The organism is Bradyrhizobium vignae (genome assembly GCF_004114425.1).
In the GTDB taxonomy this organism is placed as follows: domain Bacteria; phylum Pseudomonadota; class Alphaproteobacteria; order Rhizobiales; family Xanthobacteraceae; genus Bradyrhizobium; species Bradyrhizobium vignae.
The window spans coordinates 55,642-111,488 of the sequence record NZ_RDQF01000007.1; the positions used below are offsets into that span (position 1 = coordinate 55,642).

Annotated in this window: 55 protein-coding genes and 1 pseudogene (2 of these 56 only partly in view); 38 read left to right on the plus strand and 18 right to left on the minus strand. The window is 64.8% G+C overall.

Features of this window, described 5'->3' with window-relative positions:
- Positions 1–1,352, plus strand: partial view of a citramalate synthase gene (gene cimA / locus EAV90_RS08185; RefSeq protein ID WP_129143129.1) — the 3' portion only. 247 nt of this gene lie to the left of the window's left edge; the window shows 1,352 of its 1,599 coding nt (coding positions 248–1,599); the start codon falls outside the window, past its left edge; the stop codon is at positions 1,350–1,352.
- Positions 1,353–1,485: 133 nt separating this feature from the next.
- A complete protein-coding gene (locus EAV90_RS08190) occupies positions 1,486–1,863 on the plus strand; it encodes a VOC family protein (RefSeq protein WP_122403840.1) in 378 nt (125 codons plus the stop codon).
- Positions 1,864–1,867: 4 nt separating this feature from the next.
- Here EAV90_RS08190 and EAV90_RS08195 read toward each other — a convergent pair whose 3' ends face one another.
- On the minus strand, positions 1,868–2,473 hold the full coding sequence (locus EAV90_RS08195) for an LOG family protein (RefSeq protein WP_162500329.1): 606 nt from the start codon (positions 2,471–2,473) through the stop codon (positions 1,868–1,870).
- A 201-nt stretch (positions 2,474–2,674) separates the two neighbouring features.
- Between EAV90_RS08195 and EAV90_RS08200 the strand changes: the two genes are divergently transcribed.
- From EAV90_RS08200 to EAV90_RS08215, 4 genes are all read left to right on the plus strand, one after another.
- A complete protein-coding gene (locus EAV90_RS08200) occupies positions 2,675–4,633 on the plus strand; it encodes an ABCB family ABC transporter ATP-binding protein/permease (protein ID WP_129143130.1) in 1,959 nt (652 codons plus the stop codon).
- Positions 4,634–4,687: 54 nt separating this feature from the next.
- Entirely contained in the window at positions 4,688–5,410 is a 723-nt protein-coding gene (locus tag EAV90_RS08205; protein ID WP_283809970.1) for a phosphatidylserine decarboxylase, read from the plus strand.
- Positions 5,411–5,495: 85 nt separating this feature from the next.
- Positions 5,496–6,377 carry a CDP-alcohol phosphatidyltransferase family protein gene (locus EAV90_RS08210; protein WP_122403836.1) on the plus strand — a complete coding sequence of 294 codons (882 nt, stop codon included), beginning with the start codon at positions 5,496–5,498 and terminating at the stop codon, positions 6,375–6,377.
- A 120-nt stretch (positions 6,378–6,497) separates the two neighbouring features.
- Entirely contained in the window at positions 6,498–7,217 is a 720-nt protein-coding gene (locus tag EAV90_RS08215) for an RraA family protein (protein WP_164936833.1), read from the plus strand.
- Between the two features lie 17 nt (positions 7,218–7,234).
- Here the strand turns inward: EAV90_RS08215 and EAV90_RS08220 are convergent, their stop codons facing one another.
- Positions 7,235–7,528 carry a hypothetical protein gene (locus EAV90_RS08220; RefSeq protein WP_122403834.1) on the minus strand — a complete coding sequence of 98 codons (294 nt, stop codon included), beginning with the start codon at positions 7,526–7,528 and terminating at the stop codon, positions 7,235–7,237.
- Positions 7,529–7,823: 295 nt separating this feature from the next.
- Between EAV90_RS08220 and EAV90_RS08225 the strand changes: the two genes are divergently transcribed.
- From EAV90_RS08225 to EAV90_RS08255, 7 genes are all read left to right on the plus strand, one after another.
- Positions 7,824–8,597, plus strand: coding sequence for a motility protein A (locus EAV90_RS08225; protein ID WP_080138159.1), 774 nt, complete (start codon positions 7,824–7,826; stop codon positions 8,595–8,597).
- Positions 8,598–8,620: 23 nt separating this feature from the next.
- Entirely contained in the window at positions 8,621–9,451 is an 831-nt protein-coding gene (locus tag EAV90_RS08230; RefSeq protein WP_129143132.1) for an OmpA/MotB family protein, read from the plus strand.
- A gap of 250 nt (positions 9,452–9,701) precedes the next feature.
- The gene (locus EAV90_RS08235; protein ID WP_129143133.1) at positions 9,702–11,603 is read left to right on the plus strand and encodes a potassium transporter Kup; all 1,902 of its coding nucleotides are present in this window, start codon (positions 9,702–9,704) and stop codon (positions 11,601–11,603) included.
- 140 nt (positions 11,604–11,743) lie between these two features.
- On the plus strand, positions 11,744–13,672 hold the full coding sequence (locus EAV90_RS08240) for a potassium transporter Kup (RefSeq protein ID WP_129143134.1): 1,929 nt from the start codon (positions 11,744–11,746) through the stop codon (positions 13,670–13,672).
- Between the two features lie 392 nt (positions 13,673–14,064).
- Positions 14,065–14,391 (plus strand): rhodanese-like domain-containing protein, encoded by a 327-nt coding sequence (locus tag EAV90_RS08245; protein WP_164936834.1) that lies wholly within the window; start codon positions 14,065–14,067, stop codon positions 14,389–14,391.
- Between the two features lie 8 nt (positions 14,392–14,399).
- Positions 14,400–15,578, plus strand: coding sequence for an aminotransferase (locus tag EAV90_RS08250; RefSeq protein ID WP_129143136.1), 1,179 nt, complete (start codon positions 14,400–14,402; stop codon positions 15,576–15,578).
- A 7-nt stretch (positions 15,579–15,585) separates the two neighbouring features.
- Complete coding sequence (locus EAV90_RS08255; RefSeq protein WP_129143137.1) at positions 15,586–16,692, plus strand: polyamine ABC transporter substrate-binding protein; 1,107 nt, start codon at positions 15,586–15,588, stop codon at positions 16,690–16,692.
- 155 nt (positions 16,693–16,847) lie between these two features.
- On the opposite strand, the gene EAV90_RS08260 is transcribed toward EAV90_RS08255, so the two are convergent.
- The 3 genes and pseudogenes from EAV90_RS08260 to EAV90_RS40410 all read right to left on the minus strand — a co-directional run bounded on the left by EAV90_RS08260 (position 16,848) and on the right by EAV90_RS40410 (position 20,883).
- Positions 16,848–19,937 (minus strand): autotransporter outer membrane beta-barrel domain-containing protein, encoded by a 3,090-nt coding sequence (locus EAV90_RS08260; protein WP_129143138.1) that lies wholly within the window; start codon positions 19,935–19,937, stop codon positions 16,848–16,850.
- Positions 19,938–20,201 (minus strand): annotated as a pseudogene (locus EAV90_RS41625) (autotransporter-associated beta strand repeat-containing protein); the annotation flags it as partial. It lies immediately after the preceding gene.
- Entirely contained in the window at positions 20,086–20,883 is a 798-nt protein-coding gene (locus EAV90_RS40410; RefSeq protein ID WP_164936835.1) for a hypothetical protein, read from the minus strand. The gene EAV90_RS40410 and the pseudogene EAV90_RS41625, both read right to left, overlap by 116 nt.
- A 157-nt stretch (positions 20,884–21,040) precedes the next feature.
- Here EAV90_RS40410 and EAV90_RS08270 point away from each other — a divergent pair, with 157 nt between their 5' ends.
- The 3 genes from EAV90_RS08270 (at position 21,041) to EAV90_RS08280 (ending at position 23,379) form a co-directional block, all read left to right on the plus strand.
- Complete coding sequence (locus EAV90_RS08270; protein ID WP_245509483.1) at positions 21,041–22,786, plus strand: tetratricopeptide repeat protein; 1,746 nt, start codon at positions 21,041–21,043, stop codon at positions 22,784–22,786.
- 85 nt (positions 22,787–22,871) lie between these two features.
- Positions 22,872–23,102, plus strand: coding sequence for a DUF433 domain-containing protein (locus tag EAV90_RS08275; RefSeq protein WP_129143140.1), 231 nt, complete (start codon positions 22,872–22,874; stop codon positions 23,100–23,102).
- A gap of 1 nt (position 23,103) precedes the next feature.
- Positions 23,104–23,379 carry a DUF5615 family PIN-like protein gene (locus EAV90_RS08280; protein ID WP_208738476.1) on the plus strand — a complete coding sequence of 92 codons (276 nt, stop codon included), beginning with the start codon at positions 23,104–23,106 and terminating at the stop codon, positions 23,377–23,379.
- A gap of 89 nt (positions 23,380–23,468) precedes the next feature.
- On the opposite strand, the gene EAV90_RS08285 is transcribed toward EAV90_RS08280, so the two are convergent.
- The 6 genes from EAV90_RS08285 to EAV90_RS08310 form a co-directional block, all read right to left on the minus strand.
- Positions 23,469–24,401 (minus strand): lipid A biosynthesis lauroyl acyltransferase, encoded by a 933-nt coding sequence (locus EAV90_RS08285; RefSeq protein WP_122403822.1) that lies wholly within the window; start codon positions 24,399–24,401, stop codon positions 23,469–23,471.
- An 8-nt stretch (positions 24,402–24,409) separates the two neighbouring features.
- On the minus strand, positions 24,410–25,687 hold the full coding sequence (locus EAV90_RS08290) for a beta-ketoacyl-ACP synthase (protein WP_122403821.1): 1,278 nt from the start codon (positions 25,685–25,687) through the stop codon (positions 24,410–24,412).
- 21 nt (positions 25,688–25,708) lie between these two features.
- Positions 25,709–26,914 (minus strand): beta-ketoacyl-ACP synthase, encoded by a 1,206-nt coding sequence (locus EAV90_RS08295; RefSeq protein ID WP_122403820.1) that lies wholly within the window; start codon positions 26,912–26,914, stop codon positions 25,709–25,711.
- Positions 26,911–27,381: a 3-hydroxyacyl-ACP dehydratase FabZ family protein gene (locus tag EAV90_RS08300; protein WP_027571684.1), complete on the minus strand. Its 471-nt coding sequence runs from the start codon at positions 27,379–27,381 to the stop codon at positions 26,911–26,913. The genes EAV90_RS08295 and EAV90_RS08300 overlap by 4 nt, the downstream gene beginning before the upstream one ends.
- 10 nt (positions 27,382–27,391) lie before the next feature.
- Positions 27,392–27,679: an acyl carrier protein gene (locus EAV90_RS08305; protein WP_063700473.1), complete on the minus strand. Its 288-nt coding sequence runs from the start codon at positions 27,677–27,679 to the stop codon at positions 27,392–27,394.
- Positions 27,680–27,913: 234 nt separating this feature from the next.
- The gene (locus EAV90_RS08310) at positions 27,914–28,255 is read right to left on the minus strand and encodes a hypothetical protein (RefSeq protein WP_129143141.1); all 342 of its coding nucleotides are present in this window, start codon (positions 28,253–28,255) and stop codon (positions 27,914–27,916) included.
- Positions 28,256–28,588: 333 nt separating this feature from the next.
- On the opposite strand from EAV90_RS08310, the gene EAV90_RS08315 reads away from it, so the two are divergent.
- Positions 28,589–29,212: a ParB-like protein gene (locus EAV90_RS08315; protein ID WP_129143142.1), complete on the plus strand. Its 624-nt coding sequence runs from the start codon at positions 28,589–28,591 to the stop codon at positions 29,210–29,212.
- A gap of 137 nt (positions 29,213–29,349) precedes the next feature.
- Here EAV90_RS08315 and EAV90_RS08320 read toward each other — a convergent pair whose 3' ends face one another.
- The 3 genes from EAV90_RS08320 to EAV90_RS08330 form a co-directional block, all read right to left on the minus strand.
- Positions 29,350–29,853: an MgtC/SapB family protein gene (locus EAV90_RS08320; protein WP_122403816.1), complete on the minus strand. Its 504-nt coding sequence runs from the start codon at positions 29,851–29,853 to the stop codon at positions 29,350–29,352.
- A 10-nt stretch (positions 29,854–29,863) separates the two neighbouring features.
- Entirely contained in the window at positions 29,864–30,445 is a 582-nt protein-coding gene (locus tag EAV90_RS08325) for a peroxidase-related enzyme (RefSeq protein WP_122403815.1), read from the minus strand.
- Between the two features lie 188 nt (positions 30,446–30,633).
- A complete protein-coding gene (locus EAV90_RS08330; RefSeq protein ID WP_164936836.1) occupies positions 30,634–32,373 on the minus strand; it encodes an ATP-binding protein in 1,740 nt (579 codons plus the stop codon).
- Between the two features lie 424 nt (positions 32,374–32,797).
- Between EAV90_RS08330 and EAV90_RS08335 the strand changes: the two genes are divergently transcribed.
- Entirely contained in the window at positions 32,798–33,766 is a 969-nt protein-coding gene (locus EAV90_RS08335) for a catechol 2,3-dioxygenase (protein WP_027571690.1), read from the plus strand.
- A 229-nt stretch (positions 33,767–33,995) separates the two neighbouring features.
- Here the strand turns inward: EAV90_RS08335 and EAV90_RS08340 are convergent, their stop codons facing one another.
- Entirely contained in the window at positions 33,996–37,520 is a 3,525-nt protein-coding gene (locus tag EAV90_RS08340) for a molybdopterin cofactor-binding domain-containing protein (protein WP_129143144.1), read from the minus strand.
- Entirely contained in the window at positions 37,520–38,002 is a 483-nt protein-coding gene (locus tag EAV90_RS08345) for a (2Fe-2S)-binding protein (protein WP_129143145.1), read from the minus strand. Before EAV90_RS08345 ends, EAV90_RS08340 begins: the two co-directional genes overlap by 1 nt.
- Before the next feature lie 240 nt (positions 38,003–38,242).
- On the opposite strand from EAV90_RS08345, the gene EAV90_RS08350 reads away from it, so the two are divergent.
- From EAV90_RS08350 to EAV90_RS08385, 8 genes are all read left to right on the plus strand, one after another.
- A complete protein-coding gene (locus tag EAV90_RS08350) occupies positions 38,243–39,700 on the plus strand; it encodes a 6-hydroxynicotinate reductase (RefSeq protein ID WP_174221639.1) in 1,458 nt (485 codons plus the stop codon).
- Entirely contained in the window at positions 39,697–40,593 is an 897-nt protein-coding gene (locus tag EAV90_RS08355; RefSeq protein WP_129143146.1) for a UPF0280 family protein, read from the plus strand. The genes EAV90_RS08350 and EAV90_RS08355 overlap by 4 nt, the downstream gene beginning before the upstream one ends.
- A 15-nt stretch (positions 40,594–40,608) precedes the next feature.
- The gene (locus EAV90_RS08360; RefSeq protein ID WP_129143147.1) at positions 40,609–41,193 is read left to right on the plus strand and encodes an amino acid synthesis family protein; all 585 of its coding nucleotides are present in this window, start codon (positions 40,609–40,611) and stop codon (positions 41,191–41,193) included.
- A gap of 31 nt (positions 41,194–41,224) precedes the next feature.
- Positions 41,225–42,427 carry an ABC transporter substrate-binding protein gene (locus tag EAV90_RS08365; protein ID WP_122403808.1) on the plus strand — a complete coding sequence of 401 codons (1,203 nt, stop codon included), beginning with the start codon at positions 41,225–41,227 and terminating at the stop codon, positions 42,425–42,427.
- Positions 42,428–42,623: 196 nt separating this feature from the next.
- On the plus strand, positions 42,624–44,513 hold the full coding sequence (locus EAV90_RS08370) for an ABC transporter permease (protein WP_122403807.1): 1,890 nt from the start codon (positions 42,624–42,626) through the stop codon (positions 44,511–44,513).
- Positions 44,510–45,301: an ABC transporter ATP-binding protein gene (locus EAV90_RS08375; RefSeq protein WP_129143148.1), complete on the plus strand. Its 792-nt coding sequence runs from the start codon at positions 44,510–44,512 to the stop codon at positions 45,299–45,301. The genes EAV90_RS08370 and EAV90_RS08375 overlap by 4 nt, the downstream gene beginning before the upstream one ends.
- A complete protein-coding gene (locus tag EAV90_RS08380; protein ID WP_027571698.1) occupies positions 45,298–46,002 on the plus strand; it encodes an ABC transporter ATP-binding protein in 705 nt (234 codons plus the stop codon). Before EAV90_RS08375 ends, EAV90_RS08380 begins: the two co-directional genes overlap by 4 nt.
- 24 nt (positions 46,003–46,026) lie before the next feature.
- Positions 46,027–46,482, plus strand: coding sequence for a MarR family winged helix-turn-helix transcriptional regulator (locus EAV90_RS08385; RefSeq protein WP_122403805.1), 456 nt, complete (start codon positions 46,027–46,029; stop codon positions 46,480–46,482).
- Between the two features lie 114 nt (positions 46,483–46,596).
- Here EAV90_RS08385 and EAV90_RS08390 read toward each other — a convergent pair whose 3' ends face one another.
- Entirely contained in the window at positions 46,597–47,793 is a 1,197-nt protein-coding gene (locus tag EAV90_RS08390) for an amidohydrolase family protein (RefSeq protein ID WP_122403804.1), read from the minus strand.
- A gap of 157 nt (positions 47,794–47,950) precedes the next feature.
- Here EAV90_RS08390 and EAV90_RS08395 point away from each other — a divergent pair, with 157 nt between their 5' ends.
- The 10 genes from EAV90_RS08395 (at position 47,951) to EAV90_RS08440 (ending at position 52,802) form a co-directional block, all read left to right on the plus strand.
- Complete coding sequence (locus tag EAV90_RS08395; RefSeq protein ID WP_129143149.1) at positions 47,951–48,724, plus strand: ferredoxin--NADP reductase; 774 nt, start codon at positions 47,951–47,953, stop codon at positions 48,722–48,724.
- A gap of 94 nt (positions 48,725–48,818) precedes the next feature.
- Positions 48,819–49,142: a hypothetical protein gene (locus tag EAV90_RS08400; protein ID WP_122403802.1), complete on the plus strand. Its 324-nt coding sequence runs from the start codon at positions 48,819–48,821 to the stop codon at positions 49,140–49,142.
- A gap of 104 nt (positions 49,143–49,246) precedes the next feature.
- The gene (locus EAV90_RS08405; protein WP_129143150.1) at positions 49,247–50,485 is read left to right on the plus strand and encodes a cytochrome P450; all 1,239 of its coding nucleotides are present in this window, start codon (positions 49,247–49,249) and stop codon (positions 50,483–50,485) included.
- Positions 50,486–50,615: 130 nt separating this feature from the next.
- Positions 50,616–51,077 carry a DUF2267 domain-containing protein gene (locus tag EAV90_RS08410; RefSeq protein ID WP_129143151.1) on the plus strand — a complete coding sequence of 154 codons (462 nt, stop codon included), beginning with the start codon at positions 50,616–50,618 and terminating at the stop codon, positions 51,075–51,077.
- Between the two features lie 70 nt (positions 51,078–51,147).
- Positions 51,148–51,576: a CBS domain-containing protein gene (locus tag EAV90_RS08415; protein ID WP_129143152.1), complete on the plus strand. Its 429-nt coding sequence runs from the start codon at positions 51,148–51,150 to the stop codon at positions 51,574–51,576.
- Positions 51,577–51,611: 35 nt separating this feature from the next.
- The gene (locus EAV90_RS08420) at positions 51,612–51,797 is read left to right on the plus strand and encodes a hypothetical protein (protein WP_129143153.1); all 186 of its coding nucleotides are present in this window, start codon (positions 51,612–51,614) and stop codon (positions 51,795–51,797) included.
- 14 nt (positions 51,798–51,811) lie between these two features.
- Positions 51,812–52,012, plus strand: coding sequence for a hypothetical protein (locus tag EAV90_RS08425; RefSeq protein WP_122406730.1), 201 nt, complete (start codon positions 51,812–51,814; stop codon positions 52,010–52,012).
- Between the two features lies 1 nt (position 52,013).
- Positions 52,014–52,241 carry a hypothetical protein gene (locus EAV90_RS08430; protein WP_122403798.1) on the plus strand — a complete coding sequence of 76 codons (228 nt, stop codon included), beginning with the start codon at positions 52,014–52,016 and terminating at the stop codon, positions 52,239–52,241.
- Positions 52,242–52,256: 15 nt separating this feature from the next.
- Complete coding sequence (locus EAV90_RS08435) at positions 52,257–52,520, plus strand: hypothetical protein (RefSeq protein WP_129143154.1); 264 nt, start codon at positions 52,257–52,259, stop codon at positions 52,518–52,520.
- A gap of 39 nt (positions 52,521–52,559) precedes the next feature.
- Positions 52,560–52,802 carry a hypothetical protein gene (locus tag EAV90_RS08440; protein WP_122403796.1) on the plus strand — a complete coding sequence of 81 codons (243 nt, stop codon included), beginning with the start codon at positions 52,560–52,562 and terminating at the stop codon, positions 52,800–52,802.
- 34 nt (positions 52,803–52,836) lie between these two features.
- Here the strand turns inward: EAV90_RS08440 and EAV90_RS08445 are convergent, their stop codons facing one another.
- Positions 52,837–54,087, minus strand: a complete 1,251-nt coding sequence (locus tag EAV90_RS08445) for a DUF763 domain-containing protein (RefSeq protein WP_129143155.1) — start codon at positions 54,085–54,087, stop codon at positions 52,837–52,839.
- 124 nt (positions 54,088–54,211) lie between these two features.
- Between EAV90_RS08445 and EAV90_RS08450 the strand changes: the two genes are divergently transcribed.
- Both EAV90_RS08450 and EAV90_RS08455 read left to right on the plus strand, forming a co-directional pair.
- Positions 54,212–55,351 carry a mechanosensitive ion channel family protein gene (locus EAV90_RS08450; protein ID WP_430644723.1) on the plus strand — a complete coding sequence of 380 codons (1,140 nt, stop codon included), beginning with the start codon at positions 54,212–54,214 and terminating at the stop codon, positions 55,349–55,351.
- A 92-nt stretch (positions 55,352–55,443) separates the two neighbouring features.
- Positions 55,444–55,847 carry the 5' portion of a TetR/AcrR family transcriptional regulator gene (locus EAV90_RS08455; RefSeq protein WP_129143156.1) on the plus strand. It continues 307 nt past the right edge of the window, so only the first 404 of its 711 coding nucleotides appear in the window; its start codon is at positions 55,444–55,446; the stop codon falls past the right edge of the window.

The window sequence follows — 55,847 nt, forward strand, 5'->3', positions numbered from 1 at the left end:
TCTCGAACGATCCGGGCGTCGCGGGCCTGTTGGAAGCGAAAGCGGATGCGATCTGCTTCGTGGCGAAGTCGTCGGCCTATCAGGTGCGCGTTGCGCTGGAGACGACCAAGGAGGAGAACCTCGCTTCGATCCGGGACAGCGTCGCCGCGGCGAAGGCAGCCGGCCGCGAGGTCATGCTCGACTGCGAGCATTTCTTCGACGGCTACAAGGAGGACCCGAGCTTTGCGCTGGCTTGCGCCAAGGCGGCCTATGAGGCCGGGGCGCGCTGGGTGGTGCTGTGCGATACCAACGGCGGCACCATGCCTGATGAGGTCGAGGCCATCGTCACCGAGGTGACCAAGCACGTTCCCGGCGATCATGTCGGCATCCACGCCCATAACGACACCGAGCAGGCGGTGGCCAATTCGCTCGCCGCGGTGCGCGCCGGAGCGCGGCAGATCCAGGGTACGCTGAACGGTCTCGGCGAGCGCTGCGGCAATGCCAATCTCTGCTCGCTGATCCCGACGCTGAAGCTGAAGAAAGGTCTTGCCGACGCGTTCGAGATCGGCGTCACGGCGGAGAAGCTGGCGACGCTCGTCAAGGTGTCGCGCACGCTCGACGACATGCTCAACCGCGTGCCGAACCGGCATGCGGCCTATGTCGGCGAGAGCGCCTTCGTCACCAAGACCGGCATCCATGCTTCCGCCGTGCTGAAGGATCCGCAGACCTACGAGCATGTGCTGCCGGAACTGGTCGGCAATCACCGCAAGGTGCTGGTGTCCGACCAGGCCGGCCGCTCCAATGTCATTGCCGAGCTCGACCGCGCCGGCATTGCCTACGACAAGAGCGATCCCAAGCTGACGCGCCTCGTCGAGGAATTGAAGGAGCGCGAGGCGGCCGGCTACGCCTATGAATCAGCCAACGCTTCGTTCGAGCTCCTGGCGCGTCGCACGCTCGGCAAGGTGCCGCATTACTTCGAAGTCGAGCAGTTCGACGTCAATGTCGAGCAGCGCTATAACGCGCTCGGCGAGCGCGTCACCGTGGCGCTCGCGGTAGTCAAGGTCGACGTCGCGGGCGAGCATCTGATCTCGGCGGCCGAGGGCAACGGCCCCGTGAACGCGCTCGACGTCGCCTTGCGGAAAGATCTCGGCAAGTACCAGAAGTACATCGAGGGCTTGAAGCTGATCGATTATCGCGTGCGTATCCTCAATGGCGGCACCGGCGCGGTCACGCGCGTCCTGATCGAGAGCGAGGACGAGAACGGCGACAGCTGGACCACGGTCGGCGTCTCCCCCAACATCATCGACGCCTCGTTCCAGGCGCTGATGGATTCGGTGATCTACAAGCTCGTGAAATCGGGCGCGCCGGCGTGAGGGACGGCGGCGCTGCAAGCGCCGTCATTGCGTGCGAGGAGCGAAGCGACGAAGCAAATCCACACTGCCTCCGCGGACGCACTCCGGATTGCTTCGCTTCGCTCGCAATGAGGAGGGGAGGGAGCACGGCACAATGATCGACCACATCTCCGTCGGCGTCAGCGATCTCGAGCGCGCCGCCAAATTCTACGAGGCGACGCTCGGCACCCTCGGCCTCGCGCGCCTCGTCACGCGGCCGCGGACGGTCGGCTTCGGCAAGGCCTATCCGGAGTTCTGGATCAACTTGCGCGAGGGCATGCCGCCCGTAGCCGCGGAGAGCGGTGTGCACATCTGCCTGCGGGCGAAAACCACGGCTGAAGTCGATGCGTTTCACGCCGCCGCACTATCCGCTGGCGGCGCCTCCGATGGCGCGCCCGGCATTCGCCCGCACGACCGGGTGCGCTACTACGCAGCCTTCGTCTTCGACCCCGACGGTAACCGGATCGAGGCGGTGACGTTTCCGGCAGAGTAGCGCGTTACAGCTTGCGCGCCATTTCCGGGGCGAGCTGCTTTTCCGATTCGGCCACCTGTGCCGCGGCCGCTTTCAGCTTCGGCAGGATCTCCTCGACGCGGTCGGCCTTGAGGATGTCGATTGAAAGGCCAGCGCGGATGAACTCGGTCTGGCGCATGTGCGACAGCAGCGAGAACAGCGGCTCCCAGAAATTGTCGATGTTGGCGAGCAGCACCGGCTTGGCATGACGGCCGAGCTGCTTCCAGGTCATCTGCTCGACCAGCTCCTCCAGCGTACCGACGCCGCCCGGCAGGGCCACGAAGGCGTCGGAGCGTTCGAACATCAGGCGCTTGCGCTCGTGCATATCAGGCGTGACGATCATCTCCTGCACGCGCGTCAGCGCATTCTCGCGCAGCCGCAGGAAGTCGGGGATGATGCCCGTGACGGTGCCGCCATGGTCGAGCACGGAGGTCGCGACCGCGCCCATCAGACCGAGTGAGCCGCCGCCATAGACCAAGCGGATGTTGTTTTCGGCGAGGGCCCTGCCGAACGCCTTGGCGCCTTCGGTGAAGCGGGGATTGGTTCCTGGGCCGGAGCCGCAATAGACACAGACAGTTTGGATCGTGCTCATTGTTGCCATGATGCATTGCAGCGAGGAGGCGTCAAGCCCAATCGGTGATTCGATACTCCCGGAAATCTACCGGTAAACGACGATGAACAATCAAAGATTCGCCATCTGGCGGGGTGCGCGGGCATCGGGAAGGCTCTATATGACGGACGAAAATCGTTAATCGCAGTTGCGCCCGCATCCGGCGGGCTTTCAGGCTTCTTGATGGACCAACCTCAATCGTTCGACGGCGCCGACGTTCCTGACCCTCCCGCCACAGGACCGCAGGCCGGGGCCACGCTGATCGGCACGCTGGCGCATCTGTGGCCCTATATCTGGCCGGGCGATCGTTTCGACCTAAAGATGCGGGTGGTCTGGTCGCTGGTGCTGCTGCTCGCCGCCAAGCTGATCACGCTCGCGGTGCCGTTCAGCTTCAAATGGGCGACGGATGCGCTGACCGGCGCCAACACCGCGCCGGTACAGGCCGACAACTGGCATCTCTGGGTGGTCGCCTCGCCGCTGTTGCTGACCGCGAGTTACGGCGCGATGCGCATCCTGATGGCGGTGCTGACGCAATGGCGCGACGGCATCTTCGCCCGCGTCGCCATGCATGCGGTGCGCAAGCTCGCCACCATCACCTTCATCCACATGCACGAGCTGTCGCTGCGTTTTCACCTGGAGCGCAAGACCGGTGGCCTGACGCGCGTGCTCGAGCGCGGCCGCGAGGGCATCGAGGTCATCGTGCGCATGGTGATCCTGCAGCTGATCCCGACCATTGTCGAGGTCTCGCTGCTGCTCGCGGTGCTGCTCTGGCAATTCGACTGGCGTTACGTGGTCGCCACCCTGATCACGGTCGCGCTCTACATGTACTACACCTACATCGCGACCGAGTGGCGGATCGGCATCCGCCGCAAGATGAACGATTCCGACACCGAGGCGAACACCAAGGCGATCGACTCGCTGCTCAACTACGAGACCGTGAAGTATTTCGGCGCCGAGGCGCGCGAGGCGCAGCGCTACGACAAATCGGTGGAGCGTTACGAGGAGGCGAGCATCCGCACCTACACCTCGCTCGCGGTGCTCAACACCGGGCAGGCCGTGATCTTCACCCTGGGTCTGACCGCGACCATGCTGATGTGCGCGATCGGCGTACGCAACGGCACCAACACCGTGGGCGATTTCGTGCTGATCAACGCCATGATGATCCAGCTGTACCAGCCGTTGAATTTCATGGGCATGGTCTATCGCGAGATCAAGCAGGCGATCATCGACATCGAGAAGATGTTCAACGTGCTGGGCAGAGAGGCGGAGATCAAGGATGCGCCGGACGCGAAGCCGCTGGTCATCTCCGCCGGCACGGTGCGCTTCGAGGACGTGCGCTTTGCCTACGAGCCGACACGGCCGATCCTGAAAGGCATCAGCTTCGAGGTGCCGGCCGGCAAGACCATCGCGATCGTCGGTCCGTCGGGCGCAGGCAAGTCGACCATCTCGCGGCTGCTGTTCCGCCTGTATGACGTCTCCGGCGGCAAGATCTTGATCGACGGCCAAGATATCCGCAACGTTATGCAGGCCAGCTTGCGCGCGTCGATCGGCATGGTGCCGCAAGATACCGTGCTGTTCAACGACACCATCCGCTACAACATCCGCTACGGCCGCTGGGACGCCAGCGATGCCGAGGTCGAGGAGGCGGCGCGGCTGGCGCAGATCGACCATTTCATTCGCATGGCGCCGAAGGGCTACGAGACCCAGGTCGGCGAGCGCGGCCTGAAGCTGTCCGGGGGCGAGAAGCAGCGCGTCGCGATCGCGCGCACCGTGCTGAAGGCACCGCCGATCCTGGTGCTGGACGAGGCGACGTCGGCGCTCGACACCCATACCGAGCACGAGATCCAGGGCGCGCTCGATCGCGTGGCGAAGAACCGCACCTCGCTGGTGATTGCGCACCGGCTTTCGACCATCGTCGGCGCCGACGAGATCATCGTGCTGGACCAGGGCCGCATCGCCGAACGCGGCACCCACGCGAAACTGCTCGCGCAGGGCGGCCTCTATGCCAGCATGTGGAACAGGCAGCGCGAGGCCGAGGCGGCGCGCGAGAAACTGGCCAAGATGGCCGACACCAGCACGGCGCCCAACCGGGAGCCGCCGCCGGTCGATGACACCCTGACGACGCCCGCGGCGGCGGAGTGAGCTTGTCTCCGATCCCAACTCTGGCCTAAACAAGCCCGCGCGACGACCCGCGCCATTAACCCCAAGCGGCAGATAGCGATGTCCATTCTCGATTCGATCCAGCGTCAGATTCCGCCGATCCACAAGGAGGGCTATCCCTTCATCGGCGGCTTTGCACTGGCAAGCCTGATCCTGTTCTGGCTGTGGTCGCCTCTGGGATGGATCGGCACGATCCTGACGGTGTGGTGCGCGCTGTTCTTCCGCGACCCCGTCCGCGTGACACCGGTGCGCGAGGGGCTGGTGGTGTCGCCGGCCGACGGCCGCGTCTCGATGATCACCATGGCGCTGCCGCCGGCCGAGCTCGGCCTCGGTGACCGGCCATTGCCGCGCATCTCGGTGTTCATGAGCGTGTTCAACTGTCACGTGAACCGCAGCCCGATCGCGGGCAGGGTGGATCGCATCGCCTACCGGCCCGGCCTGTTCATCAACGCCGAGCTCGACAAGGCGAGCGAAGACAATGAGCGCAACTCGCTGGTGATCACGACGCCCAATGCGCGGATCGGCGTGGTCCAGATCGCAGGCCTCGTCGCCAAGCGCATCGTCTGCTTCGTCAAGGAGGGGCAGGCGATCGGCGCCGGTGAGCGCTTCGGCCTGATCCGCTTCGGCTCGCGGCTCGATGTGTACCTGCCTGTCGGCACCAAGGCGCTGGTCTCGGAAGGGCAGACCGCGATCGCCGGAGAGACCATTTTGGCCGACCTCGCCGGCGACGACCCGAGCCGCGCCTATCGCGCCAATTAACCAATAGTCGGTGCTTTGGACCCTCCGCCGCAATGGCGGAGGGGGGCGCGGCTTGCTATATCTCGCCTTAAGATAAGGACGAGCCATGACGCCCTACGACTTCAAGGATCCCGATGTCCGCCGCCGGCGGTTCCGACCGATTCCGGTGCGGATGCTGGTGCCCAACGTCATCACGCTGCTGGCGATCTGCGCCGGCCTGACCTCGATCCGACTGTCGATCGAGGGGCGGATGTCGCTCGCCGTCTATGCCATCGTGTTCGCAGCCGCGCTCGATGGCATCGACGGCCGCATCGCGCGCATGATCAAGGGTCAGTCCAAGTTCGGCGCCGAGCTCGACAGCCTCGCCGACTTCGTCAATTTCGGCGTCGCGCCCGGCCTGATGCTGTATTTCTGGCAGCTGCACGAGCTCGGCAATGCCGGCTGGATCGCCGCCATGGTGTTCGCGATCTCCGGCGGCCTGCGACTCGCGCGCTTCAACGCCACGATGGATGATCCGAACAAGCCGGCCTTCGCCGCCAATTTCTTCACCGGCGTGCCGGCGCCCGCGGGCGCGATCACGGTGCTGCTGCCGATCTACGTTGCTTTCCTCGAGCTCGGCCGGCTGCCCGCAGCGGTGACGGCGGCCTATACGCTGCTGATCGCCTTCCTGATGGTGTCGCGCCTGCCGGTGTTCTCCGGCAAGACCAAGCGCATGCGCGTCCCACCCGAACTGGTGCTGCCGGCCTTCGTCGCGGTGATCGTCTTCATCGCGCTCCTGATCGCCTATCCCTGGCATGTGCTGTCGATCGGCACGGTGCTGTATCTCCTCGCTTTGCCGCTTGGCTACAAATCCTATCGCGACCAGGCGCGCGCGATGGAAGCCACCGCGCCGTCAGGAGCCGAAGTTCCGTCGCCGCCGTCGGCGCCGACGCTGGCGAATTTGTCGGAGCGGCCGCACGATGACGAACGGCCCGGACGGCTGCACTGAGCGGCCCCGCGCGGATATCTGCCATGAGGCCCGTCTGAGTTGGGTCGAAGCCTGATCTCGGCTATATCGCCTGTGCCGGCGGCATCGCGTCAATCAGCCGCCAATCTGGGAGAGAACGCCGTGACTGATACCGCGACCGGGCCGCTGCCTGCTTCCGTCCTCGAGGCGCTGGGCCGCTACGACACACCGACGATCTGCAATGCCATGGAGATCGTGGCGCCCGAGCGCCGGCTGATCGGCTACACCACCAAGCAACTGGTCTGTCCGTTCCCAGACCTGCCGCCGATCGTCGGCTATGCCCGCACGGTCACGATCCGTTCAGTGCTGAAATCATCGCTCCCGGCTGAAGAGCAGTCCAAGCGTCGGATCGAATATTACGAATATGTCGGCACCGGCCATGGCCCGCGCATCTCGGTGATCCAGGACATCGACGGGCCCGACGTCGGCTATGGCGCGTTCTGGGGCGAGGTGCAGAGCAACGTGCACAAGGCGCTCGGCTGCCTCGGCGTGATCACCGACGGCTCGATCCGCGACATCCCGCAATGGGCTCCGGGATTCCAGGCGCTCGCCGGCTCGATCGGCCCGTCGCATGCCTGGGTGCATGCGGAAAGCTTTGGCGGCGAAGTGCGCGTTGCCGGCATGTCCGTGAAGTCCGATGATCTGATCCACGCCGACCGGCACGGCGCCATCGTGATCCCGCTCGACGTCGCCGCGAAGCTGCCGGAGGCTGCCGAACTCTGCGGCCGCCGCGAGACGCCGATCCTGGAGATCGCCCGCAGCCCCGACTTCTCGCTGGAGAAGCTGAAGGCCGCGCTGAAGCGCTCGGCGGAAATCCACTAAGCGCGTGGTTGAACGACCTACGGCCGCGACGCCGGCCGTGGGGCGCCTTGTTCCGCCAGGAACAGAGCCGCCTGGTCCGGCTCACCGAACACAGCGGCGGCGCATCCGATCAGGGTGAAGCCGCCGGCAAGGTCCCAGAGCGTGATGTCTTCGGCATTGTCCGGGAGGTGGATCAATCGCGCTGCGATCACCGCGAAGGCGGCTTCGACAAAGAGCAGGATGCTGAAGGCCGGCAGGACGAGCTCCGGCTCGAGCAGGTGGAACGCCAGCGCCGCGGGCAGCGCAGTGAGAAGGCCGAAGAGCGTCAACATCGCGATGGCTCCCGCGATCGAGCATGCCGCCCCGCTTCAGGATAGCAATTCATCCTTCGTCCCGGATGTGGCGGAGGGCCGCAGCGGACGTGACGTCGTGGCGCGCCGGCTTATGGTTAGCGAAGTGTTGAAATTTCCCATCGCTGGACGGCAATCGCAGCGGCGCGCAGAACACTGTCCGGACTTAACCTTTACGCGGCTTTAAGGGCGGCGCTCTAGGGTTCCGGTGCGGTTCGGGGTTGGGCCGCGCCAGCGGCCAGGACGGCCGTTGTTGCGTTCGCGGTTGGAGTCTCCCATGGATATCATGACGGGCGTTGGGCTCACGGCGGGCATCATCGTCATCACCGCGATGATCCTCATGGGCGGCGACCTGCACATGTTCATTTCCGAACATGCGATGATCATCATCTTCGGCGGCTCGATTTCCGCGACCATGATCCGCTTTCCGCTTTCAGCGCTGCTGCACGGCCTTCCGCTCGGCGCCAAGTTCGCCTTCACCATGAGCCGGCTGTCGGCGCACGATCTCGTCGACGAGCTTGCCCGCATCGCCGAGATCGCCCGCAAGCAGGGCCCGGTGGGTCTCGAGAAGGTTGAGACCGACGAGCCATTCCTCGCCAAGGGCATCCGCTACGTCGCCGACGGCTACGACCTCGACTTCATCCGCGACAATCTCGAGCGCGACCGCGACAACTTCCTGATGCACCTCGACGAGGGCAGCAAGATCTACCGCGCCATCGGCGACTGCGCCCCGGCCTTCGGCATGATCGGCACCCTGATCGGCATGGTGCAGATGTTCGCCAACATGACCGACCCCTCCAAGCTCGGCCCGTTCATGGCGACCGCGCTGCTCGCCACGCTCTACGGTGCGCTGGTTGCGAACCTGTTCTGTCTGCCGATCGCCGACAAGCTGCATGGCAAGCTGCTGGATGAAGAGACCAACCGCACCCTGATCATCGACGGCATCCTGATGATCCGCGACTCCAAAAGCCCGACCTTGGTGCGCGAAATGCTGCTGGCCTACCTGCCGGAGAAGCATCGCCACGCCGAGGGTGAACCGGTGCCGGCCTGATCGTGCGCACCAGGATTTAGGTCATGGCGAAGAAGAAACGCGGCGATGCGCATGGCGGCGGTCACGGCTGGTTCGTGACTTTCGCCGACCTCATGGGCCTCATGATGAGCTTCTTCGTGATGCTCGTCGCGTTCTCCACGCAAGACGCCAACAAGCTGAAGATCGTTGCAGGGTCCATGCGCGACGCCTTCGGCGTGCAGAGCGAAGCGCGCTACGCCGGCATCGTCGAGTCTGACGGTCTGCCGACGCGTCCGCGGCTGAAGAATGTCGATCACATTCAGCCCGAGGACGCCTCGAACACGCCGACGCCGGATCAGGAGGACCGCGACCGCACGTCGGGGGCCAAGGTCAAGGTCGACCGCAATTTCGCGCTGGCGGCGGCCTCGCTGCGCCAGGCGTTGCAGGACATGCCGGAACTGACCGAGATGTCCAAGCACATCATGTTCGAGGAGACCAAGCAGGGCCTCAACCTGGAGATCGTCGACCAGGATGGCCGCTCGATGTTCGCCGACGGCTCCAAGGTCCCCTATGAGCGCACCCGCCGCCTGGTCGAGAAGCTCGCGATCCCACTCAAGGCCACGCCGCTCCGCGTTTCCATCGCCGGTCACACCGCGGCGGGCTTCGTGCCGACCCGCAGCGACTACGGCGCCTTCGATCTGTCGGCCGACCGCGCCAATGCCGTGCGCCAGATCCTCGAACGCGAGGGCCTGCCGCCGTCGCACTTTTTCGCCGTCTCGGGCAAGGCGGACACCCAGCCGCTGTTTCCGGACGATCCCTCGCTCGCCGCCAACCGGCGGGTGACCATCACGCTGATGCGCGAAGATCCGCCGCTGCCGCCGAATCTGAAGCCGTGAGCATGATCCGCACCCGAAGGGCCGCGTTAGCGCAAAGTAGGCACCGGTTTTCCCGACGAGATCATGCTCGGAAAATAGGCCCCTTGCGTTACCATCTTACCTGAGGCATGTCGTCGCGCAGGCGATGAACGTTGCTGCGGCGTCACAGCTTCTGTCCCGGTGCCTGCTATGGTGGAGGCCGATTGACAGGCGCGCGGGAAGCGTCAAAAGGCGCCGGATCAAATTCAGGGACCAAGCGTTTTCCACCCTCATGACGGCGAGCATCACATCGACCGAGACTCAGGATGTGCAACCGGTCACATCAGGCTTTTGGGCCCTTACGCTCGGGAGCATCGGCGTCGTCTTCGGCGATATCGGCACCTCGCCGCTCTATGCTTTCCACGAGGCGGTCAGGGGCGCGGCCCATGGCGAGCCGGTCTCACGCGTCATCGTGCTCGGCGTGCTCTCGCTGATCCTGTGGGCACTGCTGATCGTCGTCACCGCGAAATATGTCCTGCTGTTGCTGCGCGCCGACAATAACGGGGAGGGCGGCACGCTCTCGCTGATGGCGCTCGGCCAGCGCGCGCTCGGGCGGCGGAGCTGGTTCCTGCTCGCGCTGGGCGTGGTCGGCGCCTCGATGTTCATCGGCGATTCCATGATCACGCCGGCGATATCGGTACTCTCGGCGGTCGAAGGCCTGAAGCTCGCAACTCCCGCGCTCGAGCACTATGTCGTGCCGCTCACCGTCCTCATTCTGGTGCTGCTGTTCGCGGTCCAGAGCAAGGGGACCGCACTGGTCGCCTCGGCATTCGGGCCGGTGATGGTGGTCTGGTTCACGGCCATCGCCGTGATGGGGGCCGTCCATATCGTCGATGACCCCTCCGTGCTGGCGGCGATCAATCCCTATTACGCGGTGCAGTTCGTGCTGTCACACGGCACGATCGGCCTCGTGACACTCGGCGCCGTGTTCCTGGCCGTGACGGGGGGCGAGGCGCTGTACGCCGATCTCGGCCATTTCGGCCGCAAGCCGATCCAGTCGGCCTGGATGTTCTTCGTGTTGCCCGCGCTCCTGATCAACTATTTCGGGCAGGGGGCGCTGGTGCTATCCGATCCCAGCGCGATCGAGCATTCCTTCTATCGCATGGTGCCCGAGAAGCTGGTGCTGCCGTTGGTCGGGCTTGCGACGGCCGCAACCGTGATCGCGAGCCAAGCGGTGATCACCGGCGCCTATTCGCTGGTCTATCAGGCCGTGCAGCTCGGCCTCCTGCCGCGTTTCGAGGTGCGTTACACCTCCGAATCCCATGCCGGCCAGATCTATCTGCCGCGTGTCAACCGCTTGCTGCTGATCGGCGTGATGCTGCTGGTGCTGCTGTTCCACACCCCCAGCAATCTGGCCTCGGCCTACGGCATTGCGGTCTCAACCACCATGGTCGCCGACGGCATCATGGGCTTCGTCGTGATCTGGAAATTGTGGAATTGGCGTGCGGCGGCGGCCGCGGCCGTCATCATGCCCTTCGTCGTCGTCGATTTGAGCTTCTTCAGCGCCAATCTACTCAAGCTGCTCGAGGGCGCCTGGGTGCCGCTGCTGTTTGGCGCGGCAATGGCTGGGACGATCTGGACCTGGCGCAAGGGCTCTGGAATTCTGATGCAGAAGACGCGACGGATCGAGGTGCCGCTGGACGATCTGATCCGCAGCCTGGAGAAGCGGCCGCCGCACATCGTCAAGGGCGCCGCCGTATTCCTGACCAGCGATCCCGCTTTCGTGCCGACCGCGCTCCTGCACAATCTCAAGCACAACAAGGTGCTGCATGAGCACAACGTGATCCTGACCATCGAGACCGCGCATACGCCGCGGGTCGATCTGTCGGAGCGATTCAGGATGGAAAAGATCAGCGACAAGTTTTCCAAGGTCCGCTTGCGCTTCGGCTTCATGGAGCAGCCGAACGTGCCCAAGGCGCTCGCGATCGCGCGCAAGCAGGGCTGGCAGTTCGACATCATGTCGACCTCGTTCTTCGTGTCGCGAAGGTCGCTGAAAGCCTCGGCGCAGTCGGGCATGCCGCTTTGGCAGGATCACCTATTCATCGCGCTGAGCCGGTCGGCCAACGATGCAACCGACTATTTCCAGATTCCCACCGGGCGGGTGGTTGAAGTCGGAACCCAAGTCACTATTTGAACGCAACTGGTGAATCCATGCAGAATTAGCATGGCTAGGGCCCGAAATCGGGCTAGGCTATGCCGGCAGCGCAGGACTATAAGCCGCGCGCTTTTCCGCCGTTGTGCCGTGAAGCATTGTCGAGGCCGTAGGGCTCTTCCATGACCAGTGACGTAGCAGTTCCCGCCCCGGAGACGGCGGCGGCCAACGGGCATGGCGAGGCCCATACGACCGCCGGTTTCGGCGCCCTGACGCTCGGCAGTATTGGCGTCGTCTATGGCGATATCGGCACCAGCCCGCTCTACGCGTTCCGCGAGGCGGTGATGGCGGCCTCGGGCGCCGATGGCTTGCCGACGCCGGCGGCCGTGCTCGGCGTGCTTTCCCTGATCCTCTGGGCGCTCATCGTCGTGGTGACGCTCAAATACGTGGTGATCCTGCTCCGCGCCGACAACAACGGCGAGGGCGGCACGCTGGCGCTGATGGCGCTGGCCCAGCGGGCGGTTGGCACCGGCGGGGCGACCATCGTCCTGCTCGGCATCATCTCTGGCGCCCTGTTCTATGGTGATGCCGTGATCACGCCGGCGCTCTCGGTGCTGTCGGCGATCGAGGGCATGAAGGACGTCACCCTGACATTCGAGCCTTATATCGTTCCGCTGACCGTCGTGATACTGGCCGGTCTGTTCGCCGTGCAATCCCGCGGCACGGCGCGCGTTGCCGCCTTTTTCGGCCCGATCATGTGCGTGTGGTTCGCGGTGCTTGCGGCCGCGGCGATCCATCCGATCATCCAGCAGCCGCAGGTGCTGCTCGCGCTGAACCCGCTCTATGCCGTGTCCTTCATGCTGCACCATGGCATCATCGGCTTCGTCACGCTGGGCGCCGTGTTCCTGGCCGTCACCGGCGCCGAGGCGCTCTATGCCGACCTCGGCCATTTCGGCAAGCGGCCGATCCAGTTCGCCTGGCTCTCTATCGTGCTGCCGTCGCTGGCGCTGAACTATCTCGGGCAGGGGGCGCTCGTCCTCAGTGACCCCGGCGCGATCGTGAGCCCGTTCTTCCAGCTCTTCCCGCAAGGCTTTGTTCGCGGCACCATGGTCGTGCTGGCCACTGCCGCCACGGTCATCGCGAGCCAAGCCGTCATCACCGGCGCCTATTCGTTGACGCGGCAGGCGATCCAGCTCGGGCTGCTGCCACGCTTTGAAATTCGCCATACGTCGGAAGCCCATTCCGGCCAGATCTTCATCCCGCGCATCAACCAGCTGTTGCTGGTTTTCGTGGTCCTTCTGGTGCTGCTGTTCCGCTCCTCGTCCGCGCTCGCCTCCGCCTACGGTATCTCCGTCACCGGCACGATGGTGGTCACGGCCATGATGGGTTTCGTCGTGGTCTGGAAGGGGTGGCGGTGGTCGCCGCTCGCCGCGGGCGCGCTGATTGCGCCGTTCCTGTTCCTCGACCTGACCTTCCTGACCGCCAATCTCTTGAAGGTCTTCGAGGGCGGCTGGGTGCCGCTGGCGCTCGGTGCGGTCATGATCATCCTGATGTACACCTGGCGGCGCGGCAGCCGGCTCTTGTTCGAGAAGTCGCGCAAGCTCGAGTTTCCGCTCGCCGACCTGGTCGCCATGCTGGAGAAGCGGCCGCCGCAACGGGTGCCGGGTACCGCGGTGTTCCTGACCTCGGACCCGCTCAGCGCGCCGACCGCGCTGATGCATAGTCTGAAGCACTACAAGGTGCTGCACGAGAAGAATGTCATTCTCACCATCGAGACCGCGCAGACCCCGCGGATCGATCCGGCGGACCGGGTGAGGCTGGAGCAAATCTCACCGACCTTCTCCAAGGTGACACTGAAGTTCGGCTTCATGGAATCGCCCAACGTGCCGAAGGCGCTGGCGATCGCCCGCAAGCTGGGCTGGCAGTTCGACATCATGTCGACCTCGTTCTTCCTGTCGCGAAGGGCGCTCAAGCCCGCCGCCCATTCCGGCATGCCGCGCTGGCAGGACCGGCTGTTCATCTCGCTCAGCCGCGCCGCCAACGATGCCACCGACTATTTCCAGATCCCAAGCGGCCGCGTCGTCGAGGTCGGCACGCAGGTGACGATTTAGCTTTCAGCCGGGGCTCCATCCGTCGCCATCGCTGTCATCTCCCGGCCCGATGTTTCGACCGGGCGATCCAGTACTCCGAAGCGCCCGTGATTCACCGAGCAGCCGCGGCGTACTGGGCTCGCCGCTTGCCGCCTACGCTAAAGCTTCGGCGCCCCTGGACCTCAACCCCGGCGTAGCCGGGTCCGCGGGGAATGACACCGAAGGAATGGTGAGAACTGAAACGGAATCTCCGGGCATAGACCCCGAAAGCCGGACTTCAAGTCGCTGCGATTTAGCTTTAACTTGCGCCGCGCGGCTCAAGCCCTTGTGGCGCTTGATTTTCGTTTCCCGAGAGGCGAGGTTGCCGCCGGCCGGGATCGCCCGGCATGCGCCTTGCGACGTTGGAGGATGAAGTGGCAAACCAGGTACAGGATCTGACCCCGGACGAGGTCTCCAAGGGTGTCGCGGAAGGGCGCTATCTGCTCGTCGACGTCCGTGAGCCGAATGAGGTTCAGGCCGAAGCCTATCCCTATGGCGTCGTGGTTCCGCTCTCGACCTTCGATCCCAAGGCGATTCCCGACCCCGCGGGCAAGGAGGTCGTGTTCGCTTGCCGCTCGGGCAAGCGCTCGGTGACGGCCTCGCTCGCGGCGCAGGCGGCGGGCCTGCCTTACGACAAGCATCTGGCCGGCGGCATGCTCGGCTGGAAGGCGGCGGGTCTTCCCAGCAAGCTCGGTGGCTGATCGGCCCGATGTCCAAAAGCTCGTCCTTGAACAAGGTCTTCGCCGATCCTCCCGTCACCATCTTCGAGGCGATGTCGCAGGCCGCGCGCGACAACAATGCAATCAATCTCGGCCAGGGGTTCCCCGACGATCCCGGGCCTGAGGACATCCGGCGCGCCGCGGCCGAGGCCTCGCTGAATGGCTACAACCAGTACCCCTCGATGATGGGCCTGCCGGAGCTGCGCCAGGCGATCGCGACCCATTACGGCCATTGGCACGGCCTCAAGCTGGATCCGATGAGCGAGGTGATGGTCACGTCCGGCGGCACCGAGGCGCTGACCTCGGCTATCCTCGCCGTGGTTCAGCCCGGCGACGAAGTGGTCTGCTTCCAGCCGGTCTATGATTCCTATTTGCCGATCATCCGTCAGGCCGGCGGCATTCCGCGCCTCGTCCGCCTCGAGCCGCCCCATTGGCGGCTGAATGAGGACATGCTGAAAAGCGTGTTCAATTCAAAGACCAAGGCGGTGCTCTTCAACAATCCTTTGAATCCCTCCGCGGTGGTCTATCCGCGCGAGGATCTCGAACTGCTGGCGCGCTACTGCCAGGAGTTCGATGTCATCGCGATCTGCGACGAGGTCTGGGAGCACGTCACCTTCGACGAGCACAAGCACATCCCGCTGATCACCATTCCGGGCATGCGCGAGCGCACCATCAAGGTCGGCTCGGCCGGCAAGATCTTCTCGCTCACGGGCTGGAAGATCGGCTTCGTCTGTGCCGCGCCACAGCTCTTGCGCGTCGCCGCCAAGGTGCACCAGTTCCTGACGTTCACCACCGCGCCGAACCTCCAGGCTGCCGTCGCTTACGGCCTCGGCAAGTCCGACGACTACTTCCTGTCGATGCGCCAGGATCTGACGCGGAGCAGGGACCGCCTGACCAGGGGGCTGGAGAGCCTCGGCTTCCCCGTGCTGAAGTCGCAGGGCACCTACTTCCTCACCGTCGACCTGTCGCCGCTCGGGCTGAACGAGAGCGACACCGAGTTCTGCTGGCGCATCGTGAAGGACTACAAGGTCGCCGCGATCCCGGTCTCGGCCTTCTACGAGCAGGACCCGGTGACATCAGTGGTGCGCTTCTGCTTTGCCAAGAAGGACGAGACCCTCGACACCGCGCTGGAGCGGCTGTCGGACGCGGTGCGTGGACGCAAGAGGTAGACCAGTGATGACGAACGTCAGCCGCTCGAGGTTTCATCTTACCATCGCCGCAGCGCTGACGTTGTTCTCCGCTCCTGCAGGCGCGGAGGAGCGAATCGTCAACTTCTACAACTGGTCCAACTACATGGCGCCGGACGTCCTTGAAGCCTTCACCAAGGAGACCGGCATCAAGGTGGTCTACGACACCTTCGACGCCAATGAGACGCTGGAGACCCGCCTGATGGCCGGCAAGTCCGGCTACGACGTCGTGGTGCCCACGGCTTACTTCCTGCAGCGCCAGATCAAGGCGAACATCTTCCAGAAGCTCGATAAGACGAAGCTGCCTAACCTCGCCAATGCCTGGCCGATGGTGACGCAGCGCCTCGCCACCTATGACCCCGGCAACGTCTACGCCGCCAACTATATGTGGGGCACGACGGGCATCGGCTACAACGTCGCCAAGATGAAGCAGATCCTGGGTGCCGACGCGAAGATCGAGAGCTGGGACGTCGTGTTCAAGCCGGAGAACCTGGCAAAATTCAAAGACTGCGGCGTGCACATGCTCGACTCCGCCGACGACATCTTCCCGGCGGCGCTGAACTATCTCGGGCTCGATCCGAATTCGACCAAGCAGGCGGACCTGGAGAAGGCCGCCGATGTCGTGGCAAAAGTCCGCCCCTCCGTGCGAAAATTCCACTCGTCCGAATACTTAAGCGCGCTCGCGACCGGCGAGATCTGCTTCGTCGTCGGCTGGTCCGGCGACATCATGCAGGCGCGTGCCCGCGCGGCCGAGGCCAAGAGCGGCATCGAGATCGGCTACGCGATCCCGAAGGAGGGCGCGCAGATGTTCTTCGACAATCTCGCGATCCCCGCGGATGCCAAGAACGTCAGCGAAGCCTACGAGCTGATCAACTATCTCTACCGCCCCGACGTTGCCGCCAAGAACTCGGACTTCCTGTCCTACGCCAACGGCAACCTCGCGAGCCAAAAGTTGGTCGACCCGAAGATTCTGAACGACAAGAACATCTATCCCGACGAGGCGACGCTCGCAAAGCTGTTCGTCATCACGGCGCGCGAGCCGGCGACCCAGCGCATCATCAACCGGCTGTGGACCAAGGTGAAGACGGGGCGGTAGGCGGCTTGGGAGCCGACCCGACAAACGAAATTCCGCAAAACAACCCCATGCACAGTAGAAACGCCATCTGCGGGTTGCCGGCGGTGGCGGTGCTTAAGTCGCGATCCGGCTTGGCTCAATCGACGTGCGGGCGCAGCGCGAGAGCAAGGCGCTTCCTACCACTCATACCGCACCGTGCCCTTGCCGGTGTAGGTCTGCGTGCTGCGCGAGAATTCGCCCTCGACGGTGCCTGCGAGCGATAAGCCGTTTTTCCATTTCATTTCGGCCCGGCCGCCGGCCAACGCGGAGTCGGCGGCGGGACGCGCGCCGCTGACGGTGAAGGCAGCGCCCGGCAGCGTCTGGAAGACGGCGTTCACGAGACGGCTGGTGTTGGTGTCGTGCGCCCAGGCGAGCCGGCCGCGCAGCGTGAGCACGCCGTTATCGACCAGGAAGCGCTGGTCGGTGCGGGCGCCGAGCTCGGTGCGGACATTTGTTGTGTCCTGCGCGGTGTAGGACAGCGCGAACTGGTTGCTGCCGGCGATCGCGGTCTCGCCATAGCCGGGCAGGTGGAATGTGGTGACTTGTGCGGCCGCGTAGGGCGTCACGCCGAAGCTGGAGGCGCGGATTGGTGCGAAGCGCCAGCCACCTTCGAGGCGGCCCGAGAAGGTGCTGGCCTTGAAATTGGCGGTGAGCTTGTCGGTGCCTGAGACCGTCACGGTGCGGTCGGTGGTGACGTCCTGCCAGCCATAGGCGAGCGCTGCTGAGATATAGGCGGGCCCAAAATTGTGGCGGCCGTAGAAGCCGGCCTGGAACAGGTCGGCGCGGCCGCTGCCGAGACTGTCGGACAGCGCAAAGTTGTAGCCGGCGCCGCCGAGCGCAAAGCCGACCAGCGTGTTCGGCGATATCCGATAGTCCGCGCCGACCACGGTGCCGTAGATGTGGCTGGTGGTGGTGCTCGAACCTGATGCGGCGTTGCCGTTCAACGTGCTGGCGCCGCCATAGCCGGAGGCCCACACGCCCCAGCGCCGGTCGATGACCTCGCCGCTCGCCTCGCGCGGTGTCACTGCGGCGTAGGCTTCGCGTAGCCCGGCGTCGTTTGGTGCGGTGGAAGCGTAGCCCAGCGTCCCGCCATCGCTGGCCGTGCCGCCGCGCTCGCCGTCCGTGCCGCCGCCGCCAAAGGGATCAAGCATGCCGATGAACTGCTGCGTGGCGTTGAACGAGGCCTGCGTGCCGGCGGCGCCGGGCTGGCCGGAGACCTGGCTGAGCCCGTGGTTGAGCTGCGGCTGGCCCATGTTGAGCAGCGCATCGAAGCCGGCCGGCGGCGTCGCGCCGCCCTCGACCGCCTTGTTGATGGCGCCGGCGACGTTGCTCTGGTTGGCGCCTGTGCCCGCCGGCAGCACGATCGCGCTGGGATCGAGCACGAGATAGACGTTGTTGACGTCGTAAGTGAGGTGCGGGTTGCGGGTGGGGCTGAAGCTGCCGCTCACGCTCAGCCCGGCGAACTTCGTCCCGGCAAGGCCGCCGGTCGCATTGAGAATGGCGTAGGTCTGGCTGCGGAAGCTGCCGGGCGGCGCCACCGCCTGCACGGTGGCGCCGGTCAGCGTCGCGGTGCCCGAGACATTGGTCCGGTCGGCGGCGGTGGCGGAGACTTCCACCCTGTAGAAGCTGCCGGCATTGAAGGCGAGGCTGCCGCCGACGGTGAGGGTGCCCACGGAATTGCCCGGCGCCAGCGTGCCGCCGCTCGCGATCGTCGTGTTGCCGACGATGCCGGTGCCGCCGAGCGTGCCGCCGCTGTTCACGGTGAGGCTGCTCGACGATGCGATCGAGCCGTTCACCGCCAGCGTGCCGCCGTTCACGATCGTCGCGCCGGTGTAGGTATTCGCGCCCGTCAGCGTCAACGCGCCGCTGCCGACCTTGGTCAGCGCGCCGTTGCCCGCGAGACTGGCGTCGATAATGCCGGCTCGTACGTCGAACAAACCGGACGATGACAACGTGCCGTTGGTTATGCGACCACCCGTCACCGTCACGCCGCCGTCCTGGGTCTGTGCCGTGCCGCCAAGATCGAGCGTGCCACCCGCAACATTTGTGCCGGCACTGCTGGCGCCAAGCGTGCCGGCGCCCGCGATCTTCAGCGTGCCCGCATTGATTGTGGTGCCGCCGGTATACGTATTGGCCCCCGACAGGGTCAGCGTGCCGGAGCCGATCTTCACCAGCGAGCCGCCGGCGCCGTTGATATCGCCGCTCACCTCGGTCGAGAGGTTGTTCGAGCCGACGGTTAGCTCATTGGCGCCGAGCAGGTAAAGGCCAGCGCCCGCGATGGAGCCGGCGCTGATTTTGTTGTCGCCGTTGGGGCCCCCGGTGGGACTGAAATCGACCAAGCTGCTGGCATTATTGATGATGACCGCGTTGCCGGCTGTGCTGTTGGCGAAGAACGTTATACTGCCATTGTTGGTGATGGTCGCGTTGCCGGCAGTGGCGGACCCGTAGAATGCGATGCCGCCATTGTTGGTGATATTTGCGCTCGCCGCCGTGCTGCTGTCCCGGAAGTACAGAGCATTCCCGTTCGTGATGGTTGCGCCGCCGGCGCTGCTGGCTTCGAGGAAATTCATAGTGCCAAAGCCGACGTTGGAGATCGTGGCGCTGCCCGCCGTGCTGCTGTCCCTGAAGAGCGCGTCATTTTCGTTCGTGATGGTTGCGCTGCCGGCGCTGCTGGTGTTGAGGAAAGTCAGCGTGGCGCCGCTGGTGCTGACGATCGTGGCGTTACCGGCCGTGCTGGTGTCACGGAATTCCAGAGTGCCGGCGCCGTCAGTGGTAATGGTCGCGCCGCCGGCAGTGGAGTTCGCATTGAACGACAGAGTGCTGTCGCTGAAGATCGTGGCGGTGCCCGCCGTGCTGTTGTCCACGAAATGGATGATGGCGTGGTTGGTGATCGCCGAACTGCCGGCCGTGCTTGTGTCGTTGAAATTCAGCGTGCCGCCGTTGGTGATGGTGGCGCTGCCAGCCGAACTGAGATTGTAGAACCCCAAGAACCGGTTGTTGGTGATGATGGCGCTGCCGGCTGTGCTGGTGTCCCAGACGTACAGATAGTAGTTGTTGTTGATGGTGGCGCTGCCGGCCGTGCTGGTGTTCCTGAAGTTCAGAAGACCGCCGTTGGTGATGGTGGTGATGCCGCTGGTGTCGGCGTTGAAGACATTGAATGCGCCCGAGCTGCCGACGTTGACGGTCCCCACAATGGAGCCGACGCTGCTGGCACTGCCGAGCTGCAACGTGCCGCCGTTGATCGTGGTGCCGCCGGTATAGCTATTGGCGCCCGACAGGGTCAGCGTGCCGGTGCCGATCTTGACCAGCGAGCCGCCGGCGCCCCAGATGATGCCGCTGACCTCGGTCGAGGAATTGTTGGAGCCGACCGTCAGCTCATTGGCGCCGAGGTTGTAAGCGCCGGCGCCCGCGATCGAGCCTGCGCTCAGCCTGCCGTCGCCGTGCGGACCGGTGCTGTTCGAGAAATCGACGGAGCCTCCGACGTTGTTGATAAGGGTGGCGCTTCCGGCCGTGCTGGCATCGAGGAAACGCAGGTTGCCGCTGTTGATGATGGTGGCGCTGCCGGCCGTGCTGTTGTTGTAGAAAGACAGATTTCCGTTGACGTTGTTGGTGATGGTGGCGTCGACCTGCCGTGCTGAAGTCGTTGAAGAACAGCATGTTGAAGCTGGTGTTGGTGATGGAGGCGTTGCCCGCCGCGCTGTTGCCGAAGAACTGCAGGTAGTTGTTGTTGGTGATGGTGGCGCTGCCGGCCGAGCTGGTGTTGGAGAAAGACAGATCTCCGCCGCCGTTGATGTTGATGGTGACGCTGCCGCCGTTGACGGTGATGCCGGCGCCCGTGAAGTTCAGCGAGTTGCCGACGGCAAACGTGTAGTTCGAGGCGCCGGCATTGAAGGTCCAGCCGCCGACGCTGGCGATCGCAATCACCAGGCTGGTGGTATTGGAGGTACCGAACGAGGCCGTGCCGACAGGCACGAAGCCGCCGTCCCAATTGGCGCCGTTGCCGTAATCGTTGCTGCCGGGGGAGGCGAGCCAGGTGCCGTCCGACGCGGCGCGCGTCGGCCCGGCCGGCAGGGTCCAGGCCAAGGCCAGTGCCGACGACGTCAGCAGCGCGGCCCGCAGGTGGCGGGTCGCTTTGAAATAATCTTTCCCCGTCCTCACCACTTCCCCCAGCACGGGGTCCGAGTCCTCGACCGGATTCTTCGCATCGGGTGGGGATTGGTGTCCTGATAAGGGCTTGGCTCATTTCTGAAAGTTTCTGATATTTGTGTTTCAGACCCGATTTTCGGGCATTTTCGGCAGACTTCCGCTATATGGAGCCGCCTTGAGAGACGTGTTGGGGGATCACTTGCTTCGTTTCGCCGGCTTTGAGCTGGATCAGCAGCGTGCGGAGCTGCGCGGGGCCGATGGCACGCCGATCAAGCTCCGGCCCAAGACTTTCGAGATGCTCCGGCTCTTTGCCGCCAGCGGCGGCCGCGTGCTGAGCAAGCAGGAGCTGATGGAGGCGGTCTGGCCGAACGTCCATGTCGGCGAGGACAGCCTGTTTCAATGCATCAGGGAGCTTCGCACAGCGCTCGGCGACGAGCGGCGGCAGCTGATCAAGCTCGCTTCCGGCGGCGGCTATTTGCTGGCGACGGAGGTCGTGGCTGCGCCCGCCGCCGATCCGGCGCCGGCCGAGCGGACGGCGACGGACCCGACCGGCGGGGTTGCGCCCCTGCCACCGGCCGAGGTCGCCGCCGTGGGGCCGCAGCGCGCCATGTTCGGCTTGAGCCGGCAGGCCACTGTTGCCGCCGTCGCCGGGCTTTGTGTGATCGTCATGGGGCTCGCGGTTGCTGCGCCCGCGCTGAAGCCGGACCTTCTGTTCAAGCGAACGCCCCCGCGGCTCGCGGTGATGCCGATCGTTGACGACAGCAAGGACGCGCGCGGCGCGGCGATGGCCGCGGAGGTCACCGCGCGCCTCACCGACGGTTTTGCCAAGGTCCAGAACATCAGCGTGGTTGCGCCGCGACTGGCGGCCAAGGGCGGCGACGGTACTGCTGCGTCCCTCACACCGTCCGATTACGAGCTGCGCGGCGAACTAGAGCGTCGCGACCAGTCCTGGACGCTGCGTGCGCGCATCATCAAGGCCGCGACTGGCGAGGTCCAGTCGGTCATCGCAGCGTCGGTCGCCGCGGAGGAGATGGATGCGCAGCTCGCGCAGTCGCGCCTCGTCGCAGGCGTCGGTCATGGGCTTGCGCGCCGTCTCAACGAAATTCTGGAGGCGCGTGTGCCGCGCGCCCCGGTCGCGGGAGCGTCGGCCGGCGGCGACAAGGTGGCCGTGGAGCAGGCGCTCGCATCGATCAACCAGACCACGCGCGAGCGTTTTGGCGCGGCACAGGCCATGCTGCAGAAGGCGCTCAGCGACTACCCCGACAATCTCGACATCGCGGTTGCGCTCGCTTCGCTGCAGATGCGCGGCATCCAGATGGTCTGGTTCAGCCCGGAGGAGGCTGTCGCGGTCGAGGCCAGGGCCAACGCGACGCTCGAGCAGGCGCTGCGGTCGAAGCCGAATTCGATTGCGGTGCTCGAGGCCTATTGCCGCTTCCTCAGCGCGACCAACCATTTTGTCGAGAGTCTCGTCACCTGCGCCAAGGCCTTGAGCTTCGATCCGTGGAACGGATCTGCGCTCTATCTGATCGGCCTCGGGCAGCTCTATCTCGGCCGCTTCGACGATGCGCTCGCGACGTTCCTGCAGGCCGATCGTTACGACACGCCGCAGGCCTCGCGCTGGACCTGGCTACTCGGCGCGGGCATGACCTATGCCTTGATGGGGCGCTACGAGGAGGCGTTGCCCTGGCTACAGCGTTCGATCGCCATCACGCCCGGGACCGGCCGCTCGCACTTCCTGCTTGGGGCCGCCTATCAGAGAACGGGCCGCCTCGAGGAGGCGAGGGCGGCGATCGCCGAGGGATTGAAGCTGCGGCCCGGCACGACCAGACAAAGCGTCTCGCCGCCGATGAAGAACGCGAGCCCGGTGTGTGTCGAGGCCTGGGAGCGTGTCGTGCAGGCCGAGGTGGATGCGGGACTGCCGGAGCAGTAGGGCGTATGAGCGTCGAATTTCTCAATCGCGCATGATGGAAATTTGAGCTAGTATGGGCCTCGAACGCAGCGATTGAGCCCAACTGATGACTGAGCATTCTCGCATCTCGCTCGCACCTGATGTCCTTGCTGGGAAGCCCGTGATTAGCGGGACCCGCATTGCGGTCGAGTTCATCATCGGACTGATGGCAGACGGTTGGAGCGAAGCCGACATTTTGGCCAACTATCCAGGCCTTTCGCGCGAGGACATTCTCGCCTGTCTGGCTTACGCGCGCGATTCCCTTAGCCCCGAACGGGTTCACCCGACCGCAGCTTGAGATGCGTTTCCTCGCGGACGAGAATTTTCCTGGCTCCGCGGTCGATGCACTTCGCGCATCAGGTCACGACGTCATCTGGATCAGAGCTTCGGCGCCTGGTAGCAGCGATCGCGAAGTATTGGCGCAGGCTTCGCACGAACAACGGATCCTGCTCACCTTCGATAAGGACTTTGGGGAATGGCCAAAGCGTCACCGCTACCGGCCGCATGCGGTATCGTATTATTACGCATCCCTCCGCCGGCACCCGGGCGGATTGGCAAAGTCCTCGCCGACCTAATCTTGGCCCGTGACGATTGGGTGGGCCATTTTTCTGTGATCGAGCCCGGCCGAGTCCGAATGCGGCCGCTGAGCAAATAGCACCAGCGTCTACCGCCACCTTCGATGCAGCCACAGCCATTGCTCGGGATGCTCGCGGACCCAGCCTTCCACGACGCTCGTGATCGCCTGGGTCGTGCCCTGGATGTCGATCCTGCCCTCGGCGTCGCGCACCGGCGGGATCTCCTCGGTCAGCTCGCCGCGGAAGCGGCCGCCGGGCAGGCGGATGATGCGCACGCCGTGGATCGGGCATTCGATCTGGCGTAGGAGGCGCGCCAGCATCGGGTTGGCGCGGGTCTTGCGGCCGAAGAAGGTGACCTCGACACCTGCGGTCAGATACTGGTCGATCAGCATCGCGACGTGCTTGCCGTCCTTGAGCGCCTGCGCGAGCCGCAGCGGCGCATCGCGGCCGGCCGGGATCAGCGTGCCCATGTTGACCTGGCGCATCTCCTGGATGATGCGGTCGGCGGAAGCGATGTTCGGGCGGCGATAGAGAATCGCGGTATCCAGTTCGTGCGCGACGGCGGCGAGCGCCGGCAATTCCCAATTGGCCAGATGCGCGGCGAAGATCAGCGCCGGCTTGCCGTCTTCGCGGATCTGGTCGAACAGCTCGATGCTGCGCGGAGAAATTTCGATCCGACTCTTCTCCGGGACATCGCGGTCGTAGTCCCAGACATGATCGATATGGGCGAACTCGGCGCCGACGCGGCCGAGATTGTCCCAGACGCCCATCAGGATCTGTTCGATCTCCTCCGGCGATTTCTCCGGAAAGGCGGCGGTGAGATTGGCGCGGCCGATGCGGTGCTCGCGCAGGCGCGGGCCGATCAGCTTCACGGCGCGCGCGAAAAAATCCGAGGTCTTGACCGGATCGAAATAGCGCGTGGTGCGCAGCATCGCGACGGTCGCCGCGCCGATCAGACTTCCGCCGAGCGACTTGGCAGCCTCCCGCGCGCGGGCCTTCGTGCTCGCAGTCAGCAGCGCCATGCGTCCGGTCAGGCCGGTTCGCGGGTCAGGATCAACGAGGCGTTCTGGCCGCCGAAGCCGAACGAGTTCGACATCACCGCGGTGACGCGGGCATCGCGCGCCTTGTTGCCGACGACGTTGAACAGGATCGTGGGATCCGGCGTCTCGTAGTTGATCGTCGGCGGAATGCGCTGATGCTCCAGCGTGAGCAGCGAGAAGATCGCCTCCACCGCGCCGGCGGCCGAGATGGTGTGGCCGACCATCGACTTGTTGGAGGTGACCGGAATCTTCTGCGCGAGCTCGCCGAACACGGCCGATGTCGTGTTGAACTCCATCTTGTCGTTTTCGGGCGTCGAGGTGCCGTGCGCGTTGATGTGGTCGATCTGGTCCGGCGTCATGCCCGCATCGGCCAGCGTCTTGTTCATGCAGCCGATGATCGGCTTGCCGTCGGGCGAGGAGCGGGTGCGATGGAAGGAATCGGTGAGCTCACCGCAGCCGGCGATCACGCCGAGGATCTTTGCCCCGCGCGCAGTCGCCGCCTCGTAGCTCTCGAGCACCAGGGCGCCGGCGCCTTCGGCCATCACAAAGCCATCGCGGTTCTTGGAGAAGGGGCGGGAAGCCGCCTGCGGCGGATCGTTCTGGGTCGACAGCGCCGAGAGCAGCGAGAAGCGCACCAGCGCTTCCGGGTTGACGGTGCCGTCGGTCGCGACGCACAGCGCGGCGTCCGTCTCGCCGCGGCGGATCGCCTCGACGCCGAGCTGGATCGAGGTCGCGCCCGAGGCGCAGGCCGTCGACAGCGAGATCGGCGAGCCCTTGGTGCCGAACGTCTCGGCGAGATGGGCTGCGACCGAGCCGAACATGAAGCGATGATGGTAGGCGCTGTACTTGCCGCCGCCGGAAATGCGCAGCAAATCGTCATAGGTGATGTCGAGCTGGCCGACGGCGCGACCGAGTTCGCGACGCTGCGGCCATTCGACCTCGACCGGTGCAACCGCAAGGAAAAGGGGACCCGGGAAATCGGCCTTCGCGCCGATGCCGGCCTGCTCCAGCGCTTCCTGCGTCACCAGCTCGGCCATCCGTTCGGACAGGGCGGTGGAGGAGAACGGATCGACGCTGACGAAATCGACCGTGCCGGCCATCGTGGTCTTGAGCCCGTCGATCGGAAAGCGGGTGATGGTGCGGATGCCGGATTCGCCGGCGACGAGCTTCGCCCAATTGTCGGCCTTGCCGGCACCGAGCGAGGTCATGATGCCCATGCCGGTGACGACGACGACGGGACGCCCGAGTTTGTCGCGTGGTGCAGTCATGTCGATCCCCGCTTGAGCTAACTAAACCGCCTCGACCAGCGCCATGCCTTCGCCGCGCCAGTGTCCGGCTCCCACCACCACGATCTGGGTAGGCGCGCCCTGCATTTCAATCTCGGTCCCGGTTGAATCGTTCGGCGGGAATAGAGCACCACGCGAGATCGACAGCGCAGCGAGCGCGATTCCGAGCGGGAATTGCGTCTCCATGGCGTGGCCGAACACCGTGCCGGTCGAGCGGACCGGGAGGTCGGCATGATTCTTCAGGAAACCGCGTTCTTCCGAGGTCGCGGGCTCGGCGCCGGTCGCTCCCGATATGATCGCGCTCTTACCCTCGCGCTTGGGCAGCTTTCCCCAAAGCTTCTCCAGCGTCGCGGCCATGTCGCCGGGCTGTTTGCGGCGGGCGAGGTCGGCAACGACGCTCGTGAGCTTGGCGAACGGCTTGGCGCCGCGCGCTTCCGCATGCGCTCGCGATTCCAGCACCAGGAACGCGCCGGCCGAGCCGAGCGCAAAGCCGGGATGGTCCTTGCGTGCCCACACCGGTGCGAACTTGTCCTTCAGATTGAAGTCGCCGAATTCATAGAGGACGAGCAAGTCCTTGCGCTCGCCATTGTGCGAGCCGCCGACCAGCGCGATGTCGCTCTCGCCCGAGGCGATGCGCGCAAGCGCGATGCGGGCCGCATCGGCGCCGGCGACCTCTTCGCCCATGAAGGTACGCGATGTGCCCCCCAGGCCGTGCACGATGGCGATGTTGCCGGCGAGCAGGTTCGAAAGCTGGGCCAGGAACAGCGTCGGCCTGAGATCGCTCATCAGCCGCTCGTTGAGGAAGCCGGGCGCGTTGGCGCCCTTGGCCTCGGCCGTCAGCACGCCGCTGTCGACGTTGAGATCGCGCTCGCCACCGCCGGCGGCGATCACCATGTCGATCTTCGACAGGATGTCCTTGTTGCCCTTGATGCCGGCAGAATCGAGCGCAAGACCGGCGGCATAGGTGCCGATTCGCTGCCAGGCTTCCATCTGGCGCTGGTCGCCCTTCTTCGGGATCTGGTTGTCGAAGGCAACTGGCATCAACGGATGCACCACGTAGGGTGCAAAGCCCTTCTCGTCGACATTGATGCGCTTCTCCTGAAGCGCGGCCCAGTTGGCGTCCAGGCCCTCGCCGAGCGAGGTGGCGAGCCCAATGCCGGTGATCCAGACCTCGGTCTGGCCCGGCTTCGAAGCGGGAGTGTCAGTCATGGCGATACGGCCTGTTGCGGAAATCCGACGCGCTTGGCGATCGCGTCCATGTGGGAGCGCATATCCGCATTGGGGAAGGGGATCAGCGTGAAAGTGAGCGCCGAATTCGCGCGCAGCTTGCCGCCGACCCTGATCTTGGCCTCGGTCATGGCATAGCCGGAGCCTTCATGGGTGAGGCTCGCCTCGATGCTCATGAGATCGCCGGGGAAGACCGAGCCGCGGACCTTGGCTTCCTTCACGGCGGCCAGGATCGGCATGCGTTCGAACTTGAACACGCCGAGCTGAAGCCAGCCCGAGGCCTGCGCCATCGATTCGATCAGGAGCACGCCGGGCATCAAGGGATAGCCCGGGAAGTGTCCCTCGAAGATGGTGCTTTCCTTCGGAACCTGCGCTTCGACGACGATCGTCTTCTCGTCGACCTTGAGGTCGACGATGCGATCGATCATGTGGAAGTATTCGAGTTGCATGACCGCGCCCTTAGGCGCTCGTGCCCTTGGCCGCAACCAGTTCGTCGATGCGGGCGCACAGATTCTTCAGCACGAAATACTGCTCGGTGGTCGCTTTGCCGTCGTTGACCTCTTGAGTCCACTTTTCCAGCGGCAGCTTGATGCCGAACTGCTTGTCGATCGCGAACGCGATATCAAGGAAATCGAGGCTGTCGATGCCGAGGTCATCGATGGCATGGCTATCCGGCGTGATCGTGTCGCGCGGGATGTCGCAGGTTTCAGCGATGATCGTGGCGACCTGATCGAATGTGGAAGACATCACTAAGCCTTTGATATATTGCGGGTATTTTTCAGATTGTCCAGAGTGGCACGGTGGGCGGGCATCGCGCCCCTGATGACGCCCTCAAACCCCCCTCTGGCCGGGTCGAAAGCCCGTATATCGGAGCGCCGCCCTGAGTTCAATGGAGCCGGGCGGGCCCATGGGATAGCGAGGGACAGGGTTGGGGATGCCGGCCGGGGACCCATTCGGCGAGGCGCCGGCGCCGGGCCGGTCCTAAATATGCGGCGTCGTGATCTTGACGCAGTCGCGGCGGCCCATCAGCACGCAATCCTGGGTCCGACGCAGGTCGGCGATGCTGACGGCGAGCCAGATCCCGATCGCGGTCAGCGCGATGGTGAAGGCCAGCGCCGCGATGTTGGCAAGCATGCGTTGGCGGAAATTGTCGGGCTCGGCGCGGGGCTGCTCGTAGCGCGACAGGTCCAGCCGTTCAGGTGCGACGCGCAGCGGTTGCACGGTGCCGCTGCCGGGCTGGGCCGCCTTGAAAGGCGGGGTGCGCGGCCTGAACTGGAGCACCCGGTGCTCGTCATCAGAGCTTATGGGCCGCTGATTGTTCATGGGGGCGGGGATCACTCCGAAGCACCGATTTAGATAGCACACGTGAGCAGCGCGTTGCAGAAAATCTTCTCAATGCTCGCGTGCATTTGTTGGTCTGCACTATTTGTGCGCAGGGCTGGCGTGGAGCGATCGGGGAACCGGCCGTCGAGCTGGGGGCGGGCGGGTTGCGCTGCAACGACAGGCCCAACGACGGCCACGAGGTTCGTACCCTCGCTCTATCGGTCGACTTGTGATCTCCGCGTCCTATCCGAACGGATTTTGTCCCGCGAGGGCCCATGGCATAGTCGCGAGAACCCGGACCATCAGCTGCAACCATGCGAGGACCTTTCGATCATGACCAATACGCGCGAGCCGCGAGTGCATCCTGTCCCGATCCTGTCGCTCCGGCCGACACAGATGACGGTCGGCATGCGCGAGGTCAAGGAGAAGCGCAAGCGCTGGCGCGAGCGCAACAAGACGAAGCAGGCCGACCTGCTCGGCAAGCACATGATCCCCGTCGTCTACGGCCCCGACTTGCGCTACTACGTGATCGACCATCATCATCTCGGCCGCGCGCTGCACGATGAAGGCGTCAAGGAGGTGCTGGTGACGATCGTCGGCGACCTCAGGATGGTCGAGCGCGAAGCGTTCTGGGGCGTCATGGACAACAAGCGATGGGTCTATCCTTACGACGCCAAGGGCGAGCGGCGGTCATTCCGCGACCTGCCGAAATCGGTCGCCGACCTCAAGGACGATCCGTTCCGCAGCCTTGCCGGCGAGTTGCGCCGCATGGGCGGCTTCGCCAAGGACACCACGCCCTTCTCCGAATTCCTGTGGGCCGACTTCCTGCGTCGGCAGGTCTCGCGCAAGGCGGTGGAAGCCAATTTCGACAAGGCGCTCGAGAAGGCGATGGCCGCGGCCAGAAGCAAGGCTGCGGTCTATCTGCCCGGCTGGTGCGGTCCGGCAGACGATGATTAGGGCAGTGGCGCCGTACCGTACCACGGCGCATCACATCACGCTCGAGTTGATGCCGAAGCGCTAACGTTCGGTGCGGGATCGCTGGTGCTCACGACGCTCGAACTGCTGAAGCCGCTTTGGGGCCGCCGGCTGCGATTTTAGCCGCTGCCCCGGGGGGGCGTATGCGGCTTTGCCTCTGGCCGGTGCGGATCCTCATTTCCACCGAGAGCGCGGTGCAGCCAGCGCTCGATGCGGCGGCCGACTGTGAGCAGCACGAAGGCGAACGCCAGTGCGACCAGGACGATCTTCCAGTGTCCGGCGCCGCAGGCAATGCCGAGGCAGGCGGCGAGAAAGGTGCAGGCCGCACTGGTCAGGCCGCTCACGCGAAAACCTCGGCTCTCGTGGACGATGACGCCGGCCCCGAGAAAGCCGATCCCGGTCAGGATACCCTGGATCACCCGGCTTGCCGCATCGTTGATTCTGCCGGGCTCAGCGAACTCGACAGCGAGCAGCACGACGGCCGCGGTGGAGAGCCCGACAATGCCGAGCGTCTTCAGGCCGATCGGCTTACCCTGCAGATCGCGATTCAGACCGATCGCACTGCCGGCGAGCGTCGCTGCGCCGAGGCGCAGCAGGATTTCGGGCCAATCGAGCTCGGTCATGTCTTGCCAGTCAGGTCTTCGGCAGCCGTCCCATCAGATAGAACTCCTCGTTTGGGCGCATGCCGGTGAAATTCGCCAGCCGGTTCGACAGCGCGAAGAAGGCGGAGATCGCGGCGATGTCCCAGATGTCGTCGTCACTGAAGCCGTGCGGCGCGAGCGCGGCGAAGTCGTCCTCGGAAATCCGCTGCGCGTCAGCCGAGACCTTCATCGCGAAGTCGAGCATTGCCTTCTGCCGCGGCGTGATGTCGGCCTTGCGGTAGTTCACCGCGACCTGGTCGGCGATGAGCGGATTCTTGGCGCGGATGCGCAGGATCGCACCATGCGCGATCACGCAATACTGGCACTGGTTCGCCGCCGAAGTCGCCACCACGATCATCTCGCGCTCGGCCTTGGTCAGGCCGCCGTCCTTCTCCATCAGCGCATCGTGATAGGCGAAGAAGGCGCGGAACTCGTCGGGACGATAGGCCAGCGTCAGGAACACATTCGGCACGAAGCCGCTCTTCTCCTGCACGGCGAGAAGACGCGTGCGGATGTCGCCGGGGAGCGTGTCGAGAGCGGGAGCGGGGAAGCGTTGCGCGGCGGTTTTTGTCATGGCATGGATTCCGGCTTGGAGCCGGCAACCATAGTCGATGCGGGCCCCGTGCTCAACTTGGCCCAGCGCTGTCGCCCCTTGGTCCGTCATTGCGAGCGCAGCGAAGCAAATCCAGAATCTTGCCGCGGACGGACGCTGGATTTGCTTCGCTGCGCTCGCAATGACGAGGCTGGCGAAAGAGAGTTACCTTACCGCAACGGCTTCTTCAGCAGCGAGAAGCGGTCCGGATCGAGGCCCATCGAGGGTTGCAGCATCGGAGCCTCGACGCTCGAGAGCGTCTTCGCCGGCGGAGCCGAGAATACGGGATCGTTCGGCACGTCGCGCTGCGAGGTGGCGCTGCGCCAGCGTTCGAGCACCGCGCCGACGAAATGCATGTCGTGGCCGGAGGTGACCGACGGCACGCTGGAGATGGTGGCCTCGCCGCGCGGCAATTGGTGCGGCGGCACCTCCTTGAAGCGCAGCCGCGTCGGCAGAGCGACGCCTTCGCCGAACGCCAGCACCTCGCGGGTGCCGAGCGAGGGCACGAAGGATAAGAGGTTCGCGGCGGCATCCGACACCGCGGCGCGCAGCAGCGCCTGGTCGCGGTCGTTGGCAAGACGCATCGTGAACAGCGTGTTGCACTGGGAGATGATGGTGGCGTCGAGCTCGGCGGGGCGCTGGGTGATGAGGCCGAGATAGACGCCGTATTTGCGACCCTCCTTGGCGATGCGCGACACCGCCTTGCGGGTCGGCCCGAAGCCGATGTTGCGGTCGGCGGAGGCGTAGCGGTGCGCCTCTTCGCAGACGAACAACAGCGGCGAGACGCCATCGCTCCACAGGCCGAAATCGAAGGCCATGCGGCACAGCACCGAGACGACGGAATCGATGACTTCGGCCGGGAAGCCGGCGAGCTGCATCACCGTCATCGGCTTGCCGTTGGCGGGCAGGCGGAACAGATGGCTGATCACCTCGGCCATGGTGTCGCCGCCGACATTGGCGTTGTCGAACATGAAGGCGTAGCGCGGGTCGTTGCGCACGGCCTCGATGCGCGAAATCAGCTTGTGATAGATGATGCGCGAGGAACGGTTCTCGAGCTTGCCCATACGCTCGTCGATCAGCGATAGCAGGTCGACCAGGCGATAAGGGACCGGCGTGTCGACAGTGTAGCCGACCTGCTTGGGATCGATGCGCTTGAGGCCGATGCGGTCTGCATTCTGGTATTGGGTGTAGACGCCCTTGGCGAGCGGGATCACCTCGGCGAGGATGTCGAGCTCCTCGGGCACGCCGGCACGGCCGCCGAACAGCACGTCGACGATTTCCTCGAAGTTGAACAGCCAGAACGGCAGCTTCAGGTTCCGCGGGTTGAGCACCAGCGCGCGGTCGCCAAAGCAGCGGCCATACTCGTTGTGCACGTCGAGCAGGAAGATGCGCAGGTTCGGCCGCGCTTTCAGGATCTCGTTGAGCAGGAGCGAGACGCCGGTCGATTTACCGACGCCGGTCGACCCCAGCACCGCAAAATGCTTGGACAGCATTTCCTCGACGTCGACATAGGCGATGACCGAGCGGTCCTGCTGAAGGAAGCCGACATTGATCTGGTCCGAGCCGGTCGGTGCGTAGATCGTGCGCAGCTCCTGGCTCGTGATCAGGTCGACGGCATCGCCGATGGTCGGATAATTGGTGACGCCGCGCTGGAATTTCGGCTTGTCGCCGGCATTGAGGATCTCGCCGAGCAGGTCGACCGAAGCGATGGCGATATAGTTGTCGGAGCTCGACAGATTCTCGCAGGAGACCTCTGTGATCATGGCAACGATGACCGAGCTGGCGCAGCGAATGCTGACGAAGCGGCCGACGGTCGCCCGCACCTCCGAGATCGGCATCCGGCCTTCCGCCAGAAGCCCGACCCGGGCGAGCGATCCGCGAACCGAAATCACGCGTCCAAAGGATGTCACGATTGATGAACCTGGCAAGAGCAAGGGATTTGCCCTGACTATGCGCGGCCGTCGCTGCACAAACGGTTAAACGCCGGGCGCGCTCGCTCCATCAAATCCGCGACAATTCAGCCGATAGGTTTGTTCCTGATGCACATTTGCGGGTGAAATTGACGGAAAATGCTGTTTTCCCAGGTCAACGGATCGAGGGCCAACCTTAAGGAAGATTTTACCATTCGGGCAGGCGGTTCGGAGCACCCGCCGGTCCGGCCGGGCCCGCCCGCCATTTGCAGCTGGGCCTGGCGGGGATTTGTTGACGAGACCTAATCATTTGTACATTAGTACAAATGAGTTCACTGCCATTGGCGAGGGTGGGCGACGTTGCGCCCTGCGTCCAATCGCGCCGTCCGGTACGGCAGATCGCGCCAGGTCCCAGGAGGAAATCATGCAGCCCGAACCGATCCTCGATCTCGCTCATCTCGGCCATATGGAGCTGTTGACGCCCAAGCCGGACGAGAGCCTGAAATTCTTCGTCGATGTGATGGGCATGACCGTGAGCGGACAGAAGGGCGAGTCGGTCTACCTGCGCGGCTGGGACGACTATGAGCGCTATTCGCTCAAGCTCACGGCGTCGAAGACGTCGGGCATGGGCCACATGGCGCTGCGCGCGCGCAGTCAGCAAGCGCTGGAACGTCGGGTTGCCGCGCTGAAGGGCTCCGGTTTCGATATCGGCTGGATCGACGGCGACATGGGGCAGGGGCCGACCTTCCGCTGCCGCGACCCCGATGGCCACATCGTGGAGCTCTATTACGAGACCGAATGGTATCAGGCGCCGCCGGAGCTGAGGCCAGCGCTGAAGAACCAGGCGCAGCGCTTTCCCGCGCGCGGCGTCAATGTCCGCCGGCTCGACCATCTCAACTGCCTTGCCGTCGACATCAAGGCCAACCGCGAGTTCTTCGAGAACTATCTCGGATGCCGTCTCACCGAGCAGATCGTGCTCAATGATGGCCGCGAGGCGGCGATGTGGCTGACGATGTCAAACAAAAGCTACGACTTCGCCTATTCGCTCGACCATTCGGGCGTGCCCGGCCGCTTCCACCATGTCACCTACGCGCTCGACAGCCGCGAGGAGATTCTTCGCGCGGCCGACATCTTCCTGGAGAACGGCGTGCATATCGAGACCGGCCCGCACAAGCACGCGATCCAGCAGACTTTCTTCCTCTATGTCTACGAGCCCGGCGGCAATCGCGTCGAAGTCGCCAATGCCGGCGCGCGGCTCATCCTCGCGCCGGACTGGAAGCCGATCGTCTGGACCGAGGAGGAGCGCAAGAAGGGCCAGGCCTGGGGATTGAAGACGATCGAGTCGTTCCACACCCACGGTACGCCACCGGTGGAGGTGAAGAAGCACGGTTAGAGCAATCTTGCCGACAGCATCGCTCTTTCCGTTCCTTTATCGCACACATTGGGCGTGCCCAACGAGCTCGGCCTGCATGATTCGAGACGCCCCGCTTTGGCGGGCTCCTCACCATGAGGGTCTGATATCTCGCCGCAAAACGCGACCTCATCCTGAGGGCCCGCCGCAGGCGGGCGTCTCGAAGGATAGCCGCAGGCGAGCCTCATGCCATGCTTTTTTTCGTATCGCCTCAGTGCGGATACGCTCGCACGCGCGCGATCGTCTCGCGCACGCCGGTCCATGCCGGCTTGTCCGGCGCGAACTGCCTGCGGAGGAAGGTGACGAGCTCCTCGACCTGTGCGTCGCTCAAGCTGTTCCTGAATGCCGGCATGTAGCCGAGGTCGCTCGACGCTGGCTCGGCGATGCCGTGCAGGATCACCTGCACGAGATTGTCCGATGTCGCGCTGTACAGATTGCTGTTGAGCGCGAGCGAGGGCCGGCTGCCGAACAGCGGCAGGCCGCCGACCTCATGGCACACGGCGCAGGCGCCTTGATAGAGGCGCGCGCCGGTTGAAGAGGCGACGGTGACCTGCGTTGCGCTTTCCAGCCGTGCCGCAAGCGCATCCGGCGTCTCGGCTGCACTGTCGTTGAATGAATTGAGATAGACCGCCATCGCGCGGATGTCCTCATCGGGCAGGGTCTTGAGATCCCTGACGATTGGTGCCATCGGGCCGGCGGCGACGCCGTGATAGCGTGAATGGCCGGTGCGCAAATAGGCGTAGAGCTCATCCTCGCTCCACGGGATCGGCGCGCGCGAGAGCGAGCTCAGCGCCGGCGCTTCCCAGCCCTCGGCGAAGCCGCCGGCGAGATAGGCATCGCGCTGCTCGGCGCCGAGCGCGTTGCGCGGCGAATGGCAGGCGCTGCAATGGCCGAGGCCCTCCACGAGATAAGCGCCGCGATTCCAAGCTTCCGACTTGGCGGGATCTGGCTTGAACTCGCGCGTCTGGTGGAACAGCGCGTTCCAACCCGCCAGCAGCGGGCGCAGATTGAACGGGAAGGCGAGCGTGTTGGCGGGTGTTGTCGCGCGCACCGCAGGCTGCGCCATCAGGTAAGCGTAGAGCGCTTGGAGGTCGGCGTCGCTGGTCTTGGAAAAATGCGTATAGGGGAAGGCGGGATAGAGCTGGCGCCCGTCGCGATGCAAGCCGTCGCGCATCGCGCGCTCGAAGGCGGGGTAGGACCAGGCGCCGATGCCGGTCTCGACGTCGGGCGTGATATTGGTCGCGTAGATCGTGCCGAACGGCGTCTGAAGCGCACGACCGCCGGCATTGAGCACGCCGCCAATGTTGGTGTGGCACTCCGCACAATTGCCGAGCGCGGCGAGCTGCTGGCCGCGCGCGATCGTCGCCGCGGAATAGACCGACGCATCGGGCCGCGCGATCGGCGCAATGGTACGTCCCGGCATAAGCGCCGCGCCAATGCCGATCGCGGCGGTGCAGACGGCCGTAACGGCCGCGACGATGCCGGCGCGTTTGGCGAACGGATTTTGCCAGATGCGAGCCGGCTGCGACGCCGCGGAGGTGGGCAGCGCCTGTGGCGTCGCCGGCGCATCGCCGTGCAGGCCTTTCAGGATTCGCTCAGGCGTGAACGGCGGCTCGCGGAAGCGCACGCCGGTGGCATCGAAGATTGCATTGGCAATCGCTGCCGCGCTCGGCACCGAGGCGGATTCGCCGACGCCGAGCGGCGGCTGGTCCTGACGCGGCAGCATCAGGACGTCGATCTTGGGCACGTCGGGGAATGGAATGATTGGATAGGCGCCCCATTCGCGCGCCGCCACCGCGCCGCGCTCGAACGAGACCTCTTCCATCAGCGCGCGGCTGGTGGACTGGATGACGTTACCGTGGATCTGGTGGCGCACGCCATCGGGGTTGATCATCAACCCGGAATCCTGTCCCGCCACGACGCGTGTCACGCTGACGTCGCCGGTCGTCTTGTTCACGGCGACGTCGGCGACCCAGGCCGACCACGCCGCGCCATAACCGGGAAACTTGCTGTGGACGTAGAGCGCATAGGCAAAGCCGCGGCCGTGCACGATCTCGCCGTCCTTCTCCTCGCGCACCGGCCGCGGCGTCCAGCCGGCGCGTTCGGCGACCGCATTGACGAGATCGACGGCGCGCTGATCTTTCAGATAGCGCAGGCGGTATTCGATGGGATCGACGCCGGCTTCGGTTGCAGCCTCGTCGATATAGGATTCATGGGCGAAGGTATTGGGCAACGCCGAGACGCCGCGGAACCAGGAGGCGCGCACGATCGGCGCCATGTCGTGGGCGACGACGCGCATGTGGTCGTAATCGTAAGGCGGGATCGCGGTGCGGTCGCCCATCTGGAGCACGGCGGGATCGGGCGAGATGCGGCCGGTCAGCATCAGCGCCAGCGTCGGTGCGGCGTTCGAGGGATAGCGCGTGGCGAGATCGTAAGCGGCGATGCCGCCGTCGGCATCGAGCCCGCCATTGACGTCGATGAGCTGCGCGGTGCCCTTGGGCTCCCAGGCGTGCTCCTGCTCGCGCGTCAATTGTACGCGGACGGGACGGCCGACGGCGCGCGATAGCAGCAGCGCGTCGGCGGTGACATCGTCGGCGCAGTTGCGGCCGTAGCAGCCGGCGGCCTCCAAGCGGATGACCTCGATCTCGCTCTCGGGGTGCTCGATCAGCAGCGCCAGATCGCTGCGCAGCACGTGCGGGTTCTGCGTGCCCGACCAGACGCGGATATTGCCATCCCTATAATCAGCGACCGCACAGGACGGGCCGATCGAGGCGTGCATCTGATACGGCCAGACGTAAGTGCGCCGCATCGGCTTGGCCGCGCCTGACATCGCCTTTTCGACCTCGCCCTTGTCGATCAGCGTGCGCGGCGTCGACGGATTGGCGCGTAGCGCGGTCTCGACATCGGCGAGGTCGGTCAGGGTGGGTGTCGGTTTCCAGGCGACCTTGAGCTGCTCTGCCGCGCGGATCGCATTCTCCTCGCGCTCGGCGACGACGCCGACGAAATCGCCGATGCGTACCACCGCCACGAGCCCGGGGATGTCGCGCACCGAGGACTCATCCACCGCGATGAGGCTGGTGCCGACGAACGGTCCGGCATCGACGCCGGCATAGGGCGGCCGCACCACACGACCATGCAGCATGCCTGATACCCGGACGTCGTGCACGAAGGTCAGCTCGGCTGCGGCTTTCGCGGGTAGATCGACGCGCGGCACGGACTGGCCGACGATGGCGTAATCGCCAACGGCCTTCACCATGACATCTTCGGCAAGCTCGAGACGAATCGTTTTGCCGCCGATCAGCTCGCCATAGCTGACGCTGCGGTTGTCGTGGCCGCGCACGAGGCCGTCCTCGATCCTGAGATCGGCGGCCGGCAGCTCCAGCCGCTCGGCCGCGCGCGCGATCAAGAAGTGTCGCGCTTGTGCGGCGGCCTTCCGCAAGGGAACCGCGGTGATCTGGATGGTCTCGCTGGCGATCGTCGCGCCCTGGTTCGGCACCACGGCCGTGTCGCCGAGCACGACCACGACGCGCGCGAAGGAGACGTCGAGCTCCTCGGCGACGATCTGGCCGAGCGCGGTGCGAATGCCGGTGCCGAGATCGACATGGCCGTTATAGGCGGTGACCGAACCGTCTGCGGTGATGCGGACGAAGGTCTCGGATGTGATCTCGTCCACAGTGCGGGCGACGATGAGCGAACCCGATGGCCGCTCAGCTCCATTCCAAACAGGGGCGGCCATCAATCTGCGGCCTCGGCGAGCTGACCCGATGCGCGCATCACGGCGCGCAGGATTTCGACATGCGTGCCGCAGCGGCAGAGATTGTATCGTAACGCCGCCAGCGCCTCCTGCTCGGTCGGCCGCGGATTGATGGCGAGCAACGCCTTGGTGGTCATGATCATGCCGTTGAGGCAGTAGCCGCATTGCGCGGCCTGCTCGTCGATGAAGGCCTGCTGCACGACGTCGGGCTTGTCGCGGGTGCCGAGGCCCTCGAGCGTCACGACGTCGCGGCCGGCGCAGCCGCCGATCGGAATCACGCAGGAGCGCGCCGCCGCGCCGTCGATCAGGACAGTGCAGGTGCCGCATTCGCCGAGACCGCAGCCATATTTGGGGCCGTTGAGCGCGAGGTCATTGCGCAGCACATAGAGCAGCGGCGTGTCCCGCTCTGCCGTGACCTCGTGGATCCTGCCGTTCACAGTGAGGCGGATCGGTGTCTGCGTCATCCTCGTTCCCAAGCCCGCATGAAATTCGATGCCTGGACGATACCGTTTGTACACAAACGTGCAAGCCGTGCATGCCGCACTGCAACGCGATTGCCTTCTTTGTGGACAGGGCGGATAGGCAAATGAGGTTTTATGCGGCAGCGGCATCTTTTGCGCTGCACCGCCGCTTGACAGGCCCGGGGGACCGCGCGCAACATCGTTCGTATACGAATGATAACTGCAGTGTCCGCCGGCTCCGACATGGTGACTGAAACGACGAGCGCCGTCATCGACAAGATCCGCTGCGATGCTTGTCCGGTGATGTGCTACATCAAACCGGGCGCGGCGGGCGCCTGTGACCGCTATGCCAATCACGACGGCAAGCTTGTCCGGGTCGATCCTCACGTGATCCTGGAACGCACCGTCTCGCATGGCGGCAAGCTGGTTCCGTTCAGCCGCACGGAAGACTGGGACGGCAAGATCGTCCACGAGCCCTCGACTTTTGTGACGGCGATCGGCGCGGGCACGACCTATCCCGACTACAAGCCGGCGCCGTTCATCGTCTCCGCGGAGGTCGATGGCGTCGACATGGTGACCGTCGTCACCGAAGGCATCTTCTCCTATTGCGGCATCAAGGTGAAGATCGACACCGACCGGTATCTCGGGCCGGAGACCGCGACTGTCCGCGCGCAGGGCGAGGCGGTCGGCCATGTCACCACCAGCGAATACGGCTCGCAGATGCTGTCGCTCGGCGGCGTGCATCATCTGACCGGCGGCTCCAAGAAGGAGGGGCGGGTCACCTGCGACACGCTGATGGACCTCGCCAATTGCAAGGCGGTGGAGCTGACCATCGACGGCGGCGCGACCGTGGTGGTGCAGGCCGGGCAACCGCCGATCGTCAACGGCGTCAAGGAAGAGCGCATGCGCGTCGGCTGCGGCTCGGCGACGATCGGCATGTTCGCAAAACAGTGGCACGGCAAGGTCGACGAGGTCGTCGTGGTCGACGACCACATCACCGGCGTCCTCAGCGAGCACCAGGCCGGCAAGCTGCTCGACATCCCCGACACCGGCATCAAGATGAAGGGGCGGCGCTCGACGCCCGGCCGCTATTTCCAGGTCGCCGATCCCGGCACGGGCTGGGGCGGCACCAACATCTCTGATCCCTTGTCGATCCTCGGGCCGTTCGATGCCAAGGAAGCAAAGCCCGGGCTGACCATGCTGATGGTCTCCACGACCGGGGAGCATTCGTCCTATTACGTGCTCGACGAGGCCTTGAAGCCGGTCGAGACTGAAATGCCGGCCGATTTGAAATTCTCGGTCGAGCGCATCCAGGAAAATTGCGAGCCGGCGCTGTGCACGGTGCTGTTCATGGCCGGCGCCGGCGGCTCGCTGCGCGCCGGCGTCACCGACAACCCGGTGCGGCTGACGCGTTCGGTGAAGGATGCGCTGACGCGCGTCACCAGCGGCGGCGCGCCGGTTTATGTCTGGCCCGGCGGCGGCATCACCTACATGGTCGATGTGACGCAGATGCCTTCCGGCGCGTTCGGCTATGTGCCGACGCCGGCGCTGGTTGCACCGATCGAGTTCACGATGAAGCTGACGGACTATGCCGCTCTCGGCGGGCACATGGATTATGTCAAGCCATTGTCCGAAGTGCAGAACGGCGAGGACGTGCGCCAGCTGTCCTGGCAGAACCCGATTCCGGGTCCACGGGCATGACACGGCGCCCGCAAATCGCATTGCTGTCTGATGGGCGGCGGCTGCATTTGCAGGATGGTCCGATCGATCTGATCGTGGAGGCGAGGGGACGCACGGACGAGGTGCGTGCGGCTTATGAGGCCGCGACGCTGCGGTTCACCGGATTGCTCGACGAGCTTTGCGCGGAGCTACCGCAATTGCGGTCCGCCGCTGAGGATCGGACGTCGCTGACGGGCGTTGTAGCGCGGCGGATGCACGCCGCGGTGGCGCCCTATGCCGCTGATTGCTTCATCACGCCGATGGCGGCCGTTGCCGGCAGCGTGGCGGAGGAGATTCTGAGCGCAATGCTGAACGCTGCGACGTTGGATCGGGCTTACGTCAACAACGGTGGCGACATCGCTTTTCATCTCGGCGCCGGTGAGCATTTTTCGGTCGGCTTGATGGATCGGCCTGACCGCGACGGCGTGATGCGGACGATGAGGGTCGATGCGGATGACCCGGTGCGGGGCGTCGCCACCAGCGGGCGCCACGGCCGGAGCTTTTCGCTCGGCATTGCCGATGCGGTGACGGTGCTGGCGGCAACCGCTTCGCAGGCCGATGCGGCAGCGACCGTGATCGCCAACGCGGTCGATCTGCCCGGGCATCCGGCCATTGTTCGGCAGCCCGCGAACGAGCTTCAGCCCGACAGCGATCTCGGGGGGCGTCTTGTCACCCGCGACGTCGGTGAATTGTCTCCGAATGATATCGCCGCCGCGCTGGAATCTGGCGCGGAATGTGCACGGCATTTGTTCGATCGCGGATTGATCGAGGGTGCCGTGCTGCGGCTCTGTGGTGATATGCTTGTCATCGGAACCAAGGATATAGAAGAGCAACGAACGCGCCCGCTTGTGCTGGAGAGCGCGGTCTGTGCCTGAACGGGGAAGCGAAACATGAGCGCGATCATCCGCAAGATCGTCACCGTCATCGAAGAGACGCAGATGGAGATGGGACGGCAGGTCTCGCCGCCGACCCGGCGCGCGGCGGCGATTGCCGTGATCGAAAACCCCTTTGCCGGGAAATATGTCGAGGATCTCTCGCCGCTGATTGCGATCGGTGAGGAGCTGGGCGAGCTCTTGTCGAAGCGCGCGGTGGCCGCGCTCGGCATCGATGGCGCCAAGGCGCAGAGCTACGGCAAGGCCGCGGCCGTCGGCGAGAACGGCGAGCTTGAGCATGCCGCCGCCATCCTCCACCCCAAGATGGGCGCGCCGGTGCGCAAAGTGCTGGGCAAAGGCGCGGCTCTGATCCCCTCGTCGAAGAAGCGCAGCGGGCCGGGCACGACGCTGGACATTCCGCTCGGTCACAAGGACGCGGCCTTCGTGCGCAGTCATTTCGACGGCATGGAGGTGCAGATCAACGACGCGCCGCGTGCCAACGAGATCATGGTCGCAGTCGCCGTCACCGACAGCGGCCGTCCGCTGCCGCGCGTCGGCGGACTGACGGTTGCGGAGATCAAGGGCGAAGACGGCTTGAGATAAGATACGTAAAGAGTTCAAACTGGAGGTTGGGATGCGAGCAAGAAATACTATCGTCGGCGCGGCCTTCGCGCTTCTGACGAGCGGCATGGCTCATTCGGCCCTGGCGCAGGACATCAAGATCGGCGAGATCAACAGCTATTCGCTGTTGCCGGCCTTCACCGAGCCCTATCGCAAGGGCTGGCAGCTTGCCGTCGAAGAGGTCAACGCGGCGGGCGGCATCAATGGCAAGAAGCTCGTCGTCGTTTCGAAGGATGATGGCGGCAAGCCGGCGGATGCGCAGACCGCCGCCAACGAGCTCGTCTCGAGCGAGGGCGTTGCCATGCTCGCGGGCACGTTCCTGTCGAACATCGGTCTTGCGGTCTCGGACTTCGCCAACCAGAAGAAGGTGTTCTTCCTCGCGGCCGAGCCGCTGACGGACGCCATCACCTGGTCCAAGGGCAACAAATACACCTTCCGCCTGCGTCCCTCCAACTACATGCAGGCCGCGATGTTGGTCGAGGCGGCCGCCAAGCTGCCAGCGAAACGCTGGGCGACGATCGCGCCGAACTATGAATATGGCCAGTCGGCCGTTGCCGTGTTCAAGAAGCTGATGTCGGAGAAGCGCCCGGACATCCAGTGGGTCGACGAGCAATGGCCGCCGCAGGGCAAGATCGACGCCGGCCCGGTGGTGCAGGCGGTTGCCGCCGCCAATCCCGAAGCGATCCTCAACGTCACCTTCGGCGCCGATCTCGTCAAGCTCGTGCGCGAAGGCAACACCCGCGGCCTGTTCAAGGGGCGCGAGGTCGTCTCCTTCCTGACCGGCGAGCCGGAATATCTCGATCCGCTCAAGGACGAGACGCCGGAGGGCTGGATCGTCACCGGCTATCCCTGGTACTCGATCAAGACGCCCGAGCATGATGCGTTCCTCAAGGCCTACCAGGCCAAGTACAACGACTATCCGCGTCTCGGCTCGATCGTCGGCTACCAGACCATCAAGTCGGCAGCCGCGATTCTCGCGAAGGCGGGCTCGACAGATCCCGAGAAGCTGATCGCCGCGGCGGAAGGGCTGTCGATGGGCTCGCCGTTCGGCGAGATCACCTTCCGCAAGATCGATCACCAGTCGACGCTGGGCGCTTTCGTCGGCAAGACCGCGCTGAAGGACGGCAAGGGCGTGATGGTGGATTCGTCCTACAAGAAGGGTGCGGACTACCTGCCCAGCGACGCCGAAATCGAGAAGCTGCGGCCGAAGGATTGATCTCTTCTCCCTCGACCTGCTTGCGGGGAGAGGGTGGGGTGAGGGGGAGCCTCCGCGAGGGAGGTGACAGACTGGACTCGCGGAGACTCCACCTCACCCGAATTTGCGCGTCGCGCAATTCGACCTCTCCCCGCAAGCGGGGAGAGGTGAACCAAGACCCGCGTGCCGCGGCACGCAACACCAACCCGGACCGCCGATGGCCTTTTACGTCGTACAGTTTCTGACCGGTCTCGCCAGCGCAGCGTCGCTGTTCCTGGTGGCGTCTGGCCTGTCGATCATCTTCGGCGTGACGCGGATCGTGAATTTCGCGCATGGCGCCTTCTACATGATCGGCGCCTACGTCGCCTTCACGCTGACCGAGCGGCTGTCGGGCGCGTTCGGCTTCTGGGGCAGCATCGTTCTGGCCGCGCTCGCCGTGGCGCTGATCGGCGTCATCGTCGAGATGGTGCTGCTCCGGCGCATCTATCACGCGCCTGAACTGTTCCAGCTGCTCGCGACCTTCGGCCTGACCTTGATGGTCGAGGATCTCGTCGTGCTGATCTGGGGGCCCGACGATCTCGTCGGCCGCCGCGCGCCGGGGTTCAAGGGCGCCATCGACTTCTTCGGCCAGAACATCCCGAGCTACGACCTGTTCCTGATCGTGCTTGGCCCCGTGGTGCTCGGCATCCTCTGGCTCTTGTTCCAGCGCACGCGCTGGGGCGTCTTGGTGCGCGCGGCGACGCAGGACCGCGACATGGTTGCCGCGCTCGGTGTCAATCAAAAGTGGCTGTTCACATCAGTGTTTGCCGTCGGCGTCTTCCTCGCCGCTCTTGGCGGTGCGCTCCAGATCCCGCGCGATGCCGTGCATCACGCCATGGATTTGCGCATCATCGTCGAGGTCTTCGTCGTCGTCGTGATCGGCGGCCTCGGCAGCATCGTCGGCGCCTTCGTTGCGGCGGTGCTGGTGTCCGAACTCAATGCCTTCGGCATCCTGATCTTCCCGAAGATCTCCATCATCCTGGTCTTCCTGGTGATGGCAGTCGTGCTGATCGTGCGTCCCTGGGGACTGTTCGGCAAACCGGAGGCGGCGGCGCGCAAGACGCCGGGTCTCACGGTCAATCCCTGGCGGCCACTGACGTCGAACGAGCGGCTCGCCTCGCTGGCAGCGCTGGCCATCGCGGCGACGCTGCCGCTGTTCGCCGGCAATTACGCGCTGACGGTCGGGTCGGAGATCGCGATCTTCGTGATCTTTGCCGTCAGCCTGCACTTCCTGATGTCGGTCGGCGGGCTCGCGTCGTTCGGTCACGCAGCCTATTTCGGGCTCGGCGCCTATGGCATCGCCTTCCTCGCCAAGATGGCGGGGCTGCCGATGATCGTGTGCCTGTTGCTCGGCCCGTTGCTCGGCTGTCTGGGCGCGGCGGTGTTCGGCTTCTTCGCGGTGCAGCTCTCCGGCGTCTATTTCGCGATGCTGACGCTCGCTTTCGCGCAGATCGTGTGGTCGATCGCGTTCCAGTGGGTGAACGTAACAGGCGGCGATAATGGCATTCTGGGCCTTTGGCCGTCGAGCTGGGCGGCGAGCCCGTCGCATTTCTACTGGCTGGCGCTCGGCGTCGCGGCGCTCGTCACGATCGCGTTGCGGGCCATGGTGTTCTCGCCGTTCGGCTACGCGCTTCGTGCCACGCGCGACTCGGTTCTGCGCAGCGAGGCGATCGGCATCAATGCCAAGCGCATTCAGTGGACCGCCTTCGTCATCGCGGGCACGACCGCCGGCATTGGCGGCGCGTTGTTCGCCTACCTCAAGGGCAGTGTGTTTCCCGACAATCTCGGTATCTCGCTGTCGGTCGATGCACTGGTCATGGTGCTGCTCGGCGGCGTCGAGACGGTGTCTGGCGCGGTGATCGGCGCGATCGTCTACAAGGCTTTGAACATCTGGCTGGTGAGCCAGACCGATCTGTCGAAGCTCGTGCTCGGAGGCTTCATCATGCTGATCGTCGTCGTCTTCCCCAAGGGCATCGTCGGCATGCTGGAGATGCTGGCGCAGCGCCGCAGGAAGTCCTCGCCGCCGGGATCCCCCTTGCTTGCCAAGCCGATCGAGTCCGCCGAATGAGCGTTGCACCCCCACTTCTCGCGGTCGAAGGCCTGACCAAATCCTATGGCGGCATCCATGCCGTGCGCGGTGTGTCCTTCTCGCTGCAGGCCGGCGAGATCCTGGCGCTGATCGGGCCGAACGGCGCGGGCAAGAGCACCTGCTTCGACATGCTCAACGGCCAGAACAAGCCGGACTCGGGCGACGTCCGCCTGCGCGGCGAGGAGATCACAGGCCGGAAGCCGCGTGAGGTGTGGCGGCTCGGGGTCGGGCGCACGTTCCAGATCACTGCGACCTTCGCCACGATGACCGTGCGTGAGAACGTGCAGGTCGCGCTGATCTCGCACGGGAAACAGCTGTTCAATCTCTTCGGCTCGGCGCCGAAGTTCGACCGCGGCGAGGCGGGCCGCCTGCTCGAACTGGTCGGCATGGGCGGTTACGCAGACCGTCCCTGCGGCGAGCTTGCCTATGGCGACCTCAAGCGGCTCGAGCTTGCGGTCGCGCTCGCCAACCAGCCGAAATTGCTGCTGATGGACGAGCCGACCGCCGGCATGGCGCCGCGCGAGAGGGTCGATCTGATGCGGCTGACCGCGCGCATCGCGCGCGAAAAATCGATCGGCGTGCTCTTCACCGAGCACGACATGGACGTGGTGTTCGAGCATGCCGACCGTATCATCGTGCTCAACCGCGGCACGTTGATCGCCGAGGGCTCGCCGGCCGAGGTGCGCGGCAATCCGCAGGTGCAGGCGGTCTATCTCGGCGAAGGCCTGGTCTACGATGCCCGCCATCGCGAGGGAGCCTCGACATGAAGCTCACTGTGCAGGACCTCAACAGCCATTACGGCCCGGCGCACATCCTGTTCGACATCGGCTTCGAGGTCGGGGAGGGCGAGGTGGTGGCGCTGCTGGGACGTAACGGCGCCGGCAAGTCGACGACGTTCCGCTCGATCGTCGGCCTCGTGGCGCAGCGCTCCGGGCGCATCATGTTCGAAGGCAAGGACGTCTCGGCGAAGCCGACCCATGAGATCGTGCGCGAAGGCCTCGGCTACGTGCCGGAGGAGCGGCGCATCTTCACCGACCTCACGGTTGAGGAAAACCTCGAAGTCGGCCGCCAGCCGAAGCGGCCGAACGCGCCGCACTGGACGCGCGAAAAACTGTTCGCGCTGTTTCCAAATCTCGGCGAGATGAAGAACCGCCCGGGCGGGCGCATGAGTGGCGGCGAGCAGCAGATGCTGACGATCGCGCGCACGCTGATGGGCAATCCCTCGCTGGTGCTGCTGGACGAGCCGTCGGAAGGCCTGTCGCCGAAGATCGTGGAGCAGATGGTCGATGCCATCCTGACCATGAAGAAGGAGGGCGTCAGCATCGTCGTCTCCGAGCAGAATCTGCATTTCGCGCGACTGATTTCGGACCGCGCCTACATCATCGAGCGCGGCCGCATCTGCTTCGGCGGCACCATGGCCGAGCTCGACGCGCGTCCGGATATCCGCGACGCGCATCTGTCGTTGTGAGGCAAGGGGAAGGGCTGCGAACGGATGGCGAGAAGCGTGGCGGCGAAGAAGAACGTCAAACCGTCGAAACCGCCTTACGTGCTCGACGAGCAGGTCGGCTTCATCCTGCGCCAGGTCTGGCAGCGTCACAGCTCGATCTTCGCCCGCGACATCGGCACCAACCTCACGCCGACGCAATGGGCAGCACTGTCGAAGCTCGCCGAGACCGGCCCGTGCTCGCAGAATCAGCTCGGACGCCTGACGGCGATGGACGTCGCGACCATCAAGGGCGTGATCGATCGTCTCACCGCGCGCGGCCTGACCGAGACCAGCCAGGATCCCGATGACGGACGGCGCCTGCTGGTCAGCCTGACCCGCGCGGGACTGCAGCTTGCGGAGAAGTTGGCGCCGAATGCGCTGGCGATCACGCGGGAAACTCTGGCGCCGCTCGACGCCAAGGAGCGCGAGACGCTGATGGCGCTGCTCAATAAGTTGAGGTGAATGACACCGTCATTCCGGGACACGCGCAGAGCGCGTGAACCCGGAATCCGGAGATTGTTGCGCGAGATTTCCGGGTTCGCGCTCACGCGCGCCCCGGAATGACGGCACGTGGCGTCACTTCGCCACCACCTCCGGCACCTTGCCGGCAGGCGGCGTGTTGCGGCTGCGCTGGGTGCGCACGATGCCGTCGATGATGGTCATACCGATGCCGGGGAGGTCGCCGAGCTGGACGCTCTCCAGAATGTTCTTGCCGGGCGAGTGCTGCGCCTTGTCCATGATGACGAAGTCGGCGGAACGGCCGACTTCAATGAGGCCGCAATCGAGCGCGCGCATCCGGGCGGTGTTGCCGGTGGCGAGACAAAAGGCGATCTCGGCCGGAAGCTCGCCGAGCGAGGACAGCATCGACACCATGCGCAAGATGCCGAGCGGCTGCACGCCGGAGCCGGCGGGGGCGTCGGTGCCGAGGATGACGCGGTGCAGGTCGCCCATCTCGCGCGCGGTGCGCAGCGTGAACAGGGCCGAGCGCTCATTGCCGTTGTGCACCAGTTCGAGGCCGCGCTTGCAGCCCTCGCAGATGCAGCGGATCTGGTCATCAGGCAGGGCGGTGTGGCCGCCATTGATGTGGCCGACCACGTCGGTGTCGGCCTCCAGCACCACATCCTTGTCGATCAGGCCCGAGCCAGGGATCGAGGGGCCGCCGGTGTGGATCGTGCTCTGGATGCCGTATTTGCGCGCCCAACCGACCATTTTTCGTGCGGTCGGGCCGTCCTTCACGCCACCGAGGCCGACCTCGCCGAGCAGCTTGACGCCGTTGGCGGCCATCTCCTTGAAGTCTTCCTCGACCATCTCGCATTCGATCACCGGCGCGCCGGCGTGAACCTTCACGCCGCCGGGACGCAGGGTCCAGAACGCGCGCTGGGCGAACACGGCCATGGCCTTGAGGCCGACGACGTCGCGGGGACGGCCGGGCATGTGGACTTCGCCGGCGGATATCATGGTGGTGACGCCGCCATGGAGGTAACTGTCGATCCAGTTGATCTGGTTCTGGCGCGGCGTCCAGTCACCGGCGACAGGGTGAACGTGACTGTCGATCAGCCCAGGCGCCACCGTGGTGCCGTTAGCGTCGACGATGGTGGTCGCGCCTTCGGTGTTGACGTCCTTGAAGCGGCCGATCGCGCTGATCTTGCCGTTCTCGGCGACGATGGTGTCGCCGTCCAGGATCGGCTTTTCCAAGGCGCCGGACAGGATCAGGCCGATATTTCGGATCACGAGCTTCGAGGGTCCGGCGGCCTGGGGTGCGTCATGCGCCATGGAAAGGGCTCCTTATTCCTAACTGCAACGCTTCCGATCTTGGGCAGCCTTGACCGCGGGATCAAGCCGGATTATTCATTAGTATACAAATGATCGTGTACAAACGACGCATAGCTGGCCGCCTCGGAACCGCACAGAAGCGAAACGGAAGGGTGAGATGAGCAATTTCAATCAGGAAAGCGTTTTGAGCGTCCACCACTGGACCGATACGCTGTTCTCCTTCAAGACCACCCGCAGCCCGACCTTCCGCTTCCGCAACGGCGAGTTCACCATGATCGGGCTCAAGGTCGGCGAGAAGCCGCTGCTGCGGGCCTACAGCGTCGCCAGCGCCAATTACGAGGACACGCTGGAGTTCTTCTCGATCAAGGTGCCGGACGGTCCGCTGACCTCGCGCCTCCAGCACCTGAAAGAAGGCGACGAGATCATCGTCAGCCGCAAGGCCACCGGCACGCTGGTGATCGACAACCTGGAAGAGGGACGCAACCTCTATCTCATCGGCACCGGCACTGGTCTCGCGCCGTTCCTGAGCGTGATCAAGGACCCCGAGACCTACGAGCGCTTCGAAAAGGTCGTGCTGCTGCACGGCTGCCGGCACGTGAAGGAGCTCGCCTATGGCGAGATGATCACCGAGCATTTGCCGAAGGACGAGCTGCTCGGCGAGTACATCCGCAATCAGCTGATCTACTATCCGACCGTGACGCGCGATCCCTTCCGCAACCGCGGTCGCATCACCGACCTCATCACGTCAGGCAAGCTGTTCACCGATATCGGCCTGCCGGTGCTGGAAGCCGCCCGGGACCGCGTCATGATCTGCGGCAGCCCGGCGCTGGTCGCGGACACCCGCGTGCTCCTGACCGAGCGCGGCTTTGTCGAAGGCAACCACGGCGAGCCCGCTCAGTTCGTGGTCGAAAAGGCTTTCGCCGAGCGCTAAGCCCGAAAGAGACCGCATTTTCGCCCTCTGGCGGGCGTTGCGGCGCCGATTCGGCGCTTGATACTATGTGGGAGCGAATCAGCGGAGTTCCCACATGGTTGCGGACAGCGACAGCAATATCGCCTGGCACCGGGTTCAGTTGAAGAAGAATCGCGCCGAGTTGAAGGCGCTGGAGACCGCGCGCTTCACGATGGGGGAGATCGCCTCGTCGAAGCGGAACGGACAGACCCAGAAGTCGATCGCGGAGCTCAAGCGGAAGATCGCGCAGTCGGAGCGCGCGATCGCCGATCACGACAAGCGCACGCGCCGTCCGCTCGCAACCGATCTGCAAAGCCTCAGCAATGGCAGCTGGAGCCATTGGGACGCCTACACGCAGCAACAGCGCAAAAGCGGGCAGCGTTCACCCGGGCGGGGTTAACCGGTTTCTCGGCATCTGCGCCGTAGGGACGCAGGTATGTCCCCTTGCTCCGGCCGAGCCACCCGCCATCTGGGTGAGATCGCAGCAATTAGTCCGGTGATGCCATGGTCGTGCGCCTCGATTTCACCAGCGAGGCCTTCTTTCGCGATCCGCCCAAGGTGATTGCGACACTACGCATGTCCGGCCCCGTGGTCGCGACACGATTTCCTCTCATCGGCGATGTCTGGATCACCACGACACATGACGCCGCCGCGCAGGTCCTGAAGGACAGCGCGACCTTCACGCTGCGCAAGGAGGATGGCGACGTCGCGGGTTTGCGCTGGTGGATGCCGAGATACGTCAGGACCATCGCCAACAACATGCTGACGATGGACGAGCCGGATCACACGCGGCTGCGTAGCATTGTGGATGAAGCTTTTCGCCGCCGCGCGATCGTCGCGATGGAGCCGCGAATTCGTGCCATGGCCGACGGTCTCGCCGATCGGCTATTCGCGAAGGAGCGACCGGCCGATCTCGTCCAGCGCTACGCGCGAATCCTGCCGCTCGCCGTTATCTCGGAGCTGCTGGGTTTGCCGCTGGCCGATCGTCCAAAGTTCATCGCCTGGGCGAACGCGATGTCGTCGCTGACGAATGTCCTCAGCTTCTTCCGCTTGCTGTTCGCGTTCCGCAGGATGCGCGGCTACCTCGAGCAGCAGTTGCAGATCGCGCGCGTGCAGGGCGGCGAGGGCCTGATTGCCGAGCTGATCCAGGTCGAGCGCGAAGGCGGCCAGATCACGCCAGATGAAATGGTCTCGATGGTGTTTCTGTTGCTCGCGGCGGGATCGGAAACCACAACGCATCTCATCAGCGGTTCCGTCTACGAGCTGCTGAGGAATTCCGAGCTGCGCGACTGGCTGGAACAGGACTGGAGTCGCGTCGGGCTTGCGGTCGAGGAGTTCCTGCGCTTCGTCTCGCCGGTGCAATTCTCCAAGCCGCGCTATGTGCGGCGCGACGTCGAGGTCGAAGGCGTGCGCCTGAAGAAGGGCGACCGCGTCATGGTGATGCTCGCCGCCGCGAACATGGATCCGGCGATGCATGATCGTCCCGAGAGCCTCGATCTCGAACGTAAGCCGAACCGCCATATCTCGTTCGGCACGGGTATCCATTTCTGCCTCGGCCATCAGCTCGCGCGCATCGAGGCGGCCTGCGCGCTGGAAGCGCTGTTCGCGCGTTGGCCGAAACTCCGGCTCGCTGTCGAGCCTTCGCAAATTCGGTGGCGTCGCAGGCCGGGACTTCGCGCGATCGAGAAGCTTCCGGTTCTGGACGACGCTATGACGGCGATGTCCGCCCAGCGGGCCGCTTGACGAGCCGCAACTCCGGAATCGCGCTCGTTCCGAGTGCAAATTTCATCTGAAGTTTGCGCCTCGGCCAGGAACGGTGCGTGATCGCACCTGTTGTGATCCAAACCTCGAAATCCGGAAGCGGAGGTTTACAATGAGTTCCAGTGCGATTCCGGTGTTCGATAAGACGGCACAGACGACGCATCTCTGGCTCAACGAGATCAGCGAGCAAATCGGTTTGGACGATCAGCAGTCGTGGCGCGTAACGACGGCCGTGCTGCACGCGATACGTGATCGCCTGCCGGTGGAGCTTGCGGCGCATCTGGGATCACAGCTGCCGCTGCTGGTCCGCGGCGCGTACTATGATCAGTTCCGGCCATCGGCGATGCCGAGCTGGGTGCGATCGCTGGAAGAGTTTCTTCAGCTGATCGCGGAGAAACTGAAGTTCGGGCGACCGGTCGATACGGAGGATGCCGCACGTGCGGTGTTCAATGTTCTCTCCCGGCACTTGACCGCGGGCCAGATCGAAAAGGTCAGGGAAGCTTTGCCGGAGGACGTGCGGGCGATCTGGAGCGCGGAACCCGGCACGACGGATCAGAGGAGTATGTCGCACTAGGCCGACAGAAACCTCCCCACGAGGCCGGCGTTAGCAGACGGATACCCCGAAAGATGACCGGAGATCCAGCATGCAAGTTCACGAGATCATGACATCATCCGTCCACATTGCCGATCCCAACATGACCATACGGCAAGCCTCCCGCTGGATGCGCGACGACGATGTCGGAGCCTTGCCGGTGGGCGAGAACGATCGCCTCATCGGCATGATCACGGACAGGGACATCGTCACGCGCGCGGTGGCGGAGGAACGCGCGCCGGGCAACACGTCCGTGCGCGAAGTAATGTCCGAGGGCGTCTGTTATTGCTTCGAAGACGACGATGTCGAAGGCGCTTCGCAGGTCATGGCCACGCACCAGATCCGGCGTCTCCCGGTGATCAATCGCCAGAAGCGCCTGGTCGGTGTCGTTGCACTAGCAGACATCAGCAGGACAGATGACGAGTGCGCGCAAGACGCGTTGAAGGACATCTCCGCACCCGCTGCGCGGGAGCGGCACTGACGGCGCCACGGCGTCGCTTTCCACGAGGAGGTCCCATGGCCAGCAAGATGCCACCCGTCCCAGATGCCAACCAGAGCCCCAAGGGAACTGGTGACAGCAAGCAGGTCCGCGCAGACCAGACGCCGCACGGCCAGCGGCGTGTGCAGAATCCGGACCAGCAGGGACAGCAAGGCAACATCAAGCAGAACACGACCAATCAAGGCTATCAGCAAGATCGTTGAGGAGGATGACATTCATGTCGACATCCACCAAGACACCAAACAGCATTCGCCAGGGCGGACCCGGCGCGTCGCATGAGAACGCCAAGTCGCCACTGGAGGTGAAGAAGCCGCCGGCGGATGATCCGCAGCGCAGCCACAGCCGGATTTCCGGCGGTGGGGGAGAGCGCGATTCCCATCATAGGCACGATGAGGCCGGAAAGGGCGGAGGCAGGTGACATGACCAACAAGCAACCCAAGCTGTACGCGCCGACTGAAAAGGACATGCGCGACAATCCCCTGATCGGCGGATCGAAGGGGACGAAGATGGCAGGCATCTCGTCTGACGATCTCGAGGACACCTTTGGCGAGAACACCATCGAAGGCGACGTCGAGAACGACGTGAACATCGGTGGCGGTATCGACAAGGATGTCGCGCGGAGTGGTTCGCCCCGAAGGGGACGGTAAGATTGGAGGCCCACGATGCAGGGCAAGAAGACCCATGAACAGCAAGTGCGCATCCTTGAGCGCAAGCCTGATGTTCCCGATGCGCGAGAACTCGAGCAGGCTGCCGGTCATGACCGCCGCGACACGCCCGTTCATCGGGCCAACCCGGAGGCGCGTCAAAGCGAGTTTGCGGTGAGCCGCGGTGGTCTCAACCAGGAAAGCGACCACAACAAGCACAACAACCCCGGTCAGCGCGGCCATAAGCCGCCGAAGCCGACGCCAGCGCAACAGAAGCACTGAGCCTTCAGAGCTCGACCACTGCAAGAAGAGGAGAGACCGATGCCAGGTGGGCATGGCAGCAAGACGCATTTCAGATCCGGCATGCATGGCAAGGGCGACGGTACTGGCGCCATGGCCGAAGTCCCCAAGGACAAGATCGGCGACAACATGGTCCTGTCCAACCGCGACAAGGCCCAGCATTCGGATATTCGTGGCATGGACAGCAAGTTCATCCAGACCGAGCAGTATCAGGATCACGCGGCCAATCGGCTCGAGGAGGAGCCGGAGACCGACGAGACCTGAGAGGGGTTCCTCCCGCCAACTTGCGGACCGGTGTTCAGCCGGTCCGCTTTTTTGTGGGCATAAGATCGCGCTCCCAGCCGAACACCGAGCGGCCGTCCAGATCCGGTGAGGCCGCACGTTCACCCGCGATGAAATCCGCAACCGAAGGGCCCTGTGCGGTGCGCTCCAGCCGTCGCGCCTGATCGTCGAGGCGCTTGATCGCCTGCATCTCCTCCTCGCGTCCGAGCTTCGCGTTCTGGATCGCGCCCTTCAGCACCCGAATGGTCTCGTCATAGACCTTGATCGGAACGGGGTAGGGATGTCGGTCCTTGCCGCCATGGGCGAGCGAGAAGCGCGCGGGATCTCCGAAGCGATAGGGCGCGCCGTGCACGACCTCCGCGACCATCGCGAGCGAGCGCACGGTGCGCGCTCCGACGCCAGGCGTCAGCAGCAGCTCCGGAAAATCGACCGGGCCACGCTCGGCCGCAGCGGCGAGCGTGCCGTGCAGGCGGCGCGCGAACACGTCCTTGGGACGGACGTCGTGATGTGCGGGCATGATCAGGTGCGGCAGCGTGCCTTGTGCCGGCGTGGACTCGGCCTCCATGAGCCGTTCGAATTCGGAGATGATGCGGTCGGGGCCGAGATCGGAGAGCAGCTCGACCTGCGCCGCCCGGGAAATATCGGCGCGATGATCGGTGAGATTGACGATCTCCCCCTGTTGCGGCCCGTCAATTGCGCTGTGCGGCGTATCGACAAAGCTCCTCAGCGCCTCGGAATGCCAGTGATAGCGTCGCGCCTGCCGCTTGTCGCCATTCATGCCCTGCTGCACCACCGTCCATTTGCCGTCGGCGGTAACGAAGAAGCCGTGGAGGTAGAGGTCAAAGCCGTCCTGGACCGCGGCGCTGTCGACCTTGGCCACCAGGCGGCTGGCACGGGTCAGCTTGATGCCGTCGAATCCGACGCGGTCGCCGAGTTGCAACAGCTCATCCGGCGTCTTGCGCGAATGCTGACCTCGGCCGCCACAGACGTAAATCCCGAGCTCGTCCTGAAGCGGTCCGAGCCCACGCTTCAATGCGCCGATCACGGAGGTGGTGATGCCGGAAGAGTGCCAGTCCATCCCCATCACGGCGCCGAACGACTGGAACCAGAACGGATGCGACAGGCGCTGGAGAAACGCATCGCGGCCGTAATGATGCACGATCGCTTGGGTGACGATCGCCCCCAGCGATGACATGCGGCTCGCCAGCCACGGCGGAACTCGTCCGGTGTGAAGAGGAAGATCAGCGCTGCCGGTGCGTCGAGTCATGGGTAGCCAAGGTAGCGCATTCCGGCGACGGTTGCACCAGTGGGATGCCGCGTTGCGCGAGGCCGGGGAGCGAAGCTCGCCGCAACGCGTTGAACGCTGACGGGAATGCATTACGGGGACACTCATGAATTGGCAGGGTCTCATGGCCGACATCGACGGGATGTTTGGTTGGATACCGTCATGGTTCATCGGTCTCAGTCTGGTTGCCGGTGCGATCATCGTCGCGCTGTTCGCGCACCGGGTCGCGGCCTGGCTGCTCAACCGCACCTTTGGAACCCGTCTTCCGCTCTTGCGTGTGTTCATCCAGCGTACGGCAGGCCCGGCGCAAATGGCGCTCTGCCTTGCCGCGGTCGCGCTGGTGCTGCCGCTTGCGCCGCTCGACGACATGATCCGCACCCCGCTGACGCGCCTGTTCGTCGTGTTCTTCATCGCCCTGACCGGCTGGATCTCCATCCGGATCGTCGACATGAGCGCGGCGCGCTATCTGCAGAACTTTCGCGACGTCACAGAGAACTTCATCGCGCGCAAGCACGTCACGCAAGTGCGCGTATTCAAGCGCGTCACCGACACCATCATCGTCATCATCACGGCGTCGACCGCGCTGATGACGTTCGACTCGGTGAGGCAATATGGCGTCAGCCTGTTCGCCTCCGCCGGCGCGGCCGGCATCATCGTCGGTCTTGCCGCGCGGCCGCTGCTGAGCAATCTGATCGCGGGCTTGCAGATCGCGATCACCCAGCCGATCCGCATCGAGGACGCCGTGATCATCGAGAACGAATGGGGCTGGGTCGAGGACATCGCCTCGACCTACGTCGTGATCCGGCTGTGGGACTGGCGCCGCATGGTGGTGCCGCTGTCCTATTTCATCGAAAAGCCGTTCCAGAACTGGACGCGCGACACCGCATCCCTGATCGGCGTGATCGCGCTCCACGTCGATTATCGCGCCGACGTGCCGCGCATCCGGCGCTGGCTGGAAGGCGCGGTGAAGGAGTCAAAACTCTGGGACGGTGCGGTGGTGAATCTGCAGGTGATCGACGCGGATCCGCGCGCCATCGAGCTCCGCGCGCTGGTCAGCGCGCGGAATGCACCGCAATCCTGGGACCTGCGCTGCGAGATCAGGGAGAAGCTCGTGGCCTTCATCCGCGACGAGATGCCGGAAGCGCTGCCGCGCGAGCGCGCGATCCTGATCCCGTCGGTCGATGACGATGCCGATTTGGTGCGACGGACCCGCGCCGCCGGAGCAAATGCCGGCGCGGGTCCATAACTGAACGGCCCAGGCCCGTTGCTGGACCGTCCTGCCATTGCCGACGGTTTTTGTTGACGAGACCTTATCTTTTGTACGATAGTACAAATCCCATGGTCCGCAAATCCACCAGCAAGGAGACGGCCCGCAAGCCGAACATGCGCGAGGCGATCCTCGCCGCGGCCGAGGAGCTGTTCGCCATCAACGGCTTCAACGCCGTCTCGGTACGCGACATCGCGCAGGCCGCAGGGGCTAATCCGGGCAGCGTCACTTACCACTTCAAGACCAAGGACGGCCTGCTGCTGGAGATCTATCGGCGCCATTGCGGGCCGATGAATCTGCGCCGTTCCGAGCTGCTCGCCGCCGCCAGGCGCGTGCGCGATCTTCAGGACCGGTTGGAGGCGATCGTGCGCGCCTATGTGGTGCCGGCGTTCACCTCGGGCAGCGATCTTGCCGGTGGTGGTGCGCGCTTCACGCGGCTGCGCGCGGTGATGTCCGCGGAGGGCAACGAGGTCGC

Bases quoted from the DNA above. Each gene is read 5' to 3' on its own strand.
- EAV90_RS08190 (WP_122403840.1), top strand. From the start codon at position 1,486: ATGATCGACCACATCTCCGTCGGCGTCAGCGATCTCGAGCGCGCCGCC.
- EAV90_RS08195 (WP_162500329.1), bottom strand. From the start codon at position 2,473: ATGAGCACGATCCAAACTGTCTGTGTCTATTGCGGCTCCGGCCCAGGA.
- EAV90_RS08200 (WP_129143130.1), top strand. From the start codon at position 2,675: ATGGACCAACCTCAATCGTTCGACGGCGCCGACGTTCCTGACCCTCCC.
- EAV90_RS08210 (WP_122403836.1), top strand. From the start codon at position 5,496: ATGACGCCCTACGACTTCAAGGATCCCGATGTCCGCCGCCGGCGGTTC.
- EAV90_RS08220 (WP_122403834.1), bottom strand. From the start codon at position 7,528: ATGTTGACGCTCTTCGGCCTTCTCACTGCGCTGCCCGCGGCGCTGGCG.
- EAV90_RS08225 (WP_080138159.1), top strand. From the start codon at position 7,824: ATGGATATCATGACGGGCGTTGGGCTCACGGCGGGCATCATCGTCATC.
- EAV90_RS08230 (WP_129143132.1), top strand. From the start codon at position 8,621: ATGGCGAAGAAGAAACGCGGCGATGCGCATGGCGGCGGTCACGGCTGG.
- EAV90_RS08235 (WP_129143133.1), top strand. From the start codon at position 9,702: ATGACGGCGAGCATCACATCGACCGAGACTCAGGATGTGCAACCGGTC.
- EAV90_RS08240 (WP_129143134.1), top strand. From the start codon at position 11,744: ATGACCAGTGACGTAGCAGTTCCCGCCCCGGAGACGGCGGCGGCCAAC.
- EAV90_RS08250 (WP_129143136.1), top strand. From the start codon at position 14,400: ATGTCCAAAAGCTCGTCCTTGAACAAGGTCTTCGCCGATCCTCCCGTC.
- EAV90_RS08255 (WP_129143137.1), top strand. From the start codon at position 15,586: ATGACGAACGTCAGCCGCTCGAGGTTTCATCTTACCATCGCCGCAGCG.
- EAV90_RS08275 (WP_129143140.1), top strand. From the start codon at position 22,872: ATGACTGAGCATTCTCGCATCTCGCTCGCACCTGATGTCCTTGCTGGG.
- EAV90_RS08280 (WP_208738476.1), top strand. From the start codon at position 23,104: ATGCGTTTCCTCGCGGACGAGAATTTTCCTGGCTCCGCGGTCGATGCA.
- EAV90_RS08285 (WP_122403822.1), bottom strand. From the start codon at position 24,401: ATGGCGCTGCTGACTGCGAGCACGAAGGCCCGCGCGCGGGAGGCTGCC.
- EAV90_RS08290 (WP_122403821.1), bottom strand. From the start codon at position 25,687: ATGACTGCACCACGCGACAAACTCGGGCGTCCCGTCGTCGTCGTCACC.
- EAV90_RS08295 (WP_122403820.1), bottom strand. From the start codon at position 26,914: ATGACTGACACTCCCGCTTCGAAGCCGGGCCAGACCGAGGTCTGGATC.
- EAV90_RS08300 (WP_027571684.1), bottom strand. From the start codon at position 27,381: ATGCAACTCGAATACTTCCACATGATCGATCGCATCGTCGACCTCAAG.
- EAV90_RS08305 (WP_063700473.1), bottom strand. From the start codon at position 27,679: ATGTCTTCCACATTCGATCAGGTCGCCACGATCATCGCTGAAACCTGC.
- EAV90_RS08310 (WP_129143141.1), bottom strand. From the start codon at position 28,255: ATGAACAATCAGCGGCCCATAAGCTCTGATGACGAGCACCGGGTGCTC.
- EAV90_RS08315 (WP_129143142.1), top strand. From the start codon at position 28,589: ATGACCAATACGCGCGAGCCGCGAGTGCATCCTGTCCCGATCCTGTCG.
- EAV90_RS08320 (WP_122403816.1), bottom strand. From the start codon at position 29,853: ATGACCGAGCTCGATTGGCCCGAAATCCTGCTGCGCCTCGGCGCAGCG.
- EAV90_RS08325 (WP_122403815.1), bottom strand. From the start codon at position 30,445: ATGACAAAAACCGCCGCGCAACGCTTCCCCGCTCCCGCTCTCGACACG.
- EAV90_RS08335 (WP_027571690.1), top strand. From the start codon at position 32,798: ATGCAGCCCGAACCGATCCTCGATCTCGCTCATCTCGGCCATATGGAG.
- EAV90_RS08340 (WP_129143144.1), bottom strand. From the start codon at position 37,520: ATGGCCGCCCCTGTTTGGAATGGAGCTGAGCGGCCATCGGGTTCGCTC.
- EAV90_RS08345 (WP_129143145.1), bottom strand. From the start codon at position 38,002: ATGACGCAGACACCGATCCGCCTCACTGTGAACGGCAGGATCCACGAG.
- EAV90_RS08350 (WP_174221639.1), top strand. From the start codon at position 38,243: ATGGTGACTGAAACGACGAGCGCCGTCATCGACAAGATCCGCTGCGAT.
- EAV90_RS08355 (WP_129143146.1), top strand. From the start codon at position 39,697: ATGACACGGCGCCCGCAAATCGCATTGCTGTCTGATGGGCGGCGGCTG.
- EAV90_RS08360 (WP_129143147.1), top strand. From the start codon at position 40,609: ATGAGCGCGATCATCCGCAAGATCGTCACCGTCATCGAAGAGACGCAG.
- EAV90_RS08365 (WP_122403808.1), top strand. From the start codon at position 41,225: ATGCGAGCAAGAAATACTATCGTCGGCGCGGCCTTCGCGCTTCTGACG.
- EAV90_RS08370 (WP_122403807.1), top strand. From the start codon at position 42,624: ATGGCCTTTTACGTCGTACAGTTTCTGACCGGTCTCGCCAGCGCAGCG.
- EAV90_RS08375 (WP_129143148.1), top strand. From the start codon at position 44,510: ATGAGCGTTGCACCCCCACTTCTCGCGGTCGAAGGCCTGACCAAATCC.
- EAV90_RS08380 (WP_027571698.1), top strand. From the start codon at position 45,298: ATGAAGCTCACTGTGCAGGACCTCAACAGCCATTACGGCCCGGCGCAC.
- EAV90_RS08385 (WP_122403805.1), top strand. From the start codon at position 46,027: ATGGCGAGAAGCGTGGCGGCGAAGAAGAACGTCAAACCGTCGAAACCG.
- EAV90_RS08390 (WP_122403804.1), bottom strand. From the start codon at position 47,793: ATGGCGCATGACGCACCCCAGGCCGCCGGACCCTCGAAGCTCGTGATC.
- EAV90_RS08395 (WP_129143149.1), top strand. From the start codon at position 47,951: ATGAGCAATTTCAATCAGGAAAGCGTTTTGAGCGTCCACCACTGGACC.
- EAV90_RS08400 (WP_122403802.1), top strand. From the start codon at position 48,819: ATGGTTGCGGACAGCGACAGCAATATCGCCTGGCACCGGGTTCAGTTG.
- EAV90_RS08405 (WP_129143150.1), top strand. From the start codon at position 49,247: ATGGTCGTGCGCCTCGATTTCACCAGCGAGGCCTTCTTTCGCGATCCG.
- EAV90_RS08410 (WP_129143151.1), top strand. From the start codon at position 50,616: ATGAGTTCCAGTGCGATTCCGGTGTTCGATAAGACGGCACAGACGACG.
- EAV90_RS08415 (WP_129143152.1), top strand. From the start codon at position 51,148: ATGCAAGTTCACGAGATCATGACATCATCCGTCCACATTGCCGATCCC.
- EAV90_RS08420 (WP_129143153.1), top strand. From the start codon at position 51,612: ATGGCCAGCAAGATGCCACCCGTCCCAGATGCCAACCAGAGCCCCAAG.
- EAV90_RS08425 (WP_122406730.1), top strand. From the start codon at position 51,812: ATGTCGACATCCACCAAGACACCAAACAGCATTCGCCAGGGCGGACCC.
- EAV90_RS08430 (WP_122403798.1), top strand. From the start codon at position 52,014: ATGACCAACAAGCAACCCAAGCTGTACGCGCCGACTGAAAAGGACATG.
- EAV90_RS08435 (WP_129143154.1), top strand. From the start codon at position 52,257: ATGCAGGGCAAGAAGACCCATGAACAGCAAGTGCGCATCCTTGAGCGC.
- EAV90_RS08440 (WP_122403796.1), top strand. From the start codon at position 52,560: ATGCCAGGTGGGCATGGCAGCAAGACGCATTTCAGATCCGGCATGCAT.
- EAV90_RS08445 (WP_129143155.1), bottom strand. From the start codon at position 54,087: ATGACTCGACGCACCGGCAGCGCTGATCTTCCTCTTCACACCGGACGA.
- EAV90_RS08450 (WP_430644723.1), top strand. From the start codon at position 54,212: ATGAATTGGCAGGGTCTCATGGCCGACATCGACGGGATGTTTGGTTGG.